The 57,671-nt window shown below is 35.9% G+C and carries 52 protein-coding genes, 1 tRNA gene and 1 pseudogene (1 of these 54 only partly in view); 23 read left to right on the forward strand and 31 right to left on the reverse strand.

The features are described 5' to 3' along the window. Positions 1-303 precede the first annotated feature (303 nt). From ACFSRZ_RS04935 to ACFSRZ_RS04975, 9 genes are all read right to left on the reverse strand, one after another. A complete protein-coding gene (locus ACFSRZ_RS04935; RefSeq protein WP_379665412.1) occupies positions 304-1,668 on the reverse strand; it encodes a nucleotide sugar dehydrogenase in 1,365 nt (454 codons plus the stop codon). 194 nt (positions 1,669-1,862) lie between these two features. Beyond that, positions 1,863-2,888, reverse strand: a complete 1,026-nt coding sequence (locus tag ACFSRZ_RS04940) for an HlyD family efflux transporter periplasmic adaptor subunit (protein WP_379665413.1) — start codon at positions 2,886-2,888, stop codon at positions 1,863-1,865. After that, positions 2,885-4,420: a hypothetical protein gene (locus ACFSRZ_RS04945; protein WP_379665414.1), complete on the reverse strand. Its 1,536-nt coding sequence runs from the start codon at positions 4,418-4,420 to the stop codon at positions 2,885-2,887. Before ACFSRZ_RS04945 ends, ACFSRZ_RS04940 begins: the two co-directional genes overlap by 4 nt. A 96-nt stretch (positions 4,421-4,516) precedes the next feature. Continuing rightward, positions 4,517-5,221 (reverse strand): LytR/AlgR family response regulator transcription factor, encoded by a 705-nt coding sequence (locus ACFSRZ_RS04950; RefSeq protein WP_379665415.1) that lies wholly within the window; start codon positions 5,219-5,221, stop codon positions 4,517-4,519. 26 nt (positions 5,222-5,247) lie between these two features. Further along, positions 5,248-5,577, reverse strand: a complete 330-nt coding sequence (locus tag ACFSRZ_RS04955) for an Hpt domain-containing protein (RefSeq protein WP_379665416.1) — start codon at positions 5,575-5,577, stop codon at positions 5,248-5,250. Next, complete coding sequence (locus ACFSRZ_RS04960; RefSeq protein WP_379665417.1) at positions 5,577-7,679, reverse strand: PAS domain-containing sensor histidine kinase; 2,103 nt, start codon at positions 7,677-7,679, stop codon at positions 5,577-5,579. Before ACFSRZ_RS04960 ends, ACFSRZ_RS04955 begins: the two co-directional genes overlap by 1 nt. Next, the gene (locus ACFSRZ_RS04965) at positions 7,672-8,214 is read right to left on the reverse strand and encodes a heme NO-binding domain-containing protein (protein WP_379665418.1); all 543 of its coding nucleotides are present in this window, start codon (positions 8,212-8,214) and stop codon (positions 7,672-7,674) included. The genes ACFSRZ_RS04960 and ACFSRZ_RS04965 overlap by 8 nt, the downstream gene beginning before the upstream one ends. 3 nt (positions 8,215-8,217) lie before the next feature. Then, on the reverse strand, positions 8,218-8,619 hold the full coding sequence (locus ACFSRZ_RS04970; protein ID WP_379665419.1) for a response regulator: 402 nt from the start codon (positions 8,617-8,619) through the stop codon (positions 8,218-8,220). Positions 8,620-8,860: 241 nt separating this feature from the next. Further along, positions 8,861-9,211: a DUF983 domain-containing protein gene (locus ACFSRZ_RS04975; RefSeq protein ID WP_379665420.1), complete on the reverse strand. Its 351-nt coding sequence runs from the start codon at positions 9,209-9,211 to the stop codon at positions 8,861-8,863. An 89-nt stretch (positions 9,212-9,300) separates the two neighbouring features. On the opposite strand from ACFSRZ_RS04975, the pseudogene ACFSRZ_RS04980 reads away from it, so the two are divergent. Together ACFSRZ_RS04980 and ACFSRZ_RS04985 are read left to right on the forward strand one after the other, a co-directional pair. Continuing rightward, positions 9,301-9,531, forward strand: a pseudogene (locus tag ACFSRZ_RS04980) (AraC family ligand binding domain-containing protein); the annotation flags it as partial. A gap of 78 nt (positions 9,532-9,609) precedes the next feature. Beyond that, the gene (locus ACFSRZ_RS04985; protein ID WP_379665503.1) at positions 9,610-10,164 is read left to right on the forward strand and encodes a helix-turn-helix domain-containing protein; all 555 of its coding nucleotides are present in this window, start codon (positions 9,610-9,612) and stop codon (positions 10,162-10,164) included. A 71-nt stretch (positions 10,165-10,235) separates the two neighbouring features. Here the strand turns inward: ACFSRZ_RS04985 and ACFSRZ_RS04990 are convergent. The 3 genes from ACFSRZ_RS04990 to ACFSRZ_RS05000 form a co-directional block, all read right to left on the reverse strand. Then, positions 10,236-10,306, reverse strand: a tRNA-Cys gene (locus tag ACFSRZ_RS04990). A 54-nt stretch (positions 10,307-10,360) separates the two neighbouring features. After that, positions 10,361-10,717, reverse strand: a complete 357-nt coding sequence (gene folB, locus ACFSRZ_RS04995) for a dihydroneopterin aldolase (protein WP_379665421.1) — start codon at positions 10,715-10,717, stop codon at positions 10,361-10,363. A 2-nt stretch (positions 10,718-10,719) separates the two neighbouring features. After that, positions 10,720-11,115 carry a DUF2452 domain-containing protein gene (locus ACFSRZ_RS05000; protein ID WP_379665422.1) on the reverse strand — a complete coding sequence of 132 codons (396 nt, stop codon included), beginning with the start codon at positions 11,113-11,115 and terminating at the stop codon, positions 10,720-10,722. Positions 11,116-11,170: 55 nt separating this feature from the next. Here ACFSRZ_RS05000 and ACFSRZ_RS05005 point away from each other — a divergent pair, with 55 nt between their 5' ends. The 4 genes from ACFSRZ_RS05005 (at position 11,171) to ACFSRZ_RS05020 (ending at position 17,499) form a co-directional block, all read left to right on the forward strand. Next, positions 11,171-12,217, forward strand: a complete 1,047-nt coding sequence (locus tag ACFSRZ_RS05005) for a helix-turn-helix domain-containing protein (RefSeq protein ID WP_379665423.1) — start codon at positions 11,171-11,173, stop codon at positions 12,215-12,217. 96 nt (positions 12,218-12,313) lie between these two features. Further along, the gene (locus ACFSRZ_RS05010) at positions 12,314-13,189 is read left to right on the forward strand and encodes a hypothetical protein (protein WP_379665424.1); all 876 of its coding nucleotides are present in this window, start codon (positions 12,314-12,316) and stop codon (positions 13,187-13,189) included. Positions 13,190-13,312: 123 nt separating this feature from the next. Continuing rightward, positions 13,313-15,004 carry a glutamine--tRNA ligase/YqeY domain fusion protein gene (locus tag ACFSRZ_RS05015; protein ID WP_379665425.1) on the forward strand — a complete coding sequence of 564 codons (1,692 nt, stop codon included), beginning with the start codon at positions 13,313-13,315 and terminating at the stop codon, positions 15,002-15,004. Positions 15,005-15,135: 131 nt separating this feature from the next. Further along, entirely contained in the window at positions 15,136-17,499 is a 2,364-nt protein-coding gene (locus ACFSRZ_RS05020) for a hypothetical protein (RefSeq protein WP_379665426.1), read from the forward strand. An 85-nt stretch (positions 17,500-17,584) separates the two neighbouring features. Here ACFSRZ_RS05020 and ACFSRZ_RS05025 read toward each other — a convergent pair whose 3' ends face one another. From ACFSRZ_RS05025 to ACFSRZ_RS05050, 6 genes are all read right to left on the reverse strand, one after another. Continuing rightward, positions 17,585-18,472 (reverse strand): PorP/SprF family type IX secretion system membrane protein, encoded by an 888-nt coding sequence (locus ACFSRZ_RS05025; RefSeq protein WP_379665427.1) that lies wholly within the window; start codon positions 18,470-18,472, stop codon positions 17,585-17,587. 39 nt (positions 18,473-18,511) lie between these two features. After that, complete coding sequence (locus tag ACFSRZ_RS05030) at positions 18,512-25,711, reverse strand: lamin tail domain-containing protein (RefSeq protein WP_379665428.1); 7,200 nt, start codon at positions 25,709-25,711, stop codon at positions 18,512-18,514. Positions 25,712-25,970: 259 nt separating this feature from the next. Continuing rightward, the gene (locus ACFSRZ_RS05035; RefSeq protein ID WP_379665429.1) at positions 25,971-26,636 is read right to left on the reverse strand and encodes a LytR/AlgR family response regulator transcription factor; all 666 of its coding nucleotides are present in this window, start codon (positions 26,634-26,636) and stop codon (positions 25,971-25,973) included. Positions 26,637-26,743: 107 nt separating this feature from the next. After that, complete coding sequence (locus tag ACFSRZ_RS05040; RefSeq protein ID WP_379665430.1) at positions 26,744-29,773, reverse strand: histidine kinase dimerization/phosphoacceptor domain -containing protein; 3,030 nt, start codon at positions 29,771-29,773, stop codon at positions 26,744-26,746. Positions 29,774-29,968: 195 nt separating this feature from the next. Beyond that, complete coding sequence (locus ACFSRZ_RS05045; RefSeq protein WP_379665431.1) at positions 29,969-31,009, reverse strand: aldo/keto reductase; 1,041 nt, start codon at positions 31,007-31,009, stop codon at positions 29,969-29,971. Between the two features lie 86 nt (positions 31,010-31,095). Continuing rightward, positions 31,096-32,283: a phosphoglycerate kinase gene (locus tag ACFSRZ_RS05050; RefSeq protein WP_379665432.1), complete on the reverse strand. Its 1,188-nt coding sequence runs from the start codon at positions 32,281-32,283 to the stop codon at positions 31,096-31,098. Positions 32,284-32,555: 272 nt separating this feature from the next. Between ACFSRZ_RS05050 and ACFSRZ_RS05055 the strand changes: the two genes are divergently transcribed. Then, the gene (locus ACFSRZ_RS05055) at positions 32,556-33,701 is read left to right on the forward strand and encodes a DNA polymerase III subunit (RefSeq protein ID WP_379665433.1); all 1,146 of its coding nucleotides are present in this window, start codon (positions 32,556-32,558) and stop codon (positions 33,699-33,701) included. Positions 33,702-33,738: 37 nt separating this feature from the next. Here the strand turns inward: ACFSRZ_RS05055 and ACFSRZ_RS05060 are convergent, their stop codons facing one another. From ACFSRZ_RS05060 to ACFSRZ_RS05085, 6 genes are all read right to left on the reverse strand, one after another. Continuing rightward, positions 33,739-34,680: a hypothetical protein gene (locus ACFSRZ_RS05060; protein ID WP_379665434.1), complete on the reverse strand. Its 942-nt coding sequence runs from the start codon at positions 34,678-34,680 to the stop codon at positions 33,739-33,741. A gap of 66 nt (positions 34,681-34,746) precedes the next feature. Beyond that, on the reverse strand, positions 34,747-35,133 hold the full coding sequence (locus ACFSRZ_RS05065; protein ID WP_379665435.1) for a hypothetical protein: 387 nt from the start codon (positions 35,131-35,133) through the stop codon (positions 34,747-34,749). A gap of 13 nt (positions 35,134-35,146) precedes the next feature. Beyond that, a complete protein-coding gene (locus ACFSRZ_RS05070; RefSeq protein ID WP_379665436.1) occupies positions 35,147-35,830 on the reverse strand; it encodes a hypothetical protein in 684 nt (227 codons plus the stop codon). Positions 35,831-35,847: 17 nt separating this feature from the next. Next, positions 35,848-36,546, reverse strand: a complete 699-nt coding sequence (locus ACFSRZ_RS05075; RefSeq protein ID WP_379665437.1) for a hypothetical protein — start codon at positions 36,544-36,546, stop codon at positions 35,848-35,850. 152 nt (positions 36,547-36,698) lie between these two features. Then, positions 36,699-37,661 (reverse strand): HaeIII family restriction endonuclease, encoded by a 963-nt coding sequence (locus ACFSRZ_RS05080; protein WP_379665438.1) that lies wholly within the window; start codon positions 37,659-37,661, stop codon positions 36,699-36,701. A gap of 3 nt (positions 37,662-37,664) precedes the next feature. After that, a complete protein-coding gene (locus ACFSRZ_RS05085) occupies positions 37,665-38,708 on the reverse strand; it encodes a DNA cytosine methyltransferase (RefSeq protein ID WP_379665439.1) in 1,044 nt (347 codons plus the stop codon). Between the two features lie 232 nt (positions 38,709-38,940). Here ACFSRZ_RS05085 and ACFSRZ_RS05090 point away from each other — a divergent pair, with 232 nt between their 5' ends. The 6 genes from ACFSRZ_RS05090 to ACFSRZ_RS05115 all read left to right on the forward strand — a co-directional run bounded on the left by ACFSRZ_RS05090 (position 38,941) and on the right by ACFSRZ_RS05115 (position 44,385). Continuing rightward, the gene (locus ACFSRZ_RS05090; RefSeq protein ID WP_379665440.1) at positions 38,941-39,474 is read left to right on the forward strand and encodes an RNA polymerase sigma factor; all 534 of its coding nucleotides are present in this window, start codon (positions 38,941-38,943) and stop codon (positions 39,472-39,474) included. A 57-nt stretch (positions 39,475-39,531) separates the two neighbouring features. Then, a complete protein-coding gene (locus tag ACFSRZ_RS05095) occupies positions 39,532-40,290 on the forward strand; it encodes a HEAT repeat domain-containing protein (RefSeq protein WP_379665441.1) in 759 nt (252 codons plus the stop codon). Between the two features lie 21 nt (positions 40,291-40,311). Further along, positions 40,312-41,118 carry a DUF4097 family beta strand repeat-containing protein gene (locus tag ACFSRZ_RS05100; protein WP_379665442.1) on the forward strand — a complete coding sequence of 269 codons (807 nt, stop codon included), beginning with the start codon at positions 40,312-40,314 and terminating at the stop codon, positions 41,116-41,118. A gap of 107 nt (positions 41,119-41,225) precedes the next feature. Then, complete coding sequence (locus ACFSRZ_RS05105; RefSeq protein WP_379665443.1) at positions 41,226-41,948, forward strand: DUF4097 family beta strand repeat-containing protein; 723 nt, start codon at positions 41,226-41,228, stop codon at positions 41,946-41,948. A 20-nt stretch (positions 41,949-41,968) separates the two neighbouring features. Next, positions 41,969-43,177, forward strand: coding sequence for a redoxin domain-containing protein (locus tag ACFSRZ_RS05110; protein WP_379665444.1), 1,209 nt, complete (start codon positions 41,969-41,971; stop codon positions 43,175-43,177). Between the two features lie 80 nt (positions 43,178-43,257). Next, a complete protein-coding gene (locus ACFSRZ_RS05115; RefSeq protein ID WP_379665445.1) occupies positions 43,258-44,385 on the forward strand; it encodes a transglutaminase domain-containing protein in 1,128 nt (375 codons plus the stop codon). Positions 44,386-44,860: 475 nt separating this feature from the next. On the opposite strand, the gene ACFSRZ_RS05120 is transcribed toward ACFSRZ_RS05115, so the two are convergent. The 6 genes from ACFSRZ_RS05120 to ACFSRZ_RS05145 form a co-directional block, all read right to left on the reverse strand. Further along, positions 44,861-45,406, reverse strand: a complete 546-nt coding sequence (locus ACFSRZ_RS05120) for an MOSC domain-containing protein (protein ID WP_379665446.1) — start codon at positions 45,404-45,406, stop codon at positions 44,861-44,863. 133 nt (positions 45,407-45,539) lie between these two features. Beyond that, positions 45,540-47,036 carry a GH3 auxin-responsive promoter family protein gene (locus ACFSRZ_RS05125; RefSeq protein ID WP_379665447.1) on the reverse strand — a complete coding sequence of 499 codons (1,497 nt, stop codon included), beginning with the start codon at positions 47,034-47,036 and terminating at the stop codon, positions 45,540-45,542. Next, complete coding sequence (locus tag ACFSRZ_RS05130; protein ID WP_379665448.1) at positions 47,037-47,906, reverse strand: M23 family metallopeptidase; 870 nt, start codon at positions 47,904-47,906, stop codon at positions 47,037-47,039. It lies immediately after the preceding gene. Between the two features lie 96 nt (positions 47,907-48,002). Continuing rightward, on the reverse strand, positions 48,003-48,584 hold the full coding sequence (gene nadD / locus ACFSRZ_RS05135; protein ID WP_379665449.1) for a nicotinate (nicotinamide) nucleotide adenylyltransferase: 582 nt from the start codon (positions 48,582-48,584) through the stop codon (positions 48,003-48,005). Between the two features lie 2 nt (positions 48,585-48,586). Continuing rightward, positions 48,587-49,165 carry a guanylate kinase gene (gene gmk, locus ACFSRZ_RS05140; RefSeq protein ID WP_379665450.1) on the reverse strand — a complete coding sequence of 193 codons (579 nt, stop codon included), beginning with the start codon at positions 49,163-49,165 and terminating at the stop codon, positions 48,587-48,589. Continuing rightward, positions 49,166-50,032 (reverse strand): YicC/YloC family endoribonuclease, encoded by an 867-nt coding sequence (locus tag ACFSRZ_RS05145; protein ID WP_379665451.1) that lies wholly within the window; start codon positions 50,030-50,032, stop codon positions 49,166-49,168. It lies immediately after the preceding gene. A gap of 119 nt (positions 50,033-50,151) precedes the next feature. Between ACFSRZ_RS05145 and ACFSRZ_RS05150 the strand changes: the two genes are divergently transcribed. Continuing rightward, the gene (locus tag ACFSRZ_RS05150; RefSeq protein ID WP_379665452.1) at positions 50,152-51,186 is read left to right on the forward strand and encodes a glycosyltransferase family 9 protein; all 1,035 of its coding nucleotides are present in this window, start codon (positions 50,152-50,154) and stop codon (positions 51,184-51,186) included. A gap of 162 nt (positions 51,187-51,348) precedes the next feature. Next, complete coding sequence (upp, locus tag ACFSRZ_RS05155) at positions 51,349-52,002, forward strand: uracil phosphoribosyltransferase (RefSeq protein WP_379665453.1); 654 nt, start codon at positions 51,349-51,351, stop codon at positions 52,000-52,002. Here the strand turns inward: upp and ACFSRZ_RS05160 are convergent. After that, positions 51,992-52,906: a DUF6427 family protein gene (locus tag ACFSRZ_RS05160; RefSeq protein ID WP_379665454.1), complete on the reverse strand. Its 915-nt coding sequence runs from the start codon at positions 52,904-52,906 to the stop codon at positions 51,992-51,994. The two genes, upp and ACFSRZ_RS05160, sit on opposite strands and share 11 nt — an antisense overlap. A gap of 42 nt (positions 52,907-52,948) precedes the next feature. Here ACFSRZ_RS05160 and ACFSRZ_RS05165 point away from each other — a divergent pair, with 42 nt between their 5' ends. The 8 genes from ACFSRZ_RS05165 to ACFSRZ_RS05200 all read left to right on the forward strand — a co-directional run. Continuing rightward, on the forward strand, positions 52,949-53,164 hold the full coding sequence (locus tag ACFSRZ_RS05165; RefSeq protein WP_379665455.1) for a DUF6341 family protein: 216 nt from the start codon (positions 52,949-52,951) through the stop codon (positions 53,162-53,164). 14 nt (positions 53,165-53,178) lie between these two features. Further along, positions 53,179-53,850, forward strand: a complete 672-nt coding sequence (gene trmB / locus ACFSRZ_RS05170; protein ID WP_379665456.1) for a tRNA (guanosine(46)-N7)-methyltransferase TrmB — start codon at positions 53,179-53,181, stop codon at positions 53,848-53,850. A gap of 84 nt (positions 53,851-53,934) precedes the next feature. After that, positions 53,935-54,264 (forward strand): MGMT family protein, encoded by a 330-nt coding sequence (locus ACFSRZ_RS05175; protein WP_379665457.1) that lies wholly within the window; start codon positions 53,935-53,937, stop codon positions 54,262-54,264. 103 nt (positions 54,265-54,367) lie between these two features. Continuing rightward, positions 54,368-55,507, forward strand: coding sequence for an Mrp/NBP35 family ATP-binding protein (locus ACFSRZ_RS05180; protein ID WP_379665458.1), 1,140 nt, complete (start codon positions 54,368-54,370; stop codon positions 55,505-55,507). Positions 55,508-55,511: 4 nt separating this feature from the next. Beyond that, positions 55,512-55,748, forward strand: a complete 237-nt coding sequence (locus tag ACFSRZ_RS05185) for a NifU family protein (RefSeq protein WP_379665459.1) — start codon at positions 55,512-55,514, stop codon at positions 55,746-55,748. A 63-nt stretch (positions 55,749-55,811) separates the two neighbouring features. Next, complete coding sequence (locus tag ACFSRZ_RS05190; protein ID WP_379665460.1) at positions 55,812-56,867, forward strand: NAD(P)/FAD-dependent oxidoreductase; 1,056 nt, start codon at positions 55,812-55,814, stop codon at positions 56,865-56,867. Positions 56,868-57,085: 218 nt separating this feature from the next. Next, positions 57,086-57,415 carry a ferredoxin gene (locus ACFSRZ_RS05195; RefSeq protein WP_379665504.1) on the forward strand — a complete coding sequence of 110 codons (330 nt, stop codon included), beginning with the start codon at positions 57,086-57,088 and terminating at the stop codon, positions 57,413-57,415. A gap of 206 nt (positions 57,416-57,621) precedes the next feature. Beyond that, positions 57,622-57,671: the start of a homogentisate 1,2-dioxygenase gene (locus ACFSRZ_RS05200; RefSeq protein ID WP_379665461.1), read on the forward strand. The gene runs 1,108 nt beyond the window's last position; 50 of the gene's 1,158 nt are visible here — the first part of the coding sequence; its start codon is at positions 57,622-57,624; the stop codon falls past the right edge of the window.

Here is a 57,671-nt window from a genome sequence, read left to right on the forward strand (position 1 = left end):
CAAAGTATAGATAAACGGTTTTTTTACCCGTAAAATAGATCTTTATAAAACAGCGTATTTATACCCCTTTTTCCCTTATCATTATTACGATAATTCTTAAAACTCACGATCCTTTATCTCCATTCTCTATTTATTGTGTGTATTTTGCTCAAGCTCTTTGAGGACTTTCTTCTAGATATAACCTACAAAATCACCCAAAGCCACAATCTTTTTTCTATTGATTAAAGATTACAAGCTTTAAGTGATTCTTATGAAATTGACAGTATATATCTATCTTAAATTTATTCTTATACTTCCTCTTTATTATAAAGACATATATATTCTTTTTGGAAACTTATCTTTTTTGTTTCCTTTTACATCAAAAATTACAGTTTCTTGATTTCCATTTTTTAGATGATCATAATAAGATAAATGTTTATAGTCTTCATGATCTACAGCTAACACAATGGCATCAAACTCTCCTTCAGGGGTATTGTTCACTTCAAATCCATAATGTCTTTTCACTTCTTTGGCATCTACCATATAATCTTGTACTACAACAGAAAATCCTTTATTGATCAATTTTTCACACAATTCAGCTGTTTTTGAATTTCTGATATCGTTTACATTTTCTTTAAATGCAATTCCTTTTACCAGAATTCGCACATCATTCTTTCTGAATCTTTTTGCATACAATCTTCTTTCTAACCGCAAGACTATATGTTGCACCATACTTTCATTGACTTCTCTTACCTGCTCTAACAACTTAGGCTCGTACTTCATCTCCTTAGCTTTGCTTATCAAGTAGTATGGGTCTACTCCTATACAATGCCCTCCAACCAATCCAGGAAAATAATTATGGAAATTCCATTTGGTTCCGGCCGCTTTCAAAACTTCTTCTGTATTTATATCTAATACACTAAAGACTTGCGACAACTCGTTCATCAATCCAATGTTTACATCTCTTTGAATGTTTTCTACTACTTTGGCTGCTTCAGCAACTTTTAAAGAAGGTGCTTTGTGAACTCCAGCAGTAACCACTGTACTGTACACATCTGCAATCAATTCTAATGCTTCTACTGTACTCCCGGAAACAATCTTAGTGATCTTAGTGAATGTATGTTCTTTGTCACCCGGATTGATTCTCTCCGGAGAATACCCAACAGTAAAATCCTTATTGAATTTTAATCTTGATATTCTCTCTAAAATTGGCACACATACTTCTTCTGTACATCCCGGGAATACTGTAGATTCAAATACAACGCAATCTCCTTTTTTTAGGTATTTTGCGATGGTTGCAGTTGCTGATTTAATCGGACCCAAGTTTGGTTTCTTCAGGTCATCAATAGGTGTTGGGACGGCAACAATATAAAATTTTGCTTCTTTTAAAATTTCCTCATTAGAAGTGAAGCTGATATCTTTTCCTTTAAACTCTCTTGCCGGTAACTCTTCGCATGGGTCTTTGTGCTGAATCAGTTGCATTACCTTTCCTTCATTTACATCAAATCCCATTACTTTAAATTTAGCTGCCATGTGAACAGCTAAGGGCAATCCTACATATCCTAATCCAACTACTGCAATACTCTCTTTTTTATCCAGTAATTGTTTGAATAGTTTTTCCTTCTTGTATGCCAACTTTGGGAAGCTGGTTCTTTTGTTATTTTCTGGTTTTAGTTGTGCTAAGCTCATGCTGTTTTATTTAAAGGATTAAACTTTGTTTCTTATTGATACCTCTAAATTATGAGCTATTACTACTACTGTTCCTTTTATTAGCTTATTGCTTAGCTTTTATGGATAAAGCGTGGTGAAGTTTAGACGAATGGTTTTTGAGAAATCATTGAACGAAAAAAATCCTCAAGTAATAAACTTGAGGATTTCGTGGCTTAGAGCTTTCCTACTTTAACCTTGAGGTTTAATTTGTAGAACTTCCCCCATTCTGGAATTTGCTCTTTCTCTATCGGGACGATCTCAGCTAAGATATTTCTTTCGGTAGGTTCATACTTCTTTTGAAATTCTGAGGGCGCTTTATAAGTAGAGATGTAAAGTTTATTTATAATTCCTTTGGAGACCGTTTTATCGGGAAACTCAATATAAACGATTCCTCCTTTTTTTATTTTCCCTAGGTCTTTTAAGTCAAAATATGCCTTTACAAATACCTTTTCTATATTATGTATAGTCATTACATTCTCTGTTTTGTAGCAGGCTTCTTCACTATTTTTTAAGATCTGTCCTATAACTCCTTTGATTGGCGATGTGTAGGTGTTTCCATAATTTCCTCCGCCTCCTAAGATGTCATAAGCTCCATTGTTGTCTTTCAGTCCTGCTTTTTGTCTAGACAGAAAGTACAACTCACTTCTTAAAAGGTCTATTTGATTTTTTACCAGTAGTTTTTGTGCAACTAAATCTTCCAATTTGCTTTTTGTATACACATCCAATAAGATTAGTCTGGTAATTTTCTCTTCTTGATCCAGCAAAAACTGATACCGTTTTTTTAGATTGTTTAACTGTATTCTTTTCTTCAGAATTTCTTTCAACAAGTCTTGAAGCGAATTGTTCAATCGTTCTTTTCTATCAAGACCTTTTATAACTATAGAAGCATTACTATCGAAATCGTCTTGAAAATAATTGAACAGATTCTTACCAACAGTTACCGTATCTCCTTCATTGATAAAGATTTCTTTGACACGAATATCATTTGTAAAATTCACATCTACCTTTTCCATTAATACTTGCCCGTTTCCTTCTACCCAGACAGTTTTCTTATACACAAAACTGACTAGCCAGAATAGTAAAGCAATGATGATTAGGAAGTACAAAACTCTATCTAGGTTCCATCTCTTCTTTTTCACTTTAGGCTCTTTCAGCGTTCTAATAATTGCTGTGTTCTTTTTATAAGTAAACTTTCTCATGGCTCTATATGAATTTGGTTTAACTCTTTTTGTATGGCTTTTTCTACACTTACGCTACTCAATTCTTTTACTAACTCAAAATTGATATTGGCTTTATTGAGTGCTTCTTGTGTTTTCAGGTCTTGCTCGTGCACTTCTATTTTTACCGATCCTTTTGCTTTTAAAAACTGGATCTGAAAGTCTAAGCTATAGATTAGACTTTTGCTTATTGAATATTTGTTTTGCTCTGTTTTCTCAGTAAGATCTACCGGAGTTACAATGGCTTCAATATTGCTAGCTCTGGTAAGTTCGTATACGTGAGATAGTGTTGTGTACAGCTGCCTTTTTAGCTGCAGCATATTTTCCAGCACTTTAAATTCTTCTTCTAACAATTCTAAGAGGAGTACTCCGGTTTCTTGATTGTCTAATTCAGATTTTAAAACTGTAAGAATTCGAATTCGTTCCTCCAACACTTTCCACCCTTTGTATTGGTTTCTAACATCTTTCAATTTCTCATTGTATCCTCCTACCCAAGTGATGATCTGATTGTATTCTCCTACAGATTTATCGATATGCTGCGCTGCGAGAATCTTTAACTTCGCATCAATAACTTTCTTTCGATGGTTGAATCTGATAGGAGCTCTGAATCTGACTCCCACAGCCGGAAAGAAACGATGCCCGACTCTTGAATAGTTAAAATTTTCCTGAACATAGAATGAAAAGTTCAAATCATTAATTGCTTTGTGTTGCAGATATACATTTTCCTTCTGCAGTTCTAAGTTTGCTGTTTGAGAAGCATAGGACAACGAATCTAGCCTTAGCTTTAAGAAAGGAAGACTCTTTCTATTTTGATACGGAAGAGAAACACTATCCTTTAATAATAGGTTTGTCTTCTTTAGAGTTTCCAATTGATTTTTAAGCACATGTATTTGTTGGCTCACTTCAATCAATCTTTCTCTTTTGATGTACTTCTTGAAATACAGCTTATTCAGAAAATCGAAATATTCATTCTCAAATCTTAAGAACTTCGTAAGGTGATCTATTTTTTCTGAATTGATAACATAGGTATAGTCAATTCTAAATTGTCTCCTCATTAAAATTCTTTCTGCTTCTACTTGCTCTTCTTGGAGCATATACATTTCATTCTCTAACCGCTTCGATAAGGTTCTGTTATGTGTATACCCAGACCTAAGAATATTCCACTCCAACTCTGCTCTTACTCTTCCTATGTTGAAATTGTTTGTCTCTTCGTCAAAACTGTTTCTAAAATTATATTGGGCATTGGCCTTAAACACCAGTCCTATATCTTTTTTGAACTGTTGAGATTGGATCTTCTTGAGCTCCGACTCTAAAAAGTTTACATTTTTAGTAGTATCTATTTCTGAATAAAAATCGAATTTCGGGTCGAACTTTGTACTTTTTGGAAAAACCAACAAAGGGCGCGTTTTCTGAAAAAGAGATTCGCTTTCTTTTATCAGATCGCCCAAATTTTGTGCGCTAAGGTTAAGAGCCATCAAGAAGATGCTCCCTAGCAAAAGTGTGTTGGTTTTCATTGATGTAAAAGTATTTACAAAAAAACCACAAACGATTTTTTAACGTTAAGCGGGGACGAAATGTAAGGTAAAGAGACTTTTTCTTTAGATGAACGGCTATAATAGGTTTAGCCTTTTCATCAATTCACTTCTATTAGATCTACTAACCGGGATAATGTCTTGTTTTATTAACACACTATTATCCTCTATATCAATGATTTTAGATAAGTTTATAATGTATGATCGGTGTACTTTTAAGAAAACCTCATTCGGCAATTTGTCTTCGATCTTCTTTAATGTAGAATGTACAATATGACTCTTGTCGTTTGTTTTTATTCGGATATAATCTCCTTTTGCTTCTATGACGTTAATCTCAGAAAAGTTGATTTTTACCAGTCTTCTATCTACATTAACATACAGTTCTTTTGTTCCATCAGATGTTTCTACTGATGGTTTTTCTTCTTTCTTCACAGAGAAGGTAGAGAGTTTGTTTACTGCTTTTTGAAAACGGGGTAGCTCTATAGGTTTAACCAAATAGTCTACTACACTAGGATATTCAAAAGCTTCCAGTGCAAAATTCCTGTCTGAAGTTGTTAGAATGATTTTTGGTGGGTTCTTTAATGTTTGCATAAAGTCGAACCCGGAGAAAGTAGGCATGTGAATATCTAGAAAGATCACATCTACTTCGTTGTTGTTTAAAAATTTAATAGCCTCGATAGCATTAGAAAACTCTTCTAATACATGAAGTTTAGGTACCTTCTTGCACAGCTTAGACACGATTAATCTAGCCGCAGAATCATCATCTATGATTATACAATTCATAGTTTCTCGTTTAGGGGGTGATACAATTACTCTTCTTTTAGGAGACTAAGGAAATCTGACATGGATTTCACTATTTGTACAAAAGAGTTATGGCGCCTTATCTCTTGCTGATCTCTAAGATCATTTTCGTATAGTGCAGCTTCTTCATAACCTTTTGTGAGTCCTAATATACTAATTTTATGTTTTAGTTTATGGACATTTTCCGCAGTTTTTACAAAGTTTTTTTTCTGGAAATTATTTAAGTATTCTTCAAGCTCCTCCGGTAACTCTTTTTTTAAAACTGCAATTAGCTTAGCTTCGAAGGCCTTATCTCCATCTGCTAACCCTTTAATATAATTCAAGTTTGGTGTTTCCATTATTTCTTAGGTAATGTAAAATAAAAGGTGGTTCCTTTACCCTCTTCAGAGGTTAACCAGATCTCTCCATTGTAGAAATCTACGATCTTCTTTACGATAGACAATCCCACTCCTGTAGAGTCTTCCGCCTCTTCTAAGACTTGAAATACCTGAAATACTTTTTCATGATATTTCTTAGGAATTCCAATTCCATTATCAGCGATACTAAATTCCCAAAACTTGCCTTTTGACTTGCAATCTATCTCAACTTTCCCTTCCTCTTTATCGGTATACTTGATTGCATTTCCAATCAAGTTTTGAAAAAGCTGAATCAATTTATAAGAATCTCCTTTAACGATTGGAAGTTTGTTTTTTACTGTGATTGAAAAATGATCCGGAATATGAATTGTGTCTAAAATATCTTCCACAATCACCTTCAAATTAGTGTCTTTATCAACTTTTTCGATCTTATCAATACTCGCATAATTCAAAATTCCGTTGATCAGAAGGTCCATTCTGTCAATTCTTTTCAGCAATAACTCAAAGTTTTCATTGATCTCTTCACTCGCAAACTCTTCACTATCTTCTTTCAGCCAATTTACCAAAGTATTCATACTTCGCAATGGCGATTTTAAATCGTGAGATACCACATGAGCAAAGTCATTTAACTCTTTATTACTCTTCTTGAGATCTTTTAACACCAGCTCTTTTTCTTTTTCTGCTTTCTCTCTCAAACGCAAACTCAATGCATTCTTCAACTGTGTTGCTGCTAAACTTGCAATGGTTTGCAATGTTTTTAAATGATCATAGGTAAAGAAGTCCTTGCTGCTATGTTCTGAGTCTATCACTCCAATGATCTCGTCTTCTGCAATAATGGGAACGGTAATCTCAGAAAAACGCGTTTTATCATCTACAATATATCTCTTATCCTTACTCGTATCGGCTATGATTTCCGGAACTCCTGTTTCTGCAACTGTTCCTACAATTCCTTCTCCCAATGGAATAGCAATCTGGTTTACGATCTCATTATCTGAAGAAACTTTTTCTCCATAGGCAGCGATTTGATTTAACTCTTTCTTTTCCTGATCTAATAAATAAATCACACAATCTTCAAATCCTAATAAGCCAATGGTATTCTTTGTAATTTCCCAAGCAATCTCATAGATATTGGTTTTTCCAAGGATAGATGCCATCAAATTGTTTAAGGCTTCTAGCAATGCTCCTTGCTTTAATTCTTCGGTGATGTCTTCTACCAAAGCAACTCTATATAGCATAGATCCATCTGGGTTTCTTACTGCTGCAACACTGGTTTTTGCCCAAATAACACGTCCGCTCTTGGATTTATATCTTTTATTCATAGAGAAATGGTCTAATTCTCCACTATCCATTCTATCCAAATGCTCTCTGGTAATTTTTGCATCATCTTTCAAGGACACATCTTTTACTGACAATTCCTGCATCTCTTCTTTTGTGTATTCCAACAAATTTTCAAGAGCTGTGTTGGTCATGATAAATCTATCATCACTTCCACTTAAGGCAATTCCTAATGAAGAATTCTCTACAATAGCATCTAATTGTTTTTTTTGTGTTTCGAAAGCTTCTTGTTGTGCTTTGGCTTCGGTAATATCTCTTACAATTCCGTGTGCAAATCGAGGTTCTGTTTCACCATCATGTATAATCCTCGAATTGATCTGTATCCATTTAATCTCACCTGACTTGGTATAGATGCGTGCTTGATAATTCTCAAAGTATCCAACTTCGATCAATTGATAGAAAGAGGCATATGCATATTCGTGATCTTCTTCATAGATGATCTCAGTTACGTTGAACTTTTCTTTTTTGATATCGTATCCAAAAAAATCTATGGCAGGATCGTTCATTTTCAACACGTTTCCATGCAAATCCATCAATATATAAGAGTCTCGTATGCTGTCAAAGATCCCATTAAACTCTATTGTTTGCTCATCAATTACTTTAGATAGGTTATCATTGATAGAGGCCAACTCTTGTGTTTTTTCGTAGAGTTCCAATGATTTCTGTTCAAGAATCTTTTCAGCTTGTTTGCGGGCAAGCTTTTCTCTTTCTAGTGCTTTTTGGAGTATATGGATTTTCTCATTACTCATTCCTCAAAATTACAAACTTTACTTCAGAACCATCATCTTTTAACGTGGTATAAGTTATTGAAGGTGAAGCTCCGTAGTAATCAAAAGTTTTTTCCATCAGTCCATGAGCAAAAGCATACATAGATCTGGAAGAGTAATAAATAAGTGTAAGAGAATTCTCTGTTTTGTCTGCTATTTCAAATCGTGGCAATTCGGCATCCGGGTAAATCTTTCTTACTTCTACATGAATATGACTCTCTACAGAGGAAAGTAATTCCATAGGATCATTGTAAGATTTTAGAATAGCAGGATAGTCTCGTTCGATTACACTAAAAAAGTGTAAACCATATGCATGTAGTAAATCGTTTACAGATATTTTTGTCTTTTCACTCAAATTAGTGATCAAAGACAGCATTTCAGAAAAGGCATAGGTTCCAATGGAAGTATATGCTCCTTGGGAAGGAAGATCAGATTTTTCAATGATCTCATCAACAGTTTCTAATCCAAATTTGGATTCTACCAGCTCTAAAAATTCTGTAAAAACAATTCCTTTCATAGTTTACAATATTAATTCGTTGTCTACCCAGTATTCGATCAATCCTTGTATTTTCTTTTTATAGTCTTCGTAATGCAAAGGTTTGATCATGTAGCCTGATGCTCCTATTTCATAGCACCTTTTTATATCGTTATGATTGTTTGAGGTAGACATTACTACGATAGGAATATACTGTAAATTTTCGTTAGTTTTTAAAATCTTTAAAAATTCAACGCCATTTACCTTAGGCATATTTAAATCTAGGACAATTAAATTAGGTAAGTCTATTCGTTCCAAAACTTCCAAAGCTTTCTCTCCATTCTCTGCTTCTACAATTGTGTGATTGCCTAATTTTGATGCCACTTTTGCAAACTTCATGCGTTCAATTTCATCATCTTCAATCAAAAGTATCTTTAGCTTGTTCATTTTATGTGATTGGTTTCGAATGCAAAAATTACCAAAAAAGAATGAATTTAGGCTAGCTTTAGTTTAATGGGTAGTAAACATCGACGAATGGTAGATTTTCTTCGTTAAACGAAAAAAAAGTATCAATAAATCAATATTTAAAGCAAAAATCATTGCTGAAGACGCAAGTAGTTTCTATGGTCTTTTCATTTTTAACCCTTTTAAAACATTGTAGAATTCAATCTACCACATGAACCTCAACTTATTTTTTAGACGAGAACATATATAACCAGATCATTCGAGATAATTTAAAATTCACTCCAAACAATACTACTAACATCAATGCTGTTAAGCCTAGACTTGAGAACCAATCTAGGTTTACTATAAATCTTGAAACGATAAATACGATTACACTTTCTGCCACATTTAAAGCATAACTAACATACATTGCTCCAAAAAAGAAACCCGGTTCTTTTTCGTAGGTGAGATTGCAATGAGAGCAATTATCCTTCATTTTTCCTATTTTAAATAAATTAAAAATAGAATTTTCAAAAACCTTTCCTTTATTACATCTAGGGCATTTATTTGAAAGCAAAGCGACAAGTGGTTTCATGTAAAAATATTTTTGCAAAATTACTCCTCTTGAACTCGAAAACTATTATCTATAAGTTGCTTAAATTTGTATAATTAAGACATTTCTATATGATTCCTATTTTAAATATTGAAAATTTCAACCCTCCGATAGAAATTGAAAATTACTTTTACAGCAATCATTTAGACATTCACCTTAAAAAGAATGAACAACATTTTAATCAGCCTCACAGACACAGTTTTTATTTATGCGTATTAATTATTGAAGGTGAAGGCAGGCACGAAATAGATTTTACCTCTTATGATGTAAAACCCGGGCGAGTATTTTTTTTAAAACCCGGACAATCTCATTTTTGGGATTTTACTTCTTCTGTAAAAGGGTATATTTTTTTTCATACTCTCGAGTTTTTCAGACTTAGCATGAATGAATTAAATTTAAACGAGTTTCCTTTCTACACGTTAAATGAACCTTTTTTAGATCTACCTAAGGGTAAAATTCAATTCTTTACGCAGTCTTTTGAAAACATTAATAATGAGTATAATAACGATCAAGTATTTAAAAGAGCTTATTTATTAAGTTTGGTTAATGTTATTTATATCGATTTTCTAAGGCTCTTTGATCAAAAGAGTAAACCACTACCAAAGCAGTCTATAAATAACTTAATTCTTGTGCATAAATTAGAAAGTTTAATTACCTCACATTTTAAACAAAACAAAAAAGCGGCTTTTTATGCTGAGCAGCTTCATGTATCTGTAAGACATTTAAATAGAATCTCTAAAGAAGTTTTGAATAAGACACTCACAGAAATTTTACATGACAAAATCATTTTAGAAGCAAAAAGACTTTTAGTTCATACAAAACAACGATTGACTACTATAGCAATTGAGTTGGGTTTTGAAGATTATTCTCATTTTTCTAAATTCTTTAAGCTTAAAACCGGTGAAAGTCCCAGTTCGTTTAGGAAACGTTACTAATATGCACGTTCTAAAAAAGCTTTTCCAGAAATAAAAAAACCTTGATTTTACGTAAAATCAAGGTTTTTTTGAGGTGCCGAGCGGATTCGAACCGCTGTAGATGGTGTTGCAGACCACTGCCTAGCCACTCGGCCACGGCACCATTAAGGAGTGCAAATTTACATTTTTTTTGTTTCTGGCACTACTTTTTTTTCTTTTACCTGCTTTGTTCTAAAATAATGACCACTTCTTCTACATTTCCTCCGATGGGCGGATTAACCTTCGCCACCTTTACTGTGGCTTTTTCAATCATGGAAATTTCTTTGAAAAAACGATCTAAAATACGCTGCGCTACTTCTTCTAAGAGCTTAGAACGTATGGCCATTTCTTGTTTTACAATATGATTTAAATGTACATAATCTACCGTGTCTGACAATTCATCGGTTTGCGATGATTTGGTTAGATCTGCATCTACCTCAACGTCTACACGATACCAAGATCCTATTTTTGCTTCTTCTTCTAAACATCCGTGATTGGAATACAGTCGGATGTTATTAACTTGAATTTTACCCATGCTTATATTTTCTCCCACATTTTTTGTGAATTCAAACGAAATGATCCTAAATGATCAAATCGACATTGATCAGGAGCGATCAATGATAGAAAAGGTTCTTTGTTTTTATTGTTATACAAGTGATAGATCTCACCTATAACAGGTTCAAAATTAAACTTGGCATTGTACACCAGGTCGTTGTATTCGAATTGTGTCATCAATTCTTCATACGCTTTTTTGATCTCGTCAAATTTGCTCTTCAGTTGCTTGTTTACCCTGTCTACACCATCATTTCTCCAAGTTGCTGTATCGGTGGGTTTGATCGCAGGAGCACTGGCATTGGTTCCATAGGGTTTTAAAGAAGCATCGTACTTCTCTGTTTCCTCATTATAGACTACTAAATCCGGTTTCTTTGCCATTTTTAAATAAAAAGCAAAATTACAAATAAATCATGTTGTATTTTTATTCCTACATATGGAAATAGTATTTGATTTTTCTTTTTCAAGTGTTCTAGACATTCTCTCTATTTCAACGGCTTTTGTGTTGGGTTTGCTCTTTACCTCATCAAAAACCAAAAATAGAAGGGCTAATATCTTTTTGGGAGTATTCTTGTGGTCTTTGTCACTTGAAGTATTGGGATCTTTTCTAGAATCTGTTCAAGGAATTTCCTTTACAGTTCCGAATACGACTCTCTTTACTATTCCTTTTCTGTTGTTGTATGTAAGAAAGAGTTTGAACTTATCTATAAACTTCTATTATCTCTTACTTTTCATTCCGGGAATGATTATTAATTTTTATCCTATCGGTCATTTTATAGAATATCTTTTTAATATCCCTATCCTAGTATATGTTCTGATGATGCTAAAAACGCACAGATCTCTGCTAGGTGATTATTTTTCTGCTCTTGAAAATAAAACATTGGAATGGATCAAAACCATCATCTTTATCTTCTTGTTCTTTCACCTTTTATGGATCGTAGAAGATATTGTAGGCTTTCAAAATGAGAACATCGGAGGGTATTTTGCCATCACATCAACCATTCTCACCTTTTTTATGATCTATTGGATTGGTTACAATGGATTCTCTCAACCTGAGATCTTTTCGTCTTTGCAATTTCAAATGACAGCTCCTGAGGAAACGGCATTGACAATTGAGGAGTATCAAGAAGACAATCAACGATTTTCTGAAATGTCTGCAACCATTGTTGAAAGAGAACTTTTTAAAGATCCTAATTTAGATCTTAGATCCTTATCGGATCAGTTGGGAATGAAAGAAAAAGAGGTTTCTCGTCTTATCAAATCGAATACACAAAAGAACTTTTATCATTATATCAATCAATTTAGGATAGAAGATTTCAAAAAACTACTTGCTTCTCCTAAAGCTTCACAATTATCACTTCTCGGACTTGCCATGGAAGCCGGATTTTCCTCAAAATCAACCTTCTACTCTGTTTTTAAAAACACTGAGGGCATTACTCCAAAACAGTATCAAAATCAGCTAAAAAGTCCGAATAACGGTTAGTCGGACTCATCTTCGGACACATCGTATAGGATAAAGCGTCACATAGATGTTATGAATAACAAATAACATCATACGTAACCTTAAAATATTGAAATTATGCTGAAAAAAATGTTTGTTGCAGGAGTGCTATTAACTAGTATTATTGCCATGAGTTGTGCTTCCTGCACCTCAAATAACGATACCGATCTTACAGTTACCGGAACTATTGATCCGGGAAACGACCCTAACTTTACCATCGTTGCTCATTCCGATCCCGGGTTTTCTTCTTTTAATAGAAAAGTGGTTGTCTTTGGAATTGATATTTATGCGGTAGCCGGTGTTGATGATGTAAAATTGTTACATGCTGCCAACATTATGGCGCAGTACTTAGACAATGATGAAGATGGTACTGTAGATGACCAAGCAGTATTGGATCAAATGATTGCAGGGAAAGCTTTTTTAGTCATGTGGGCTAATGAAAACGACTTGAACATCAATCCTCCTTCAGGAAGGATTGGGCAAGATTTAGGAAATGATGAAACCAATCCTAATTATGTTTCAAGTGGTTTTACGGGTCGATTTGACGCTGCTTTAGAAGAAGTTTTACACATCATTAACAACGCAGGACATTCTAGAGCTTATCCTAGCGCATTTGGGCAAGCACAGGGTTCTGATTTGGCTAATGCTATGGATATTGCCAGAGGCGGTCAGTTCTTAACTATTCCAAATTCTTATCCTGCTGGAGCTTGGTATACTTATAACGATACTACTTGCGATTATGCTTCGTGTCAAACGATTGAATACTTGTACTGGGCACTGACTTCTATTTTAGGAGCTCAGGCATCTGATGTTCGTTTGAACGAAATTAACAATGAGTGGAAACTAAACACTAGAGAGAAAGTGCAACAAACGGATGTAGCTATTTACAATTTGCTTACAGATCCACAGTATAAAATGCCAACGGTATTGCCTGACGGTACCTACCGAAGGTAAGCTTTCCTAAACTCCTTCGTTCTTTGTCTCGGAGGAGTTTTTCTTATTTCAGAAACAACAGGGAAAGTAGTTTTAATCCGCTTATTTTCTTTAATTTTGCGCTTTCAAATTAGTGGATTAAACATGTCTGAAGAAAAGAAGTCGCTTAATTTTATTGAGCAAATCATTGAAGAGGATTTGGCAAACGGAATGCCAAAAGAAAACTTGCGTTTTCGCTTTCCACCTGAGCCTAATGGGTATTTACACATTGGTCATACCAAAGCCATAGGAATTAGTTTTGGTTTGGGTGAAAAATACAACGCGCATGTAAATTTACGTTTCGACGATACCAACCCTGCTAAAGAGGAGCAAGAGTATGTAGATGCCATCAAGAATGATGTGGCATGGTTAGGGTATAAATGGGAGAACGAATTGTATTCTTCAGATTATTTCCAGCAATTATACGACTGGGCAATAGCACTGATCAAAGAAGGGAAAGCTTATGTAGATAGTCAAACTTCAGAAGAAATTGCAACTCAAAAAGGAACTCCTACGCAAGTAGGAACCAACAGTCCTTACAGAGATCGTTCTGTAGAAGAGAACTTGGAGTTATTTGAAAAAATGAAAAATGGCGATTTCGAAGAAGGAGCGCATGTATTGCGTGCCAAGATCGATATGAGCAGCCCGAATATGTTGATGCGTGACCCAATCATGTACAGAATCTTGTTCAAACATCACCACAGAACCGGAGATGATTGGTGTATCTACCCAATGTACGATTGGACGCATGGTGAAAGTGACTATATCGAGCAAATATCTCATTCACTTTGTTCTTTGGAGTTTAAGCCTCACCGTGAATTGTACAACTGGTTCCGCGACAACGTGTATGAATACAGCAAAACTGCTTATCCACATATTCCTAAGCAACGTGAGTTCTCTCGTTTGAACTTGAGCTACACGATTATGAGTAAACGTAAATTAATGCGTTTGGTAGAAGAAGGTGTTGTTTCTGGTTGGGATGATCCAAGAATGCCTACAATTTCAGGATTACGCAGACGTGGATATACTCCGGCTTCTATTAGAAATTTCATTGAAACGGTTGGAGTTTCTAAACGTGAGAATGTAATAGATGTAGCATTGTTAGAGTTTAAGATTCGTGAAGACTTGAATAAAACTGCCAATCGTGTGATGGGAGTATTGAACCCTGTTAAATTGGTGATCACAAACTATCCTCCGGGAGAAGAAGAAATCTTGATTGCAGAGAACAATCCTGAAGATGAAAATGCAGGAAGCAGAGAGGTTCCTTTCTCAAGAGAATTGTACATCGAAAAGGAAGATTTTAAAGAGGAAGCGAACAGAAAGTTCTTTAGATTAACTCTTGGAAAAGAGGTGCGTTTAAAGAATGCTTATATCATCAAAGGAGAAAGCGTTGTAAAAGATGCCGACGGAAATATTACTGAAATTCACTGTACTTATGACCCGTTAAGTAAATCGGGAAGCGGAACAGAAGAAAGCAAGCGTAAAGTAAAAGGAACTTTGCACTGGGTGTCTATTAAACATGCTGTAAAAGCAGAAGTTCGTGCTTATGATCGTTTGTTCTCTGACGAAGCTCCGGATAGTCATAAAGACAAAGATTTTATGGAGTTTTTAAATCCTAATTCTTTGGAGGTAATTGAGGCTCATGTGGAGCCTAGCTTACAAACAACCAAAGTAGGTGATCAATTCCAGTTTCAACGTCTAGGATATTTTGCCACTGACAAGGATTCTACTTCTGAAAAATTAATCTTCAACAAAACGGTTGGATTAAGAGATAACTGGGCTAAAAAGAATAAATAAGTCACGATAGTTTTGACTCAAGATAAAATCCGCTCCTCGAAGTTTCGAGGAGCGGATTTTTTTTAACACTCTAAAGAACATTTTTATTAAAATACATTTATATTAGTAGAGCTAATTAAAATTGACTCTCTATGAAACTGAAATTCTTCGCCCTAACCTTCTTTTTGGGTTTTGCCTTATGCTATGCTAAAAACACGACTATATCTACCAGTAATGACAAGGAGATCATTTATCTAAAAACGGATAGAGATGTTTATGAAGTTGGAGAACGTGTTTGGTTTAGTACTATTCACTTAGGATCTAAAACCTTGGCTCCAAAATACAACAGCAGTATATTGTATTTCTTATTGTTAGACAAAGAAAAAAAGGTAATAGATCGTAAGAAATTCCGGATCAGAAAAGGAACAACCAACGGTTCTTACCTGATTCCTAATCACCTTGATGAAGGTGTATATTATATTCTTACCTATACTCAAAATTCTTTAGATAATCTTCTTTTTCTGGAGTCTACCAAACCTATCATGGTGCACAAGATCCTTCCTAAGAAAATGTATATCGAATACGATAGTAATCTTGGGGAAGAGGATCATCTGAATTTACACTTAAGGTTTTATAAAAAGAACAAAGTCCCCGTTACTAAAGCTCGAGTAAAGCTGATCTATTGGGATAAAGATGAAAAAGAAAAGAGCCTCAGTTATAGATTAAAAAATACCGACTCTTTACATGCTGTTATCAAAAAGCCCAAAAGGCAAAACCTGAATTATATCAAAGTAGAATACAAAGACAGTCATTATAAGGAAACTTTTTTTGTACATCTTCCTAATATTGAAGAAGATCAAATACTGTTTTATCCCGAAGGTGGATTCTTACAACATGAGCAAGAGCAATTTATTGGGTTTAAGGTCAAAAGTATTTACAAAAAATTAGAGTATTTGTATGTTTATGAAAATGGGCAATTCTTAAAAAAAGTTCCTGTTACTGAAAATGGAATTGGCAAATTCTCTCTCCGTTTTCAAAAAGGAAATCAGTACCACGTAAAAACTCAAATGGATGGTAAAAAGATCTTTCCTATACTATTGAACAGTAAAGAAGATGGAATACGTATCTCGTTAGCGGAAGGCAAAGAAAACTATAAAAGGTTGCTCAAGATTGTTCCCGGTTCTCATCATCAAAAAGAACAAATAACTTTAAAAGTCTTTTCAAAGGGTACAGAAGTACACGCTAAAAATGTATGGGTAGAGGGTAGTGAGGTTTCAGAAACTTTGCATACAGGAAAAATTTATCCGGGTGTTTTTCTTGTAGCTGCATACAATACAAAAGGTGATCTGCTTTCTTATCGATTCGGTTTTCATAAAAAACCTTCTACAATCAATATTTCAGCTCTACAAACACCTAAATTGGAATATAGAATTGGAGAAAAAATCAATCTGTCTGTTAGTCCGAAGTTGAATACAGAACCTATCAAGGTTCGATATGCCACCTCTGTTTACAAGAAAACATTGGACAATTCTTCTTTTAATAAGAACTTATTTATGCATTATTTATTGGATTCAGAATTTATCTCCTCAATACAAAGCACAACCTTAAATAACGCAACACTAACATCTGATATTGATAATCTATTGCTTACTATGTCTATAGATGATTACAGATGGAATCCTAAAAACACATTTCCCAAAATACGTCTCTCTGAAAAAGTTCAGGTAAAGGCTATGAAAAAAGCTTATAAGCAAGACATTGCTCCTGCAGCGAATATGCATTTTTTGGTTCGATGTGATAATGGTATTTACAACTATATCTCTGACAAAGACGGGCTTTTTCAGGTAGATAGAGCTGTACTTTCAAGTAAAAAATGTTATCTGCTTCCTCCTTATTCAAGCTTTGATCTTTCTATACTTTTGGAAGTTAAAGATTTGGTCAAAAGTCTAGATCCAATCATTCCTAAATTAGAAATGTTCAAACCTTCAGAGCACATTACTTTTTCTACCACAAGTAAAGCTTTTATAGACGAAGTAGGATTCTCTTTTTCAAGCACCAACTTACTTGAAGATATTGATTTTGACAGAAAACACGATCCTAGTCAAGAGGAATATGAAATCAACCCAAACGATTATGTTTGTTTCAGTAATATTTTAAACTGTAAGAACCATCGTGAGCATCCTCAAAATACGAAGCCTATTGTTGGAAAAATCTACCGTTATAGGGTTAGCGGAGAATATATGGTAGACGTTTCTTACAAAGCTCCTAAAAAGCAATATCCACCACAAATTTTCACCTTTGAAAGACCGGAATCTTTTCAAGAAATAGCCAGTACAAATTTTGACATTCATCACAAAACCAGCTTGTGGTCACCTTTTAAAACTAGCAAAGTGGCGGGAAAGATCAACTTACAATTGGTTGCTCCGGATACTCAAGGGACTTATGTAATGATGGTAGATGCATACGATCACAGAGGAAATTTAGGTACGTATCAAGTAGAGTTTGTTGTAAAATAAAGTTTCTCTTTTAAAAATAAGAAGTCGCTTTTCTGAAATTTCAGAGAAGCGACTCTTCTTCAAATGACAGTGTCCCATTTAGTCATTAGAATTGATATTTTAATATAAGTTCCAGTGAACCATTGTCGTTAATATCGCTTGCATCCATTGTAGTTACATCATAGGCTGCTCCTAGTTTTAGTCTGTCTAATACTTGGAACAATCCATATGCTGATACTGTTTCATCTACTCTGTAGTTCACCCCTGCAATAAACTTCTTGTTGATCTCTAAAGATGATCCTAGATCGTAACTCGTTGGTGCTCCTTCTACCGTTCTCATCATTACTCTTGGTGTTAAGATCAAACTACTGTTTAAGGTAATGTTGTATCCTCCTCCTAAGTAGAAGTGTGCTTGGTCTACTGCCGCACTTGGTCGGTTTCCTTGCTTCTCATATCTATCTCCCTTTAAGAAGTTTGGTGTAGAGATACTAATGTAGAACTTCTCGTTCTGAATATTGATCCCTGCTCCGATATGTGGATTGAAGAAACTTTGGTTTTGTGTAAACAATGGGTCATTTCCAGGATTGCTTGCTTTGGTTAGATCGATGTTTACAAATCCTCCTCCGGCTTTTAGTCCAAAGTATAGGTTTGTTTCTTCATCTATCTGTAGTTTATAAGATACATCTACTGCAATGTCGGTTTCTGTTAGTACAAAAACTCTATCATTAATAGCCGAGATTCCTATTCCCAGATTCTTCCCCAATGCTTTTGAGTAGGCCATAGAGATGGTTCTTGGGGAATCGTCGATTCCCAAGAACTGATTTCTATACACCAAGTTCAACTCAGGTGTTTCCTTGATCCCTGCAAAAGCCGGGTTAATGATGTTCATATTAAAGTTATACAAGGTAAAGTTTGGGTCTTGTTGTGCTTCTGCCTTGGTTCCTATTAACAAAGCAAAAGTGATCGTGATGAGTGTTATGATTGTTTTTTTCATGATTGTTCTCTTTGGGTGTTTGTGAATCATTTTGCTTTATTAATAATTAATGTATAACCATCCGCGTACGGGTTTGCTTCCATCTCCTAGATCTATTACGTAGATATAGGGTCCTACCGGCAACTTACTGTTGTTTCCACTACTGTTGGTTTGGTTTGAAATTCCTGTCCAATCATTTCGGTATCCTTTCTTCTTAAACACAAGCTTACCCGATCTACTGAATACACTTACTGTATTATTTGGGAAGGCTGTGATGTTCTCAATGGTCCATCCATCGTTTACTCCGTCTCCGTTTGGAGAGAATCCATAACTTCTGGTTTGTAGAATTCCTGAGGTACATGCGCTGTTATCAGTATCTTGACTATCTATGATTCCATCTCCGTCACAATCTTCATCTACATCATCTACTCCGTTTCCATCATCATCATCGTCACAGAAATCTGCAATACCATCGCTATCTGAATCTACTGTGTTGATGGTAATGGTGAACGCTGCTGAGATATCTCCGGTGTTTCCTGCAATATCTGTAGCTCTGGCTGTGATGTTATAGGTACCGTCTGCCAAAGTAGTTCCTGAATGATCGAAGGTAAAGAAACCATTGTCATCTGTTATAGTAGTTCCTACTGAGATGGATTCGATAAATACCTCTACTGTTGACTCTCTTTCTGCGGTTCCAGATATCTTCAAAGTATTGTCGCTAGTCATGGTTACATTACCAGCACAAGTGTATTCTGAGATGTGCGTGATCGTTGGTGGTGTCGGTGGTATGTTGTCGTATTCGATTGTAAAACTTGCTGCATTGTTCCCATTGGTTGCCAAATCTTCTGTTACTCCTGCTGGAATATCTACAACTACATCGCCTGCTCCGGTTGGAGTGATCAATACTGAGTACATCGTTGCATTTGCTGCTGCAAAGTCACTTGGTGTTCCATTCGTGATATTCAAGTCAGCCATCTCAAATCCGAATACATCTTCATCAAATGTAATGTCTATTGTAAATGGTGTATTTACAGGATTCGGTGCAGTTGTTGTTAGCGTAGCTGTTGGATTGGTTGCATCGTACAATACAGAATATTGTACTGCTGCATCGTTTCCATTGGTTGCAGCATCTTCGGCTACGTTGGCCGCTACGTCTACAGTTACTGCTCCGTCTGCTGTTGGTGTAATGGTTGCTGTGTACACGGTTGCGCTCATGGCGTTAAAATCATTTGCAGTTCCGTTTCCTACTGTAATGTCTCCTACCTCAAATCCTGTTACATCTTCAGAGAAGGTAAAGGTGGCTGTGTAAGCAACATTGGTAGGATCTGCCGCATCTGTAGTAATGGTAACCGTAGGTCTAATTCCATCTACATTGATGTTTCCTGTAGCTCCTACACTATTTAAGGTTAAGACCGCATCAATAGTACTGCTTGTTCCTACAATGCTTCCTCCATTCAAGTCAATCGTTGTTCCTACTACAATTCCGTCTGTATCTAACTCTCCTTCTGTAATTGTATATCTAAAGCTTGCTGTTGATGAGTTTGTTACAGTTCCGTTTAACTCTGCATTTACTGTTGTTGATCCAATGGTCATTGGAATTCTTGGAGTTCCTGTGATTGTCACTGCATCTGTAAAACTTACTGTAAAATCTAAGTCGCTTCCGATTCCATAGAGTCCGTCTGCTGGAACTGATACACTTGATACTACCGGAGCATCATTATCTACAATAGTTACCGTAGCTGAATCTGTGGTTGTGATACTACTTCCTAAAGTCGTTCCACTCACTGAGCTTAAGGTTACTGTAAAAGTTTCATTAGCTTCTCCTTCTGAATCATCAATAATTGGAATGAATAATTGCTGTGTCTCTCCTGCATTTCCTGAAAAGTCCGTATTCGCTTCATCATTAGAAGCGGTAAAATCTCCAGGCGCCACGGCTGTTCCGTTAGAGGTTGTTACATGAATAAAGAATCCTCCTTGTACCGGATTGCTTAGCATAGCAGTTAGAATCGCATTGCCTGCATCTTCATCTACCTGAACATCTCCTACAATGGTTACTTCTGTTGTATCATTATTGTCAATAGTATAGGTGTATACTGCATTGGTTCCTAATGTTGCATTTGTAGGATTTGATAAGGTTATAATTACGGTTTCATTGGTTTCTACAATAGCATCGTCTACAATATTTGCAATGGTAAGGTTGTCACCCGTACTTAATGGGTTAAAGGTTAACGTTCCATCTGCTAAGGTATAATCTGAACCTCCTGTTGCGGTTCCTGTTACTGTATAATCAACTGTGATGGTTACATTAGAAGTTGTTGATAACTCTACAGGAATGTTTACTGAGCTCACACTCTCTGAGCCGCTACTATTGGAATTGGTAAATGATATTTCAACGGGTGGAATTAAGGTAATAATAGGTCCTACCGCAACAAATCCATTGGCATCTGTTACTGAAACTAAATTATATTGTGCGGGGGCTAAATTATTAATTGTTTGAGTCGTTTGACCGTTGCTCCATACATAGGTATATGGAGGTACACCCCCTGTTGCGTTTGCAGCGATGCTTCCATCAGTTGCTGTAGCAGAAGAAGGGTGATTTACTGTAAAAGTTACTTCCAAATTAGGCACTGTCATAAAGTTCAAAGTAGTATTGTCTGCAATTCCTGCAAAACTATTTCCTGCTATATCTCTAATGGCTGTGTTATCTATTTGTATGGCATAATTAGAATTTCTGTCTAACAAATTACTTGGATTGATTGTTAGCACATCATCAAAAACAGATGCTTGTGAACCCGGAGAAGTCACATCAATGGTAAAGGAGTTTGAACCATCCGTTACATCAATCACTTGTATATTTCCTGTACCAAAAGCAATATTTTCATTAAAGCTGATCGTTATATTTTGTGCATCATTTACTGATACTGCATCATCTAAAGGATTGGTAGTGCTGATTGTTGGTGGAGTAACATCACAAACTGCTGCTGTACCTGGAGTTCCTTTTACTTCAAATCCATTTATCATAACACCTATTGATTCTGTAGATGCTGACCAATTAGAGCCTAAATTATTGTCTGCAGTTGGATCACATAATCGTATGGAAGGTCCATCACCATCTGCTTCTGTTGGCCAAGGGGCATTGTCGTCATAATCAACAATATCTATTTGTGTCCCTCCATTATCTATTAATATGATATCTTCACCACTATTAGACAAACCTCCTGAAGTCCATTGTGCATCGGCTGTCCCTGCACCATATCTATTGTCTAATTCTGTCATATTAACAGTAATCACAAAGTATGCTCCCGGAGCTATAGAACCACTAGTAAATGTATGAATAATCCCTTCAGAAAAAGAATACCCTGTCAAATCCACTGTAGAACTTCCTGCATTGTATAGTTCGATATATTCTGTTATATCAGCACCCGGTTCTGCTGCATTGTACATAATTTCCGTAATCACAATGTTTGCAGGATCATTTGTTGTCACATCTACTTTAGATATACTACTAAAACTTCCTAAAGCATCTTCTGCTACTACATAGATATCATAAGAGGTACTTGCACTTAAACCTGTTACATTAAAATTGTGTGTAAAATCTCCTGAGTTTACTGTTTGACCTCCTGAAGCAATTTCTCCTGTTCCTCCACTACCTGTACCTGCTTTTATTTCTGCTTCTGTGGGTTGCGTTGCGTTATCTGCAACTACCACATAGTAAATGGTTCCTGCTCTATCAACATCTGTTTCTAAGGTAAAGCCTCCAGTAGTAATATTTGAGGAAGAAGGAGTGTTGTTTTGAAACATTAGCGGTGTTGCTCTATTCGGTGTTGGACTTATCGCAGTAAAAGCAGTTGATAGGTTTTCTGAAGTTTCATCATGACCTAGGTCACCATTTCCTCCTGTTTTGGTTTCTCTACTCTCTGTTAAATCGATTCTTTGCCAAGAAGTATCTGAACTATGAGAGCCTGATGAAACAGCAATTTGACTAGCAATCGGCGTATCGTTCTGATAAGAAGAAGTGCTTGTACCTCCATCAGGGCCATCAATAGAAATTCCTGTTTTATCTACCCCTTCTACTTTATCACCCCAAACAAAATAATCTAAATCTTTTACCAAATCAGAACTACCGTCCCAAGTATATAAGACAACAAATTCACCGCTATTTGTTAGTCCTCCTTGACCATTAATTGAACCAGCAACTGCTTCTAACATATCAGGAATGGCATCTGAAGCTCCACCATCTTCATATAGTTCATAGGTTGGATTTACTCCATAGGTAGAGAAAAATTCATCAGAACCTGATATCGAAATGGTTTGATATTCTCCAGCTGCAATGGTAGCTCCATTAGGGAAGCGAGCATGGAAATCACCAAAACCACCACCACCATAATTAGCACCTGTTACAATATTGTAATAGTAAATACCCCCAGAAGCAAATGTAGCATCTGTGATATAAACATTGGTCAAATCTATTGTAGAACTTGTTGGATTATAAATCTCTACAAACTCTCCTGCAGTTGGAGTGATCGCCACCTCGGTGATGAGTAAATCAATTGGTTGTGTTTCAAATACTACTGCTGCCGGACTTCCATTGGCAATGGCATTTCCTGCGATGGTTCCTGTGACATTTACTGATTCTGCTATTGTATTGTCAATGGTTGCTGTAAAAACACCACTAGCGTTGGTCGTTCCAGTTACTGTTTGATTAGAATTACTTAAAGTTAATCCTGATCCAGCATTGAATACGGCACTTCCTGAAACATTTAATGCAATGGCTATACCTGATTGAGAAATTGCATTTCCATTAACATCTCGTAATTGTACAGTGATGGTTTCTGTATCGGTTCCGTTGGCTATTGCAGTTCCATCAGCACTACTAATCTGTGTACCATTGGCTCCGTTGGATACAGGTCCTGGGGTAAATACTACAGTAGCTGGACTTCCATTTGTAATATCATTTCCTGCTACAGTTCCTGTGACATTTACGGATTCTGCAGTTGTATTGTTAATGGTTACTGTCAAAACTCCATTTGCATCTGTAGTTCCAGTTACTATCTGACTAGAGAGTAAGTTTAACCCTGGTCCTGAATTAAAAACCGCATTGCCCGTAAGAACTAATGCAATCCCTATATTTGATTGACTCACATTATTACCATTTACATCTTTTAATTGTACTGTAACAGTTTCTGTATCAGTCCCGTTTGCTATTGCAGTTCCATCAGCACTACTAATCTGTGTACCATTGGCTCCAGTGGAATAGGGCCCTGTCGTGGCATTACTTGCACTCAATCCAGTGGCCTCAAAGGTATTGGTTCCGCTACAATCATTGTAGGCATACACCTGAAAGTAATAGGTTGTACTTTCACTTAATCCAGTTACTGTTATGTTAGGTGACGCAGAAGTTCCCGCGTATACTACTTGTTCTCCACTTCCGCTATAGGCTAAATTTGCTGAGGGCAATGCACCGTCTGTTGGCGCTGTAAAACTATTGGTGGTATTCATTTTTATCACATAGCCATCTGCTCCTCCTGCTGGAGCAGTAAAGCTAGCTAGGCTTAATGTGCTACTTGATTTTGAGCCAAAAACTGCAGTTGTTGCGGCAGCTGAGGGGGTAACACAAGTATACTCAATTACGACATCATCACTTGATATTGGACATACACCATTGCTACTTGTCCAGTGGAGAGTATAACTTCCTGAAAGACTGGCTGTAGCTGTAGAAGTAGGACTATTAACATCTCCAAAGGTAATAACGCCAGGACCAGCTATCTGTGTCCATATTCCTGTTTCATTAAATCCTGAAATGGTATTTCCAGCAAGGGTAGCTGTACCATGGATATTGTTTTGATCAGGACCCGCTGCTGCTGCTGTAGGGTTATCAAAAAAAGTAATTACCACATCATCGGTACTTTCTGAAACGCCTCCATTACCAATAGTCCAACGTAAGGTATAAGCCGTATTTATTGTACCTGAAAAACTTGATGTTGGGCTATTCATCGCTCCAAATGATCCTCCAGCTCCGCTAATGATACTCCAAGTACCACTTTCACCTCCATTAGGTGAATTTCCTCCTAAGAAGGTAGCACCACCACATACATTTTGATCAGATCCTGCTGATGCAGTTGTAATTTCATTATCAAAGTTGGTTACTGAAACGGTCTGGTTTGCAGCCCCATCAAAAGCATCATCTGTTAGTGCTGCATCGATTGACAAGGTAACATTATAGCTTGGTGAACCATCAGTAATTACATCATCTAACCCGGTTACTGTTACTGTTTGTGCTATATTCCAGTTGGCGTTCGTAAAGGTTAATGTAGACTTATCTATTGTACCTTCGGTTACATCTCCGCTACTTAGATTAATAACTACATTACTATTAGGTTGCGAGTTTAGTGTTACTGTAAAAGTATCGGTTGTACCATTCTCATTTGTTGATGTAGAACCTCCGCTCTCTACTACTATAAAATCACCACTCAGAGTAGTTACATCTACTTTTATTGGTGTAGCCTGTATATTTGGCGTGTCACTGTCATCTTGTGCAACTACATATACATCATAGGCTGTATTTGATGTTAATCCTGTAACGCTAAATGCATTGGTAAAGCCTCCTGAAGTTACTGCTGCATTTCCACTGGTTACTGCAGAACCTCCACCTGAGGCTGTCCCTGCTTTTACTTCTGCTGTAGTTGGCGCTGTTGCTCCATCGGCTAGGACTACATAATAAATAGTTCCTGCTTCATGAATATCTGTATTTAAGGTAAAACCTGTTGTAGTAATACTTGCTGATGATGGTGTACTATTCTCAAATACTGGTGGGGTTGTGTCTAGTGTTGTTACTTTCATCCATAGATCTCCGGGAAAAGAGAGTGTTACGGTCCAAGCGCTTCCGCCTCCGTAGGTTGCAAAGGGATAATACGCACAGGTTACGTCAGTGACAGCAGTATACTGCTGTCCTTGCACAATATCAATAGGAGTGGTTAGCACAATTTCTTGTTGGCCTGCAGCCACATTAAAAGGTTGTGTATGTATAGGTGTACCCGTAGCCACGTGTCCTGCATAAATGTTTAATGTACCCGTGAATGCTTCACTAAACTCAAAACTTAAAGCAGTCCATTTGGTTGTTTTAGTAGCTGTAAAAGATTGCCCAGAATTCGTTAAGGTCCCTTTAAATGTATTATGGTCTATTAATATATCTCCATCCTGAAATGAAAATGCAACGGAAGGGATTGCTAGCAAAAAGCTTAAAAGTAAAATTTTCTTCATGGTATATATAGTTAGTGTAAGCATCTGTACAGATGCATGTTGTTGATTAGCATTAGATCATTCGGTAAGTTTGGGGACTTACACATGTTGTTGGTTTGTGTTCTATTTGTTGGCAAGTGGGGACTTACACAGTATTGTTCTGCGATAAAAGTAGTTCGCAAGAGAAGAGAGCGGAAAAAAATGTCATGAGTTCACGTGTTTTTGTCGTGAATCAATTTCATTTTATCGCGAAGTTGGATGTTTTTGTCGTGAATTGATTTTAAAGAAGCGTTGCTTTTACTTCTTTGAGGTATGAAAGAGAAATAGGAATCTCGGTATCGCGAATCTTCACCACTTTGTTGGAAAATCCTGACACAAAATTTTTGTTGATGATATAAGAACGATGCACTTGAAGAAAGTCATCGGTTACATTGTCTAAAAATTCCTGTACGGTAGAACGGATCATTTTTTTCTCGCTGCCTAAGTGCAACACCAAATAATGATCTTCTTTTTTGGCGTATAAAATATTGTTCACTTTTACTTTTACTGTTAAGCTTTTATCACGCACCAACAGTTCTTTGTTTCCGTTTAATTTGCTCTTAGCCAATTCTAGAGCGATCATCAGATCTTTTTCTTGAAATGGTTTTTGCAGATAACTTATAGGATCTGTTTGTACAGCCTCTTTAATATTTTTTTGATCGGAAAAAGCAGTCAAATAAATAATAGGAATGTCTAACTGATTGCCTAACCAAATTCCTGTCTTGTCTCCATCAACACGTATGTCTAAAAATACAAGGTCCGGAGCCAATAGGTTGATCTCTTCCAAAGCTTTTTCTGCATTGGCCTGCATTCCACATACATTACAATTCAATGATTCTAATGTTTGCTTTAGCACTTCTTGTGTGATGATCTCATCCTCCAAAATATAAACTCGCAAAGATCTCATAAGGTTAGCCGGAAATAAATAAGCGTAAAAATTACCATTTTTTTCTTCTTTTGCATCAATTTGTCGTCAATTCCTACATTTTTGTCGTTAAATGAGTTTTTCTTTGATTAAACTTTTGGAAATACCAATTCCATTTGAAAACTTCCTTCTTCTTGTATGCTGTCTTTTCCTTTTAGCTGAGAAATCATCATCGAGATAATTTTCATTCCCATAGAAATACGCTCTCCAACTTTTTCCTTAAAGGTTCCGCTATCGACATATAAAAAGGTATAACTTGTTTTGTCTTCCTTGAACTGGACATGAATACTCGGGTTTTCTGTATTGTCAAAAGCGTGTTTGTGAGAATTGTTAATCAGTTCATTTAAGATCAATGCTAACGGAATGGCTTTGTCCATAGACAATTCAACATGAGCTATGCTCAAGTTGTAAGCAACCTCTTGTGTAAACAAGGTTTTGTTATAGGAAATGATATCGTTAAAATATTCTTCTACCACTACAGCTTCCTGACTGTCTCCTTTGTATAAGATGTTATGAATTCCGGCAATAGATTCTATTCTTCCTTGACTGTCTTGCAGTTTTGCTTTTAGCTCTTTGTCTTTACTATCAAATGCCTGTAAGCTTAACAGCCCAGAGACTACTTGCAAATTGTTTTTGATTCTATGGTGAATCTCCAACATCATGGCTTCTTTGATCTTTGCTTCATTCATAGCAATCTCATTGGCAGCATACAATTTTTGTTTGGATTTGAACTGGTAAAAGAGGTAACTAAAAACTCCAATGATGAGCAAGAGAATAATCAGGAAAAACCACCAGGTTTTGTAGAAAATTTGCTGAGAAACGATCTGTAGTTCCAAGGTCTTTCCAATTCTTTTATTGATGGAACTCAATACTTCTACTTGTAAGGTATAGGTGCCGGCCGACAGGTTAGAAAATACGATCTCATTTTCGAGATACAACTTATTCCATGCTGTTTCTTTTTCTGATTCTTTTACCAATCTGTATCGGTAGTTATAATTCTTTGCGTCTACTGCATCTAAAAACGAAACTCTGGCACTGAACCTTTGATTGTAAGAAGGCAAGGATATTTCATCAACTGAGTTTAAAAACCCGGGTTTGTTATGCGCCTTCCATAGTGATTCTTCAGTATCAAAAAAAGACAACTCTGTAAACTTCAATTTCAATTCTTTTTCTTCGTTCTCTAATTCTTTTGGATCGAAAAAACTTAGTCCTTTAAAGCTTCCCATAAAGATGTTTCCTTTGGAATCTTTATACGTACTGTATCGGTTTCCTTCCAATTCATATACTCCATCTTTTTTGGTGTATCTCTTTTCTTCTTGAGTTGAAGGATCGTAGGAAGTAATTCCTGCATAGGTATTCATCCATAGAATTCCCGAGTCATCAGTAATCATTCCTACAACAGAGGCTTTTATTGTATCTTGATAAAAAAGTGTAAATGTTTTGGTCTGAGGATCGAAAGAATAGATTTTCCCCTGTTTGGTAGACAGTAACAACCCTAATTTTTTGTCGTAGAAGATGGATAGAAAATTATTGGATGCTTCTTCTTCCGGGACGTAAAAAGTAATTTTTCCATTTTTATATTCAAAAGGCCCCTCATTCACAGAAATTCCAAACAAAGATTTTCCATTTGTAGCAAACTCTCTGACTTGGGTACCTATCCCCAAAAAATGATAGCTCTTATCTTGTAAACTAAATCTTTGAATTCCTAAATGGTGCACGCCTCCTTTAAAAATGGTATCTCCAAATTGAAATGTTACCTCTAGCCACAATGGATGCGTATATTTCTCATGAATTTCATAACTGCGATCTACCTCATACAAATTGGTTTTATCATTAAAAATATATCCTTGTTTGGTATTGATGATCTCTCTGGGTTCTGTAATAAAAACTTCTTCTCCTTGATAGGTAAAACGAATTTTCTCTGCTTCTCCTGTGGTGGTATTTAGTTCATACAAGCCTTTATTATCTGTAGCTACGATATATTTATCTATTGAGATTTCTTTGACTGTTCGAATGCTTTCTCCTTTTAAATAGGTTTTGATTTTATTTTGATTGAAAACAATACGATCAATGGTATTTCCATAAAGTATTAACAGCTCTTTATTCATGTCTTTGAAGGCATGGATATGGTAATCATCCATTTCCAGTGTTTCTAGCAATTCAAAATTGTTATTGAGATCAAACATTTGAAGTTGAGAAACTTCTTCTTTCTTCTCAAAAGTCATGTAATAATGATTGTTAGACGCATTAAAATGAAGGTGCTTCTTCCGTATAAAAGACAAAGGAGGGTACTCTTTAACAGTCAAATTCTCCTCATCTAATTTGAAAAAAACCGGATCTCCATATACAGTATAAAAGACGGGTTGATTGTCATCTGTTAGTATGTAAGAAATAAAATCTAATTTGATTTCTTCCGGATTCTTTACAAAAGGAAGGTCTTTTGGAATTAATTCTTTTACAAACTTTCCTTTATCATTTACAATGTAGTTGACTCCTTTCATGATCGTTAAGATCGTGTGAGTACCTTCATGTGATAAAGCTCGTGCAGGGTTAAACCCTTGATTGAAGGTAAAACTTACACGGTCTGTAACTTTTGCTTCTTTATCATCTATTTGAATCAGCGCAACTTCATCTTTACCAAGATGTACAAGAGTTAGTTGATTGTTTAAGATAAAACTGGTATGATAACCGTACTTACTCTCAAGGTTTTGGTAGTTTTCAATTTTAGAAAATTGAAGTGTTTTGGGGTCTATATGAAAGATCTCTGAAGGAGCGTTCTTGTAATCAGCTCGAAAAAGCAGCCCATGAATTCCATTGTTGAATAAAAAAGCGGTGACTATTTCTTTTCCTGAATTTGGAAGGGCAATATCATAGAAACTCACTCCATCAAAGCGCTGAATGATAATTTCTTTTTTCTCAAATAAATACTCGCTTTGTTCTGCTTTATTTCCGACAATCCACAACCAACCCAATTCATCATATACAGCTGCTGTAGGTTCTGTAATATTGTAACCCTCACTAGATGTATAGATAATTCTATGGTCAATAAAAGCATTACTCTTCTGACTCCAACTACCTAGACTAGTAAGTATAAAAAATAAGAGGACAATTCTTTTCAATACTTGCTGTTGATTGACTGTAAATATAATTTATTTTCTCAGCTTTGAGGTTGTAAATATATTTACGCTTTGAAAATATATTTACTAAAAAAACCGTTCGGTTATGAACGGTTTTTTGATATATGGTATTGAATACGGCTTTTCTAACTATAGCTTATAATTAAAAACAGATGTCTACCAGACCTTTATTTTTAATTAAGGTGCAGGATTAGGTATTAATTGATGTACTTCTTCTATCTCGCGTAAGATCTGATCTGACAATTCTATATTGATGCTCCCTATGTTCTCTTTTAATTGATCCATTTTGGTGGCTCCAATAATGTTACTGGTTACAAATGGCAATTGGTTGATAAAGGCTAAGGATAGTTCTGTTAAGCTCATTCCGTGTCTTTGTGCTATCTCTAAGTATTTTTGTACAGCTTGTTCTGATCCGGGATTTTTATATCTGGCAATAAAGTTTGGAAACAGGGTTCCTCTTGCTCCTTCCGGAGTTTTTCCGTGCATGTATTTTCCAGATAAGACTCCTTGTGCTAATGGCGAATAGGCTAATAAACCGATATTCTCACGCATAGATACTTCAGACATTCCTACTTCGTATCCTCTGTGAATTAATGAGTAGGAGTTTTGAATGGTTACCATTCTTGGTAGGTTATGTTCTTTGGCTGTTTGCAAATATTGTAGGGTTCCCCAAGGTGTTTCGTTAGATAATCCTACGTGTTTGATCTTTCCTTGTTTTACCAATTCTCCTAAGGTTTCTAGAATCTCTAAATGGTTTTCTGCTTCTTTTCTGGATGTTGCGTACGGATAATCGCGCACTCCAAAACAGTTTACTCCACGTTCCGGCCAGTGCAATTGGTATAGATCTATATAGTCTGTTTGTAAGCGTCTTAAACTTCCTTCTACAGCTTCTATAATGGCTGCTTTGGCAAATCCGTTTTCACGAATGTGTGCTGTATAAGGTCCGGCTCCGGCAATCTTACTTGCCAACACTACTTTGTCTCTGTTTCCGGTCTTTTTAAACCAGGTTCCAATGATCTCTTCTGTCTTTCCGTAGGTTTCAGCAGAAGCAGGTACTGCATACAATTCGGCAGTATCAAAAAAGTTGACTCCTTGCTCTAAAGCATAGTCCATTTGCTCATGCCCATCAGCTTCATTGTTCTGTTTTCCCCAGGTCATGGTTCCTAAACAGATCTTACTAACCTTGATATCGGTATTGGGTAGTGTTGTGTATTTCATCTTCTTGCTTGTTTATACGTTTATGAGTTTTTTATTGGTTGTTTATAAGTTTAAATACCTCAACTTATAAACCCTGAAAAACTCATCTAATTAAGTATCGCATTGATTCCCGGAAGTGTTTTTCCTTCCAGTGTTTCTAACATGGCTCCTCCTCCGGTAGAAACATAGCTTACTTTATTGGCAAATCCGAATTGCTTTACAGCAGCTACAGAATCACCTCCACCTACTAAAGAAAAGGCTCCGTTTTGAGTAGCTTTGTCGATAGAGTTTCCTAAAGCTATCGTTCCTTTGGCAAAATTTTCCATCTCAAATACGCCCAAAGGCCCGTTCCATAGGATGGTTTTACATTGGTTGACTACTTTATCGAAAATCTCTGCCGATTTCTCTCCTGAGTCTAATCCCATCCATCCGTTCGGAATCTCATTTACAGGAACTGTTTGTGTATTGGCATCATTGCTAAATGCATCGGCAGCAATAGCATCTACCGGCAAGTGCACTTCTACATTGTGTGCTTTTGCTTTTTCTAAGATCTCTAAGGCCAATTCTAGCTTATCGTCTTCTACCAACGAATTTCCTATCTGTCCTCCTTGTGCTTTAATGAAGGTAAATGTCATTCCTCCTCCTACGATCAAATGATCTACTTTGTCTAAAATATTTTCGATTACCGTGATCTTAGAGGATACTTTTGCTCCTCCTAAAACAGCCAATACAGGTTTTTCACTATTGTTTAATACCTTATCTATACTCTCGATCTCTGTGGCTAATAAATTTCCAAAGCATTTGTGTTCTGGAAAGAATTGTGCTACGATTGTTGTTGAAGCGTGTGCTCTGTGAGCAGTTCCAAAAGCATCGTTTACATACACATCTCCCCATTGTGCTAATTGCTTGGCAAAGTCTTCGTCTCCTGCTTTTTCTTCGCCATAAAAACGAAGGTTTTCTAACAACAAGATCTCTCCGTTTTCTAAATTGGCAACAGCTTCGGCTACTTTGTCTCCTATACAATCATTCACAAATTTTACTTGTACTCCGATTACCTCAGACACTTTCTCTACAATATGCGACAATGAATACTTGTCTTCTACTCCTTTTGGGCGACCTAAGTGCGACATTAATACAGCTGACCCACCGTCTTCCAAAATTTTGATAATGGTAGATTTTGCAGCTTCAATACGCGTGGTATCTGTTACTTCAAATGCATCATTTAAAGGCACATTAAAATCGACACGGATCAGTGCTTTTTTATTTTCGAAATTAAAATCGTGAATGGTTTTCATGTAAGGTTATTTTGAGCAAAAATAACTATTTAGCAACGCTTTAAGAAGTGAAAAACGAGAAAAAAATTGAGGGAACGTTTTCGTGAAAAATGAGTGAGAATCTTCCTTCTAGTCATTACGAACTGAACGAAGTGAGGTGACGCAATCTTTCTTTACTATTAGTTCTCATTTTATGAGATCGCTTCTCACGCCAAGGCGTGATCGCGATGACAGGTGCCAAAATTTATCATTCATAATTCGCAATTCTAAATTCTTAATTCTACTTTTGTTGCATGAGTTTCGACAAGGTTATTGGGCAAGAACACATCAAAACGCATTTGCAAACTTCTGCAGAAAATGGGCGCATTCCGCATGCCCAGTTGTTTGTGGGTAAAGAAGGAAGCGGAACGCTTCCGATGGCCATTGCCTATGCTCAATTGTTATTGACTCAATCGTCTAGCAATCCGGAAGCAGCTCGCTTAAAAGCGGAAAAACTACAGCATCCTGATTTGCATTTTGCGTTTCCTGTAACTACCAATGATTCGGTAAAAAAACATCCTGTAAGTGATCTATTTTTAGAGGATTGGCGTGAGTTTACAAGTACGCAACCTTATGGAAGCTTATTTAACTGGTTGCAGTTTATTGGCGTAGAAAACAAACAGGGATTGATTGGGGTTGATGAAGCTCAAGATATTGTAAAGAAGCTTCAATTAAAATCTTTTGAAGGAGGTTTTAAAGTAATGATCATTTGGATGGCGGAAAAGATGAATATTGCTGCGGCTAACAAGCTACTGAAATTGATTGAAGAGCCTCCGGCAAAGACTATCTTTTTATTGATCACCGAAAACGAAGATCAGATCATCAACACCATTAAATCGCGTTGTCAGGCGCTACATTTCCAAGGGTTGAGCGAGCAAGATATTGCTGCAGCTTTGGTAGCGAGAGAAAATACATCTGAAAACGAAGCGGCTAAAATTGCTCATCAGGCAGAAGGAAATTACAACAAGGCGGTTCATTTGCTACACCAAGACTCTAGCGACCTACAATTTGAGCAGTGGTTTATTAATTGGATACGCGCAGCGTTCAAAGCGAAAGGAAATGCAGCTGTGATTCAGGATCTGGTAGCGTGGAGTGATGAGATCGCCAAATCGGGACGTGAAACTCAAAAACGATTTTTAGCTTATTGTTTGCAGTTCTTCAGACAGGCTTTGTTACTGAATTACCAGTCACCTAATCTGGTGTTCTTAGAAACTCAAACTCCTAAGTTCGACCTTAAGAACTTTGCTCCGTATGTACATAGTGGAAACATTCAGGATATCAATAAGGAACTGAATGATGCTTTGTATCATATAGAACGTAACGGAAATGCGAAGATCATTTTATTGGATCTTTCGATGAAACTAACACGTTTCTTGCATAAAAAGGAGGAGACGGTTTAACGCCTCTTTAAAATCCTGTAAGGAAATTGGATAGTACTTATCTATTCTCTTCGTTTATATTTCCGAAAAAGGATTTCGGATTGAACCAGCTATACAACTGTCTGACCTTTAATTTCCAATCATTTTTGTACAGGTCTTTCCAATAATGCTTTTGAGGGTAAATGATCTTATCACATTTTCCATAATGATCTTCATACTCAAACTTCTCCCACTCACCGCCAATTGGTTTTAACTGAAAGTAGTTTTCAAGATCACGAAATCCTTGTATATTCAAAACACTATATGGAATTGGAAAAACTGCTCCTGTTTTATCTACAATTAGGATAAACAGAGATTCATCATCTAAGACCAACCTAGGGCTTATTGCAATCAATTGCACATCGCTCAATTTGACTTTAAAAGATTTACACCACAAAGCGATACCTAGCTGCTTCTTAGGAAATGCTATAAACTCTAATTCTTCGTTATGTATGTGAATTCCGGATTTATTGAAGCTTAAAACTTCTTTGGCATGATATGCCACTAAAAAATCCTTGTGATTGGTATAAGTCTCTATCAACTCATCAATTCTTGGGCTATTGAACTTGATCAGATTATAAAATACATCTCCATGAACTTCATAAATGAACTCTAATTTTTCAAAGGCTTCGAAAGCGACTTTTTCCATTTCATCATCGCCATTTTTTATCTCATTGATAAAAGTAGCCCATTGTATTCTTTCGAAAGAATCACTCTTTGATGCCAATTTTTTCAACATTGCAGGAACGGCATTCAACGATTTCATCTTGACAAGTGTTTCAGGAATCAGAGAGTCATCATCACTCCCCAACATCTCAATAAGTTTCTCTTCAACTGCTCTTCGTTCTTCTTCATTCAGTTTGGTAAGAATTTCATCATTGCTAAACCACTCACGATCTTTTAGGTCTGATCTTTTGGGCTCAGGAATAATTTGTTTGATGAGTTGTTCTGTATTGAGCATAGCACGTTTTCTACTAAAGTATTAAAATTTGCTGAACTGAACGGATGGCAAGTCAGTGCGAGGGAGTTACTCAAACTCATATGATTTTGCTACTACCTCTAAAGTAGTATCATGAAAAGGAAATACAAAATGTCGATATCCATCAAAATATGTGTCCTTGTGGTATGGGTGAACTTTATTTGAGTTTATAATATTTTCTATAACCTCTGAATTCTCTACTTCTACAAAGTCAAATGGCATTAAACCTAACTTTGCATATCGATGTCCGGAAATAGCTTCTTCGTTCGGATATCCAAAAGTAAATTGCAATACTGAACTAAAGTTCAACACGCCTCTTTTATTCGAGTACAAAAGATAGAAAGTTACTTTAAGATTGTGTTCATCTGCAAAGATTTCCGGCATAGTAGCTCCAGGGTCTATAGGAACTGGTACTTCTAATTCAATTAGTTTCATTTTATCTTTGTTTTTATCTAGACATCTCTTTACGTGTTTTTCTACATTGCTCACAATACAAAACATCAATGTCTTCAGGATACTCAAACATTTCTAAATTTCTAGGTGCATCTACATTGGCCAATGGGAAAAACTCTTCTTGTAATGAATAAGGTATACGATGTGAAGCTTTACTTCCATCAACAATAGCTACAGTGTCACTCTTCAATTGAACTTTATGAACCGGGCAGTGATTGAATATCTTATGCACTTCACTATGCTGAATCACATGCCTTTTAAAATGTGTTGAAAATTCTTCGAGTAGTTCTTCCTGCCAAAAAAACAATTGATCTCTAAGCGGAAATGCTTCATACAGAGTCAATACAAAATGTCTATACTTTTCTGTACCCACAAATTCTTCAAACTCTGTTCTTATTTCTTTATGAGTTACCTCTCCATATTTGAGTTTTTCTATGTCAAAGGCTTCTACAGAATATGCCGTCTCACCAATTTCTGAGAGTGCATCACCCAACAACTCCTTTAACCAAATCAGATCCTTCTCTTTATACGGATCGATATTGACATCCAGTAACATAACCAAGTTTCCATAATAGATTTGAGCCGGATACATAATATTATAAAACTCATCACCCAGCCTTTTGAATACCTCTAAAGGGTTGGATAGGTTTCTAATAACGATGTGTTTGTCTGGGAACATTTTTCTGAATTTGCTCTCTACTTTATTGTCAACCAAAAATTATTTCCCCAATGACATGAACTAAAGTTTACATAATACTTTCCTATATCTGATCTGGAAAATGTGAAGTAATTCTTCTCTTCTTCTTTTTCATAATTCTCTCTAAATCCAATCATATAAGAAATAGTTCTTAATGGAGGTTTGATTGATGTTGAATCTTTATCTTTTTTCAATGATACAGAAGAAACGGTTCCTCCGTACGGGAAGTACACTCGTATGCTATCATTACAACTTTGAGAAAAATTCACAATGACCTCTCTTCCCTCTTTAATAGGCTCATGAGTTATAGAATACATTCCATAGTTGATCTTGATCTTATTTTTCAAGAACTCTTTATGACGGGTTTGAAAAGTAAATTCACTTTGATTCTTATCAAGGTTTCGTTTAAATGTTAGTTTACATTGTAATGGTTTTCTCTTATTCAAATAAAGAGGCCTTGTAGGATCTAGTTTTTTTCCGTTTACTGTGAACACAAAATCACTATCTCCAAAATTGAAAGAATGAACTTCTATCTTTTTTCTAGAGTCTGTCTCTATAGTAAATTCAACAGTTGTATTGTTTTGATCACAATTTTTTAGAACCCTAATTTCTCTGGGAAACCATATATAGGTATCTTTTTTTTCCACAAAGGAACTAAGAAGTACAACTAGTATTAGTAGAGAAGTTAGCTTTTTCATCAACTTTATATGCATTTTTTATTTGAGTCAATATGTTCTTTGACCTGACTAAAAATACGAATTTATTTGGTTTTCTGGAGAAGGGGTATAAACCTTCCTTAAGGACAGGTTGGTCTGTGCGAGTGGAGTTTAACCTTAAATTTTTTTTAGTATTATCTACTTATAAAAATATGATTTGCAAATAAGGTATGTGGTGCACTAACTAGGTTGATATCAAATTTCAAAGATGGCTCTACTCTAGAACTGGCATTATGAATTCTAAAAGAAATTTGCCAACCTTCATTTAAAGACACTAACAATGTCGTTTTAGAGTTTTCTTGATAAACAACCTCAATTAATCTAGTTGGTAATTTTAATTTTGAAATTTTAGCTTTTGGTTTAATCCCTTTAAAAGGTAAATTAAGAGTTCCATGAATATTATAAGCTTGGATTTCAACTTTATTATCTCCTTTAATAACTTTATAGAAGTCTTTATTTCCTATCAAATACTGCACTAGATTCCTTGCCACGATACTAGGGTTTTCTTTATCTAAACGAAGAAGTTCTTTTCTAAAAGCATTTAATATTGGCACATAAACTACTTCATGCATATTATCAATAGAAGTCCATTTAGTCAATCTATCTTTTGCTTTTAAAGTCGAAAGCATATCAAATACAGGCGTCACATCATCAAAATAAGCCTTCGAACATGTAATACCTAACCATTTTTCTCCAAAATTTATTTTATGAGATAGTCTTGAGTGTTTAACTGCTCTGTGATTATTTTTTGCTGAAATTCCAATTTCCCATTTTTGTTTTGAACGAATCATTAAAACATCTCTTACATCTCCTGTTTGTCCTATTTGATCATTCACTATTTCTAAAACTAAGATATCTTCATTATCAAGATTTTTTGAAAGCCTTGGTTCAACATCTAATAAAAAATTAATTGAAGTACTAGCTGCCATTCTAAAAGAGTCTTGTTGTTCTTCATTAAAATTATAGAAAAACCCTTTTGCTGTTTTATATGATTCACTTTGTTTAATCGAAACTTTAGTTAATACTTTTAAGCGTTCAAAAAGCTCGAAAATTAAAGCATACTCAAATGCTTTTCCATTTTTTACTTGACTCGCCATAAATTATGAAGCTGTATTTTCTAATTCCAATCTTTTTATAGTAGGTTTATTTAATCTTTTTTCAGCATTCTCAACTTGGGCCTTAATACTTATAGCTATATGCTTAGCAAGATTAACAGGAACAGCATTTCCAATCATTTTGTATCCAGCTGAAACGTTATTGTAATAAAAAATGAAGTCGTTAGGGAAAGTTTGAATTCTTGCACATTCTCTAACACTCAATCTACGATATAAATTTTCTTTACCAGGAACAAACACACGTACATTTTGTTCAACGAACTTCATTTTTGGCGCTTGGGGATGGAGAGGGGCATGCCTCCCTCCTGCTTGAATAGTAAAAGATTGCTCATCCCAGCTACGTACTCTATTTCTAGACATAAACATTGATGAAAAACCACCAATCATATATTCATGATTTGGAATCTTACAATTTTTCTCATTTGTCTTATTTCCCTCATTAGCAGGAACTGCTAAATCTTTTAAGTCTCCTATTGCTTGCTTTAAAGTTATTTTATCTTTTAAAGGTTGAGGAAATTGGAATTCAAAATTAAGATCTTCTCGAATTCCAACAAAAAAAACTCTCTTTCTATCTTGAGGAACACCAAAATATGATGCATTTAATAGTTTAAAAGATAATTTATATCCAGCTTCCTTAAACATCTCTTTAATATTTTGCAAAGCTCTACTATGTCTAGATGCAAGCATACCACTAACATTTTCTGCTAAAAAGAATTTAGGTTGTTTCGCTTGTAAAATCCTTATAAAATCAAAAAAAAGCTGCCCTCTTTTATCATTAATACCTCTCAACGCTCCAGCTTCACTCCAACTTTGACAAGGAGGTCCTCCAATTATTCCATCACATTGAGGGACTTCTTCTTCTTTAATATCAATAATACTTCTCTTATCTAAAATCGTATCATTATGATTTCTTTCATATGTCTCCCAAATTTCTTTATCATACTCATTCGCCCAAATGATATTAAATCCTGCCTGTTCAAACCCAAGATCAAGTCCTCCTGCTCCCGCAAAAAATGATACTACATTCATACTGCTTTACTTTTAAGGTTCTTATATAATCTGCTTTCTAATTTGCAGCTTTAAAAAATTGTCTATAACAATTTGCTTTACGCAAGATAGTAAGTCTTTCTATATTTTATCTCTAACAATCTTAAAATTGTCCACCTATTTTTAAACATTTTTTGAATTATTTTCTACCTTACTGTAACCTTTTCAAAAATCATAGGTTTACAAGATAGAAACCAACCAAAAACAAACACCGTTGAGTTCATTAACAGACGAACAAATTATGTTAGAAGTATCTAGAGGAGATCTAGATCAGTTAAGGCATCTGTTTGACCGATACCATGTAAGAATTTATAATTTCTTTCAAAAAATGGTACGCAACCAAGCCGTTAGTGAAGACCTCACACAAGATGTGTTTGCCAAGGTAATCAGATACAGAAGTTCTTACAAACAAGGGAATTTTGCTTCCTGGATCTTTACCATAGCTCGAAATATATTTTCGACCTATTACCAGAAGCAGAAAAAAGAAAGAAGTCATCTCATTAACGATGACCTTGTAGATTCAGGAGAAGTGCATGCTTCGGATAGCAATGAAGAGGAGCTGAGTCATTTGCAACGAGCTTTGCTCAAGCTAAACCCTAGCGACAGAGAATTAATTGTAATGCATAGGTTTCAGGAGATCAAATACGAACAGATCGCCGAGATCGTAGGAAGCTCTGAAGGAGCCGTAAAAGTAAAAGTGCACAGAGCACTCAAAAAATTAAAAGACGTTTATTTTCAAACGATATAAGAAGTAAGTAGAAAGAAGCAAAGAGAATAAACACTCAAAATTAAAAATTCAACACTCATGAAGCAGTGCGAAAACATACAAGACCAAATGGCAGATTTTTTAGATGAAGCCTTAAATGAACAAGAAATGAAACAGATTCAAGAACATATAGATGGTTGCCAAGATTGCAATCAGGAGATGGAAGAGATGAAAGCTTTGTTCTTTGGTCTATCTGAAGATGAATTAGAACAACCAAGTGCCTCACTTCGCATGAATTTCGAGCAGATGTTGGAAGAAGAAAAGGCAAAACAAGAAACCAAAGTGATCTCTTTACAGGAAAGAACTTCTTGGAAATCTTATATCCGAGTGGCTGCCAGTATCCTAATTGTTGTGAGTGCCTTTTTAATTGGAAAATATTCTGATGGAGAAACAAAACCAAGCATCAATCCGGAAGTGGCTAGCATCTTAGCAAAGATGGAAGACGATAGTGCAAGTCAGCGTATCGCAGCCATGAACCGCTTTGAAGAGATCAACACCACAGACTCAAAAATCATACAAGCCTTGATTGACCGTTTGTTATACGATGAAAAAGCAAGTGTGCGACTAGCTGCAGTAGAAGCCCTGGCCAAATTCTCATCCTTAGAAATGGTAAAACAAGCTATGATAAAATCGTTGGAATCCGATCAGGACCCGGCGATCCAAATAGAACTCATTCAAACCTTAGCAAAAATTCAGGAGAAACGAGCGCTCCCTCCAATGAAGCGTTTGCTAGAAAACGAAGACGTTCCCGAATACGTAAAAAAAGAAATACAAATTAATATGGCTAGTGTATCCTAGCACTCAAAACTTATAACAATCATGAAAAAGCTTATTTTATTCTTATTCTTATGCTCTAGTGTAGCATTTGCACAAAAGAGCTACAAAAAATCCCTACAGGGAGTTAAAAAAGTACGAATTGAAAGTGGTGCCGACATCACTGTGGTAGCAGGAACTACCAATCAATTGATCATAGAAGAAATACACGAAGATAGTGGGGATCGTCATAGAGATCGTTTTCCTCTCCGTAATGAAGACAGTAAAAAGAAGAAAAGTCGTAAAGACGGATTGCGCGCCATCTATCCGGGAGGTGAAGATAATACTGACGGATTTGGATTCTCAATAACAACAGAAAACGGTGTATTGGTTGTAAAAGATCTAAAATCGCACTTTCAAAGAGAAGACATCAAAGTTACCTTGCCTAAAACCATGAACATTGATGTTGATAGTGGAAACTTAGGTGGAATTGTAGTTGACGGATTTTCTTCTGAAGTAGAAGCCGATGCCAACGTAGGTGAAATTACTTTGAAAAATGTAACGGGTCCTATTACAGCACATACAAGCACAGGAACTATTAGTGTAGTATTTACCAAAGTAAATCAATCTGCTCCAATTACAATCTCAAGTTCTGTAGGTGAAATTGATGTAGCATTACCAGCTAGTACAAAAGCAAACTTAAACATCAGAACCAACGGTACTGTATATACAAACTTCGACTTTAAAGCTCCTCCTAAGAAAGGATTACCAAACAGAAGTGGATTGAAGAACATTGAAAAGGCGTTAAACGGTGGTGGTGTTAAGATCAAGCTGAAGTCTTCAATGGGAAATATCTACCTACGAAAAAATTAATCGATCACGATGTAGAGGTTGAACTATAAAAGTACGCCGTTCCTAAGAACGGTGGCTTTTCAACCCAACATTACACAAGTAAAATCCGAATTTTAAATCCTATCATAATGAAAAGAATTGTCTTCTTCATAGGACTGCTATTGACTATTAGCAACCTATCTGCACAAAAAAAAGTAACTGCCAACGAGCGCAGTTCAGGAATTGACGATGTCTTTGTTCATGTAAAATTTGCCGATGATATTCAAATCAAGCAATGGAACAAAAATGAAATCTCTGTAGAAGCTACTGTAAATATCAATAATAACGAACACAACGATTATTTCAGCCTAGAAACTGATAAAGTAGGGTCTACATTAACCGTAAAATCTGATTACGGCGACTTCTTTAAAAAGTATGGAAACAACTTCTATTACAACAGTCGTAACGATGATGATAAACCTTGTCGTTGCAACAATGAATTAGATATCAAATACGTGATCTATGTACCAAAGAGTATGAGCCTGAAGGTGAAAAGTATTTCAGGAAGTGTAGAAGCTGATGCTTATGCCGGATACTTAGAACTGGACTTGATCAGCGGAGATATTGATATCAAGAAACATTCAAAAGAAATGTATTTAAAAACCATTAGCGGCGATATCGATATTTATGTTTCCGATGCTACGTTTGAAGCAAAAACTTTATCAGGAGGAATCTATTCTGATCTAGATATAGACTTTAGCAAGAACAGAAAAAACAATTACAGTCAACGCATCAAAGCAACCATCAACAAAGGAACAGCTTCATTAAAGTTAAGCACCATTAGCGGTGACATCTTTTTAAGAAAAAGCTAAGAATTATTACAACCAAACTCGTGAAAAAGATTTTAATCCTACTAAGCTTTGCAACTGTGATACTAGCTTGCCAAAAAGAAAGCATTGCAGTTGTAGAACTGGGAAAACCAGTTCCAAATTATACATTTAATAACATTTTAAACAGTGAGAGTGATCAAATTTCCCTCAAAAATCTAAAGGGAAAAGCTGTTGTCTTGGAGTTTTGGGCTACTTGGTGTGGCCCATGCATTCCAGCCATGAAAAAGCTGAACAAATTACAACAGAAGTTTGGAGATGACCTCGAAGTTATTACAATCTCTCAAGAAGACAATAAGCGTTTAGAACGATTTATTAAAACCACTCAAACTTCTTTAATGGTGGTTTCTGATACCGGACATGCGAAGATATTTCCTTATAAAACAATTCCTCATTCGGTCTTGATCGACAAAAACGGAGTAGTCAGAGCCATTACTAGCCCTGAAAATATTACAGAAGAAGTAATTAGCGATCTGCTTGCTGATAAAGAGATTGCTTTGGAAGTGAAAGATGATTTTTATGTAGATCCAACCTTGAAAGTAGAAACTTTGAAAACTGTTAATCACTCAGATTACCGAATTGTTTTGAAAAACTACAATCAAGAAAACAGAGGAGGAAGCAAGCGATTACAAGACGATGAAGGAAATCAAAAGGGGATTGAAATGTACAACACCAACATTCCCGGAATGTTTATGAACTTGCTAGATGTAAGTAGCCCTAGCAGAGTTGTATATCGCGATAGTCTTAGTAAAGACGACTTCCCTTATGAAAAAGAACATATGTACAATATGACAGTGGAAACTTCTGAAAACTACAGAGATCAATGGGGAAAAATTGGTGCTGATTTTCTGAATGATTACCTAGACATTAATGCGAGAATGAGCACGGAGGATATGGACTGTTATATCTTGAAAAAAACAGAGAACATTATTGAAGAGTCTACCTCTGAAACTTCTGAGTTTTCCTTTATGGGTCCCATCTTTAAGGCCAAGAAGATTAAGATTCGTCGACTGGTGGAGTATATAGAAAACTTTACCGCAATTCCCGTAACTGATCAAACAGGACTGGAAGGACTGTATGATATTGAATTGAATTGGCAAGCGGAAGATCCTAAAACAATTCATAGAGAATTGGCCAAATACGGATTGAAACTAAAAAAATCAAGTAGAAAGCTTCCAATTAAAGTGATGGAAATTTATAAGAAGAAAGTGTAATATTGCAAAAAATCCCACTACAGGAAGAAACCTTCTTTTTCTTCCTGTAGTCTATGTACATAGAACTAAAAAAACTTTTTATGAAATCAATTTCTCACTTTTTTCTTTTTTGCTTATCAATAATGCTATTGGCAAGCTGTACAAAGTCAAACACTCATAACGGTCATCCTGTAATACAAGCTTCTTCTGTACAAACAGAATACAAGATAGACACACAATGGCATGTAGGTTGGTGGTCTATTGCTCCGCAAGTAGCTCACGATACTTTAAAAATTCAATGCATCAACAATCCTGAAAAATTTGTTTTCAAAACCGATAAAGACAGCATTGCTTTTGATGTAGAAGAAGGAAAGTCTTATGACTTCTATGTACACTTAAAAGATTCTGTATATGCACATACGATCATTACAGGAATTCCAATGGCTAAAGAAACAATTAGCCATGCCAAAGACACAAAGAACGAGTCAGTTCACATTCAATATGACAAGGATAGAAACGCTCCTTTTTTAAAAGAGTTAGATCAAAAATATCCTATTACTTCTTATGTGAGCGGGTATAACACAGATCTTGAAAAAATATTAAGTATCCTTAATTGGACAAGAAGTCAGTGGGAACATGACGGAAATCAATCGCCTAGCAAATCTGATGCGATCACTATTTTGGATGAAGTAAAAGCCGGAAGTCGTTTTCCATGTTTTGCGTATGCTATTGTTTTAAAATCTCAATTGGAAAATGCCGGATTTAAATCACGTACCGTATATCTAAAAACCAAAGATGTAGAAACTCGTAGATCTTCTCCAGGGCATGTGGCTACAGAAGTATATTCTGAACAATATCAAAAATGGATCTTTATTGATGGGCAATTCAATGTAATGCCTGTTTTAAATAGTGTTCCTTTAAACGCTGTTGAGTTTCAACAAGCCTTAACTTCTGAGTACGACAAGGTAGAGTTGCATAGCAAAGGAAAGGCTGTTCCTAAAAGAGAATACGTAAGTTTTGTTTATGATTACTTGTATTATTTTGACACAAGTTTAGATCACAGAAACAGAATTGGAACAAAGACCAAAAGACATTATATAGACGGAAAAGGAAGTTTGATGTTGGTTCCTATGGGAGCTAACAACCCAACAAAAATTGATTTCTGGAATAGTACAATAGACTATTGTATTTATACCAACTCTCTAGCAGACTTCTACGCAAAGCCTTAATGTATTTCTAAAACTTTTTTGCGCCTCGACAACTTCTTTTCATTTGGGTTATCGGGGCGTTTTTTTATACTCTTTAATTTGATCTAGTAATAAAAAAACGAAACTGGCAATCCAGACAAGAAGTCCTGGCCCAATGTATATTGATTCAGAATTCCCTCCTAAATCTGTAGGTAACTTCAAATAACCAAATGAAAACAAACTCATGAGTAACATTAACACAGATAAATTAAGTCTTAATACTAGAACCTTCTTTCTAAGTAAAATGTTAATTATATAGATAATATTCGCCAACCAAGGAACTCCAATAAATAACTCGAATTCTGAAAACACAAATATGTTTCCTAGCATTAATGCATGAAAACCTAAAAACGCGAAATCAAAGCCAAAAACAGGTAGAAGCATAGAAATTCCATATAAAAATATGGAATACATAAAGTATTTTGATGTTTTCATAATTCATAGCAAAACTAGACTCTTATTGTGTCTTCTCTTTGTACACCTCTGCAATTGTAGGGTTATCTGGGCAAGATTTGATCTGTTCAAACTCGTCTCCGGCTTGTACATGTCCGGTTTGTAGTACTTTAAAATAGATTCCGCTCATGGTAGATCGCGTAAATTGTTGAACGATCTTACGGGTATCAAACTTCATCGCCAATTTTTCACAAGGCTGCCTCGGTTTGGTTACCTCAATGATTACCTCTCCTACCTTGTATGTATCTCCCACATGAATCTCCGTTTCTTCCAGATCATCAATGGTTAGGTTTTCTCCAAACATTCCGTATTCCCACTCTTGATCCGGGTGCAATCCTTTCCAGTAATCATAATGTTTCAATGAATATCCATAAACTGCCTGATCTATCCCTCCATGATATTCACGATTGCAAATAGCATCTCCTTTTACAGTTTCTACATCCAAAAAGATCGGTTGATTTACCTCTTTTTTAAAAATTCCGGTAGTAATGGTTTTTCCTTTCCATTCTACTTCTCTGCGTTCGCCAATATTGGTAGAGATGATTTTCATATGTTTTTCTTTTGATGTCACTGCGATAATGCCTTAGTGTCAGAAGCAGTCTCACTTAATTTAGCAGATTACTTCGTCGTCCCGAAACTTCGAAATTAAGACCTCTCGACTGCGCTCGAGGTGACATTATTAATTATTCTTTTAAAAAGTTTTGTAATACGTCGGCGATCTTACGATTGTCTGACAATTGTGGGATCTTATTTTGTCCACCAAACTTTCCGATGGACTTCATATACTCGTGAAAACCTCCTTTTTTTACCTTTCTGATGACAAGTGGACGTAGCACTTTTCCTTCAATCAGGTCAAAATAGTAAATGTTCTGTTCTTGCATCGAAGCATCAATCTTTGCTGCCAATGCATCTATATCTTCCGGTTCATTTTCAAACTCGATAAACCACTCGTGATATGGCAATCCTTCTTCCGGATTTACTTGCGGTGCTACAGTAAACTCACTCACGTTTGTTTCTGTTCCTTTGATGGAATCGTTCAATGCTTTTTCTACCTCTTTTCCAATTACATGCTCTCCAAATGCCGAGATAAAATGCTTGATACGTCCGGTAACTTTGATTCGGTAAGGAAGCAATGAGGTAAACTCTACTGTATCTCCAATATTATAGCCCCACAATCCGGCGTTTGTATTTAAAATGATCACGTAATTAACTCCCAACTGAACATCTTCTAACGAAATACGAGTAGGATGCTCGTTAAAGAAATCTTCCGCAGGAATAAACTCGTAAAAAATTCCACTATTCAACTGCAACAGCATTCCCTTTTCTTTCTGTGAATCTTGATAGGCAATAAATCCTTCGGAAGCCGGGTATAATTCTATATAATCTACCTTCTTCCCAATTAATGCTTCAAACTTGTTTTTATAAGGCTCAAAATTCACTCCTCCGTAAATAAAGAAGTTGAAGTTTGGGAACAATTCTGTGATGGTCTTTCCGGTTTTTTCAATCAGTTTTTCAAAATACATCTGTACCCAAGATGGTATTCCGCTAATTACCGTCATATCTTTATCTATCGTTTCCTCAACAATGGCATTTACCTTGGTGTCCCAGTCTTCAATACAATTGGTTTCCCAACTTGGCAGCCTGTTTTTCTGTAAATAACCAGGCACATAATGAGCTACAATTCCGCTCAATCGTCCTAACTTTACTCCATTCTTATCTTCCAACACTGGGCTTCCTTGTAAAAAGATCATCTTTCCATCTACAAAACTGGCATCATTGGTTTCTGCAATGTAAAACAACAAGGCATTTCTAGCCGCTTTGATGTGTGTAGGCATAGAATCTTTGGTGATGGGAATGTATTTTGCTCCGGAAGTAGTTCCGGAAGTCTTGGCAAAATAGATCGGCTTTCCTTTCCACAAAACGTTTTCCTCGCCGGCCACAATTCTATCAACGTAGGGACGAAGTCCCTCGTAATCGTGAACGGGAACGTTCTTTTTAAAATCTGAATAGCTTTGAATCGTATCAAAATTGTGATCTTTCCCAAAAGCCGTTTTCTTCGCTTTTGAAATCAGTTTTTTAAATACTTTCTCTTGGGTTTTATGTGGCTGATAAGCCCACTTATAAACTCGCTTTCTTACTTGTTTCGCAAAGGGAATGGCAAATACCGTTTTTACGCTCATCTACTCGAAGTCTATATATTTTGTTGGATTCACAGCATACCCGTCACTCCACAACTCAAAATGCAAATGAGGTCCGGTAGTTAATTCTCCTGTAGAACCCACACTAGCAATGGCTTCTCCAGATTTTACCAAATCTCCTTGTTGTTTGAGCAATGCTCCGTTGTGCTTGTATACTGAAATAAAATTGTTTGCATGTTTTAGAATGATCACATAACCAGTTTCTGCTGTCCATTCTGCAAAAATCACTGTACCATCGGCTACCGCTTTTACCGGTGTTCCGGTTTTCGCTACAATGTCTAAGGCGAAGTGTTTATTCTCCGCGTTAAAATCCTGAGTAATGCTTCCTGTAATAGGTGCAAAAAACACTACTTTGGCCTTGTTTTGCAGTTCGTCTGACAGAGGGAAACGGTCTCTACTATCGATCTTCTCTCTAAATAAAGAATCTTGTCGTGTAGCATCTAATTTACGCTCATCAATCTCTGTTCTTCTCGCCAAATCTTGAATGGAGTCGATTGGATCATCACCCGTAATCTCACCTGTTAATACAGGTCGGATTGCATTCGTATAATTCTCCAATATTGCCAATCGGTTCTTTAAAGAATCTGATTCAAAGGTGAGCTTTGCAGCATCTCTTTTTAATTGAGTTGATGAATAACCGGGAATGTATTCTTTGATCGGAGTAAAAGCAATCAGTAAAATAGTTCCTGTAATTAAAAGAATGGAAAAAATGCCACCCAATACAAACACATTCATTCGAGATAGCTTAAACGCAAATCGTTCTTCAAACGTGTTTTCGTTTAAAACTACCAATCTGTACTTGTCGGTGAGCTTTCGTTTTAATTTTCCTTTTTTCTTTTTGTTTTCTGCCACAGGTTGATTCTATGAATACAAATATACAACGAAACCCTTATTGAGGAATTTTGTTTGGTCTGTTAAATTTATCTAACAAAAATGAAATGAGGAAGTTTATTTTCTGTAGAAGTTCATTTCATCCATATACTTCCATACTTTTTCGGGCAACATAGGAGCTACATTCTTATTTTCCTTGATCCCGTCACGAATCAATGTTGCGGAAATCTGAATGATTGGCGCATCAACTCTATGAATCTTTGGATGATCTCTAAACTGATTCTTTACCTTTCCTCCTACAATTCTTGGGTATACATAAATATCGTGATGTTCTAAGATTGTCTCATAGTTCTTCCACTTGTGGAAACTTTTTAGATTGTCTTCACCCATAATCAAACAAAACTCCTTGTTGGGATGTTTTTCTGATATATGTGCCAAAGTATGTACCGTATAATTGGGTTGTGGAAGCTTAAACTCGATGTCTGAAGGACGCAGTTTAGAATAATCATCAACGGCAATATATACAAGCTCGTATCTGTGATGATCGTCTAAAAGAGAACCCTTTTTTTTATGTGGATTTTGAGGCGTTACTACAAACCACACCTCATCTAAATCTGAATATTCTGCCATGTGATTGGCAATGATGAGATGTCCAACGTGAATTGGATTGAAGGACCCAAAATACAATCCGACTTTCATCTTTATTCTGTTATAAATTCTTCAACAAGGTCTTCTGCTTCTTTCAAAGCTTTTTGTAAATCATCATTTAAGATGATGGTATCAAATTGAGGTGCAGTTGCCATTTCTACATATGCTTTTGCTACTCTCATTTTTATTTTGTCTTCGCTTTCTGTTGCTCTCTTCTTTAATCTTCTAAGCAGTTCATTGATGTCTGGCGGCTTTATAAACACAGCCAAAGTTTCTTCTGGAAATTTTTTCTTTATTCTCAGCCCTCCAACTACATCAATATCAAAAATTACATGTTTTCCTGAAGCCCAAATTCGTTCTACTTCGGTTTTTAGTGTTCCGTAGAAATTATCTGGATATACTTCTTCCCATTCAACAAACTCTTCTCTTTTTACTTTCTGAATGAACTCTTCTTTTGATATATAATAATAGTCTACACCTTCTTTTTCTATTCCTCTAGGCGCTCTAGATGTTACAGAAATAGAGAACTCTAAATTTAACCTTTCTTGACTTAATAAGTGACGAACTATGGTAGTTTTCCCTGATCCTGACGGTGCCGAAAACACAAACAACTTTCCTTTGAAGTCTGACATCTATAATACGTTTAGTATTTGTTCTTTTATTTTTTCTAACTCGTTTTTCATTTGGATCACCGCCTTTTGCATTGGTGCAAAATTGGCTTTAGATCCGATGGTGTTGATCTCTCTTCCTAATTCTTGTACAATAAATCCTAATTTCTTTCCATTAGAATCCGGCGTATCTAATTGCTTTAAAAAATAGCTCAAATGATTTTCCAATCTCACCTTCTCTTCATTAATATCTAACTTTTCTAAATAATAGATCAACTCTTGCTCAAATCTATTGGCATCTACTTCAACAGAGAGATCAGAGATTGCTTTTTGTAAACGTTGCTTTACTTGCTCGATTCTATCATCATCCAGAGATCTTACCTCTTCCAAATAACTTTGAATGTTCTGAATTCTCAGTTTAAAATCTTCCTCAAGAGATGCAGCTTCATCAACTCTATATTGAATGATCTCTTTTAACGCAATTTGGATATGCTTGTTGATCTCACTCCACTCATCTTCATCCAATTCTTCTCTTTCCGTTTTTAAAGCATCCGGCATTCGAACAGCCATCTTTAACAACTCTAAATCATCAGAAGATCCTGTTTGTACTACATTTCTTAATTGCTGAATGTACTCGCTTACCACACCTTTATTTACTGTGGTAGACGTTTCATCTGCAGTCATTTCAACATAGATAGAGAAATCTACTTTCCCTCGTACCAAATGAGAAGCGAGGTCTTTACGTACTGATAATTCTTTCTCTCTATAGTAAGAAGGAACACGAACATTTAAATCTAAATTCTTACTGTTTAAAGACTTGATCTCGATCGTAACCTTTTTGCTAGGTAATTGCAATACGGATTTACCGTATCCTGTCATGGATTGAATCATGAATCGTTTTTTAATAAGCCACAAAGATACATTTTTATTTAGGTGTAGCTTAGCATCCTTTCAAACAACCTTTTCTGCTTTTCTTAGAAAAGAGTACTTTTACCACAAAGCTATTTTTTGTGCAAAAACCAAATCATATTTTAATCATTCGACTTTCTGCCATGGGAGATGTTGCCATGACTGTTCCTGTGATTAGAGCTTTGGTAGACCAGTATCCGGATTGTAAGATCACTGTACTCTCCAAACCTTTCCTTAAACCCTTGTTTGATGAGATTTCTAATGTCTCTTTTTATGCTGCTGATGTAAAAGGGAAACATAAAGGAGCTGCCGGTTTGTACAAACTGTTTAAAGAACTGCAAAAATTAGACATCACGCATGTGGCGGATTTTCATAATGTATTACGATCGAAGATCGTTCGTTTTTTCTTTTCACGAACTCAAGTTCCTATTGCCATTATAGACAAAGGAAGAGCAGAAAAGAGAGCACTTACGAGAGAAACCAATAAGATTTTTAAACAACTGAAGACCTCACATCAACGATATGCAGATGTATTGAAAGGTTTAGGTTTTAATGTTGATATTTCTATTCCTAAACCCATCGCGAAACCTGAACTTTCAGAGAAGATCACTAATCTTACCGGTAATAAGAAGGATTCTTGGATTGGAATTGCTCCTTTTGCTGCCTTTGACGGAAAAATGTATCCTTTGCATTTAATGAAAGAGGTTATTGCCAACTTGTCTGAACAGTATCAGGTTTTTCTTTTTGGAGGTGGAAAAAAAGAAATTGCTCTTCTTAATGAGATTGAAACATCCAACAACAATGTTTTAAATATTGCCGGAAAACTTTCATTTCAAGAAGAACTTGCTTTGATCACTCATTTAGATCTTATGATCTCTATGGATTCCGGAAATGCACATTTGGCAGCAATGCAGCAGGTAAAAACCATAACCGTTTGGGGAGTAACACACCCGTATGCAGGGTTTACCCCATACAATCAACCTTTTGATCATTGCTTGCTTCCTGATCTTGAAAAGTATCCGAAAATTCCTTGTTCTGTATATGGAAATAAGGTGTTTGAAGGTTATGAATCTGTAATGGAAACCATCTCTCCTCAAAGCATTGTAAAAAAAGCGATTACTGTTTTAACTACATAAAAAAAAGAGCCCATTCGAGACTCTTTCTAGGTTTTGGTTGTATAACTTTTGGTTGTTTATAAGAAGATGATCAATGTGTAAATTGATGAAATAGTTTACTTTTGGATAGTCGAAAGATACAAATTTTATTCAAATTAATCATAACGCCTAGAGTTTCAGCACATGACCATTCACCACCTAGCCAAACATAATTCAGTACTTAACACATTCCTACAAGAAATCAGAGATCATAAAATTCAACAAGACTCGATGCGTTTTCGTCGAAACATAGAAAGAATCGGAGAAATTCTTTCTTACGAAATGAGCAAAGAATTGTCTTATGCATCTAAAGAGATCACAACAGTTTTAGGTACGAAGCAAGCTGACTTGATTGATGATTCTTTGGTTATCTGTTCCATCTTAAGAGCCGGATTGCCTTTGCACAGAGGAATTCTGAATTATTTTGACGCTGCTGAAAATGCTTTTATCTCTGCGTATAGATATCATCCAAACAATGATGATGAGTTTGAGATCAAGGTAGAATATTTTGCTTCTCCTTCTATTGATGGGAAAACACTCATTCTTGCCGATCCAATGTTGGCTACCGGACAGTCTTTGGTAAGTGTATATGAAGCTATTCAAAAGTTTGGAACTCCTAAAAAGATAGTATTGGTTTCTGTAATTGGTGCTCAGGAAGGAATTGATTATATCCAAAACCATTTCCCTGAGAACACAGATCTATGGATTGCTGATGTTGACGATACTTTAAATGAAAAGGGATACATCGTTCCCGGATTGGGAGATGCGGGTGATTTGTCTTTTGGTTCTAAATTATAAGCACTAAGATCGGAATTAGAACAAATAGAATCAGGATTAAATTCTGAAATATCTTTTTAGAAACTCCTTCTATTCCATTGGCCAAAATAACAGCCGTAGGGAAAAATGCATAGATCAACTCGTTTCCGGTTCTGTTATTTGTTATAATAATCAATCCCACAGCTACCAATAAATTGATGATGGTTAAGGTCCAAAACTTCCTGTAGTTTCCGCTTACCATAAATACCTTGGGGGTTTTGAACAGTATCGAAATTACTGTCATACTTCCTATAAATATCAACGGAATTAATACGTGGTTTGATTGGTAAAATCCAAAGTTGTAATCTGTATACCAAGAAAACAGATTCAAGAATTTATCGGTATCATCATACCAAAAACAGTAAGCAAAATAGATCAACAGGGGCGCTAAGAATCCTACAATAGGGATGAGAAAAGTTCTAAAATTCAGCTTTTGAAACAACAAAATAGAAGCAAACAATAAGACTCCGTATACCATTGTAAAAGGTTCTAGCACAAATAAGATAGACAACCAAAATCCGCTATCAAACATTTTTTTGATGGTTGCTTTAGGTGTTCTTAAGCTATAAATCCTTCTAAGCAGAATAAGCAATACAATATTGAGGATCAATGCTTCTCTATCAAACTGAGTGAAAGGAAAAGTACTGAACAACAACACAAAAAATAAAAATCCGTATGAATTATAAAGTGTTAGTTTGTTCTTTGCCAATATGAAGTTGAAGAAGAAAAACAACAACAGAAATAATCCGATAACCGACGCTATCCATTGTGGACTTTTTGTTTCTAAATGATCTATAAAAAAGGAGGCAAAAAAGAAGCCGAGAAAAAGGACAAGAATGATTATAAAATTTGCCGGATTAGATTTCCCAAAAAAATTGGCTAGCATACTTTGTTTTTATATTTTTGCAGTCGTAAAGATACTCAAGATATGATAGCATTCAATATTTTCAAATGGATCGGAGATTTATTCACCAATATATTATTCTTGCCTTTTAACTATTTAAGAACAGATCTAGCTGTTCAAAGTGGTGGATGGTGGACTTCTAATATTGTAAACTGGATCTTTTTAGTAGTATTATTAGTTTTACTATGGTACTGGATGAAAGAATCTCGTAAGTTCCTTAAAGAGGGTACTGAAGATTAATTTAATTTTTCGCTTTGGGTAGCAAAAACAAACTCAAACGTTTTAAAGAGAACGAAACGTTTGCCAATGTCATTCAGCCAACTAGAGAGGAAGTTCTTGGTAATTTCCCTCACAAAGGCAAGTGGCATTCTTTTTTTAAAAACGATCGCCCGATCGTTTTAGAGTTGGGATGTGGTAAAGGTGAATATACCATTGCATTGGCTCAAAAAAATCCTGATAAGAACTTTATTGGTATCGACATTAAAGGTGCTCGATTTTGGCGTGGTGCTAAAACAGCTATAGAAGAAGAGCTAAACAATGTGGCTTTTATTAGGACTCAGATCGAATTAATCGACAATATTTTTGCTGAAAACGAAGTAGATGAGATCTGGATTACATTCCCGGATCCACAGATCAAATACAAAAGAACCAAACATCGTTTAACCAATCACGATTTCTTAAAGAGGTATCATCACATCTTAAAAGAAGACGGAATCATGAACTTAAAAACCGACAGCGAGTTCATGCATGGTTATACTTTAGGATTACTTCACGGTGAAGGGCATGAGGTTTTGCATGCCAGTCATGATGTGTACAAATTAAAATCATCTCCGGAAGAAGTTACCGAAACTCAAACTTTTTACGAGAAGCAATACCTTGAAAAAGGGAAACCTATTACCTACATTAAGTTCAAACTGAACTATTAATCCAAAACTTTAACAGGTTTTTCTTTTTTGTTGAATGAGCTAACGACACTTTGTTCATCTCTTCAGGTTTTATATCTTCACTTTATGAAAGAAGACAACTTTTTTGAAAGAGTATACGAGGTTGCTCGTTTGATCCCTTATGGTCGTGTAACCAGTTATGGTGCCATTGCCAAATATTTAGGTGCTGCACGTTCTGCCCGTATGGTGGGTTGGGCTATGAATGGTTCTGGGAAGTACGAAGATGTTCCTGCACACCGGGTGGTAAATCGTAAAGGGTTGTTGACCGGAAAGCATCATTTTCAAGGAACCAACTTAATGCAGCAACTATTGGAAAGTGAAGGAATTGTTGTCAAAGAAAATCAAATTCAGGATCTGGAAAAGATCTTTTGGGACCCTATGAAAGAGCTTTCATAAATTTCCATTATCTGCCCATCAATATTCAAGATTTACTTCCTTTATTTTCTGAGTTCTAAGCCGTATCTTTGCAGTCAATTTAGAATGAATTTAAAGAAGTAGAATGTCCTTTAAGAAGCAAGATATATTCAAAGCTTTAGAAACCATCACCGCTCCCGGTGAAGGAAAAAGCATGGTTGAAAACAACAATGTAACCAATGTGGTTGTATTTGGAGATGAAGTAATTGTTGATGTAACTATTAGCAATCCAACTTTACAAGCCAAAAAGAAAGTAGAGGTAGAAGTGATGAAAGCTATTCACCAACACGTAGATCAAAAGATCGATGTGAAAGTGAATGTAAAGTCAGTTCCTAAGCCAAAACAAGAAGACCCGAACTTGATTCGCGGGAAAGAAATTCCAAATATTCAGAATATTATCGCTATTGCTTCTGGAAAAGGGGGGGTGGGAAAATCTACAATTACTGCCAATACAGCCATCACTTTGGCCAAAATGGGATTCAAAGTTGGAGTATTGGATGCTGATGTATATGGGCCTTCTATGCATTTGATGTTTGATGTAGAAACAGAAAGACCGCTATCTGTAAATGTAGATGGAAGATCTAAAATGAAGCCTATAGAAAACTATGGGGTAAAATTGTTATCTCTAGGATTCTTTACCAATCCAAATCAAGCAGTTATTTGGCGTGGACCTATGGCCTCAAAAGCGCTAAATCAATTGATCTTTGATGCTGATTGGGGTGAATTGGATTTCTTATTAATCGACTTGCCTCCAGGAACAGGAGATGTACACTTGTCTATAGTACAAGCCGTTCCTATTAACGGAGCTGTTGTGGTAAGTACTCCTCAAAACATCGCTTTGGCTGATGCCAAAAAAGGTGTAGCTATGTTCCAACAGGACAGTATCAAAGTTCCTGTGTTGGGAATCATAGAAAATATGGCTTATTTCACTCCGGAAGAACTTCCGGACAATAAATATTATATCTTTGGAAAAGATGGTGCAAAACATTTAGCAGAAGATATCGACACAAAATTCTTAGGAGAAGTTCCTTTGGTACAAAGTATTCGTGAAGCAGGAGATGTAGGACATCCCGTAGCTTTACAGGAAAACACTCCTTTAGAAGAAGCCTTTTCAGACATTACCAAAGAAATGGTTTCTGAATTGTTAAAAAGAAATGCTAATTTACCACCTACAGAGGTTGTACGAATTACAACCATGAGTGGTTGTAGCCCAGTTAAAAAGTAAAGATATGACAGCAGAAGAGACATTAGAAAATGTAGAAAAAGCATTGAGCGAAATTCGCCCTTTCTTAGAAAGCGACGGAGGAAACATCAAGCTATTGTCTATTGAAGATACTATCGTAAAAGTTCAGTTACAAGGAGCTTGTATTGGTTGTTCTGTAAACCAAATGACACTTAAGAACGGTGTTGAAGCTACCATTAAAAAGTATGCTCCAAATATCGAAGAAGTCATCAATGTAGAATAACTGATAAAAGTCAGTTTTTAAAAAACACCTAACCTTTACTTTTACCACGATTTACAGAAGATAATGATCAAAACAGATATACTCATTATTGGCGCAGGGCCAACAGGATTGTTTACAGTTTTTGAAGCAGGATTATTAAAATTAAAGTGTCATTTGATTGACGCCTTACCTCAACCGGGAGGACAGTGTTCCGAGATCTACCCTAAAAAACCTATATACGATATTCCGGCATATCCGGAAATTTTAGCCGGTGATCTAACCGATAAATTACTAGAACAGATCAAGCCGTTTGAGCCTGGATTTACCCTAGGAGAGCGTGCCGATACCATAGAAAAGTTAGAAGACGATACATTTATCGTTACCACCAATAGAGGAACAAAACACCACGCACCTGTAGTTGCTATTGCAGGAGGTTTAGGAAGTTTTGAGCCTCGCAAGCCACCTATTTCCAACATTGCAGATTACGAAGACAAAGGTGTAGAATACATCATTCGTGATCCGGAGATCTATCGCGATAAAAAAGTAGTGATTGCCGGTGGTGGAGATTCTGCTTTAGACTGGTCTATCTTCTTAACAGACGTTGCATCGGAAGTAACTTTAGTACACAGAAGAAACGAATTCCGTGGAGCTTTAGATTCTGTAGACAAAGTACAAGAACTAAAAGATGCCGGAAAGATCAACTTGATTACTCCTGCAGAAGTAAAAGAGATTCATGGTGAAGATCATGTTACCGGAGTAACGATCATCAAAAACAAGGATGAAAAATTCACCTTGGACACAGATCATTTTATTCCTCTATTTGGATTGTCTCCAAAACTAGGACCTATTGCTAATTGGGGCTTAGAGATAGAAAAGAATGCGATCAAAGTTAACAATGCGTTGGATTACCAAACTAATATTCCGGGAATCTATGCCATTGGGGATGTAAATACGTATCCGGGAAAATTAAAGCTGATTTTATGTGGTTTCCACGAAGCAACTTTAATGTGTCAGAGTGCTTACCAACGTATTTTTCCTGACAAGAAATATGTGATGAAATATACAACTGTAGGTGGTGTAGAAGGTTTTGACGGAACCAAAAAAGAAGCGCCAAAAGCAGTTGTGAAAAAAATTGAATAAAACTAAATGTATAGAAAGCTAAGAAAATTATCTCTTCAAGCACGAATACTCTGTATAGGAGTAGCTTTCTTCATTTGGATTAAATTAGGTTCTTTTATAAATGTAAAAGGTGAATTAGCACTAGTACTCTCCACCATTGTATTAGCAATAATAACATTTGTTTTTTTGATTTTAATTCCGGAAAACTTAGAAAAACCTAACAACAAAAAATAAGATTTATAGTGGATATTACCATTAAAATAACTGACAGAGACGGCGTTACTCACGAAGTATTAGCTCCTACAGACATGGCAATGAACTTGATGGAAGTAGTTCGTTCTTACGAACTTGCTCCTGAAGGAACTATTGGTGTTTGTGGCGGAATGGCCATGTGTGCCTCTTGTCAGTGTTATGTAAAATCCGACCACGAATTACCTGAAATGTCGGACGATGAAGACTTGATGTTGGCAGAAGCTTTTTATGTAGAAGACAACAGTCGTTTGGGATGTCAAATCCAAATGAATCCTGAATTAGATGGCTTAGAAGTAGAATTAGCTCCTGAGAGTTAAATTCATTCACACTTTTAATTATATTTGTATAGCGTTATCTTTAAAGCGCTTAGCCATGTATAAGGAGTTATTGATTCACTTAAAATTTCTTATCAAGAGAAACCCCGAGTAAAGTTGTTCAATGAAACAATTGATTAGTTCATGGATGTACCAATGAGCCTTGGTCATTGCTGCATTTTCTTATTAACTTATTAAATCATTGAAAAATGCCTTTTTATCATAAACTCGGGAAAATACCTCCCAAAAGACATATACA

This window comes from Pseudotenacibaculum haliotis, from assembly GCF_042684245.1.
Classification (GTDB): Bacteria; Bacteroidota; Bacteroidia; order Flavobacteriales; family Flavobacteriaceae; genus Polaribacter; species Polaribacter haliotis_A.

Coding starts and splice junctions, on each gene's coding strand:
- ACFSRZ_RS05020 (WP_379665426.1), top strand. CDS start 15,136: ATGAAACTGAAATTCTTCGCCCTAACCTTCTTTTTGGGTTTTGCCTTA.
- ACFSRZ_RS05050 (WP_379665432.1), bottom strand. CDS start 32,283: ATGAAAACCATTCACGATTTTAATTTCGAAAATAAAAAAGCACTGATC.
- ACFSRZ_RS05120 (WP_379665446.1), bottom strand. CDS start 45,406: ATGAAAATCATCTCTACCAATATTGGCGAACGCAGAGAAGTAGAATGG.
- ACFSRZ_RS05045 (WP_379665431.1), bottom strand. CDS start 31,009: ATGAAATACACAACACTACCCAATACCGATATCAAGGTTAGTAAGATC.
- ACFSRZ_RS05105 (WP_379665443.1), top strand. CDS start 41,226: ATGAAAAGAATTGTCTTCTTCATAGGACTGCTATTGACTATTAGCAAC.
- ACFSRZ_RS05125 (WP_379665447.1), bottom strand. CDS start 47,036: ATGAGCGTAAAAACGGTATTTGCCATTCCCTTTGCGAAACAAGTAAGA.
- ACFSRZ_RS05095 (WP_379665441.1), top strand. CDS start 39,532: ATGAAGCAGTGCGAAAACATACAAGACCAAATGGCAGATTTTTTAGAT.
- ACFSRZ_RS05055 (WP_379665433.1), top strand. CDS start 32,556: ATGAGTTTCGACAAGGTTATTGGGCAAGAACACATCAAAACGCATTTG.
- ACFSRZ_RS05070 (WP_379665436.1), bottom strand. CDS start 35,830: ATGTTCCCAGACAAACACATCGTTATTAGAAACCTATCCAACCCTTTA.
- ACFSRZ_RS04955 (WP_379665416.1), bottom strand. CDS start 5,577: ATGGAAACACCAAACTTGAATTATATTAAAGGGTTAGCAGATGGAGAT.
- ACFSRZ_RS05175 (WP_379665457.1), top strand. CDS start 53,935: ATGAAAGAAGACAACTTTTTTGAAAGAGTATACGAGGTTGCTCGTTTG.
- ACFSRZ_RS04940 (WP_379665413.1), bottom strand. CDS start 2,888: ATGAGAAAGTTTACTTATAAAAAGAACACAGCAATTATTAGAACGCTG.
- ACFSRZ_RS05100 (WP_379665442.1), top strand. CDS start 40,312: ATGAAAAAGCTTATTTTATTCTTATTCTTATGCTCTAGTGTAGCATTT.
- ACFSRZ_RS05010 (WP_379665424.1), top strand. CDS start 12,314: ATGCTGAAAAAAATGTTTGTTGCAGGAGTGCTATTAACTAGTATTATT.
- upp (WP_379665453.1), top strand. CDS start 51,349: ATGACCATTCACCACCTAGCCAAACATAATTCAGTACTTAACACATTC.
- ACFSRZ_RS04975 (WP_379665420.1), bottom strand. CDS start 9,211: ATGAAACCACTTGTCGCTTTGCTTTCAAATAAATGCCCTAGATGTAAT.
- ACFSRZ_RS04965 (WP_379665418.1), bottom strand. CDS start 8,214: ATGAAAGGAATTGTTTTTACAGAATTTTTAGAGCTGGTAGAATCCAAA.
- ACFSRZ_RS04985 (WP_379665503.1), top strand. CDS start 9,610: ATGAATGAATTAAATTTAAACGAGTTTCCTTTCTACACGTTAAATGAA.
- ACFSRZ_RS05085 (WP_379665439.1), bottom strand. CDS start 38,708: ATGAATGTAGTATCATTTTTTGCGGGAGCAGGAGGACTTGATCTTGGG.
- ACFSRZ_RS05080 (WP_379665438.1), bottom strand. CDS start 37,661: ATGGCGAGTCAAGTAAAAAATGGAAAAGCATTTGAGTATGCTTTAATT.
- ACFSRZ_RS05030 (WP_379665428.1), bottom strand. CDS start 25,711: ATGAAGAAAATTTTACTTTTAAGCTTTTTGCTAGCAATCCCTTCCGTT.
- ACFSRZ_RS05185 (WP_379665459.1), top strand. CDS start 55,512: ATGACAGCAGAAGAGACATTAGAAAATGTAGAAAAAGCATTGAGCGAA.
- ACFSRZ_RS05145 (WP_379665451.1), bottom strand. CDS start 50,032: ATGATTCAATCCATGACAGGATACGGTAAATCCGTATTGCAATTACCT.
- nadD (WP_379665449.1), bottom strand. CDS start 48,584: ATGAAAGTCGGATTGTATTTTGGGTCCTTCAATCCAATTCACGTTGGA.
- ACFSRZ_RS05160 (WP_379665454.1), bottom strand. CDS start 52,906: ATGCTAGCCAATTTTTTTGGGAAATCTAATCCGGCAAATTTTATAATC.
- ACFSRZ_RS05025 (WP_379665427.1), bottom strand. CDS start 18,472: ATGAAAAAAACAATCATAACACTCATCACGATCACTTTTGCTTTGTTA.
- ACFSRZ_RS05000 (WP_379665422.1), bottom strand. CDS start 11,115: ATGGCAAAGAAACCGGATTTAGTAGTCTATAATGAGGAAACAGAGAAG.
- ACFSRZ_RS04960 (WP_379665417.1), bottom strand. CDS start 7,679: ATGAGTAATGAGAAAATCCATATACTCCAAAAAGCACTAGAAAGAGAA.
- gmk (WP_379665450.1), bottom strand. CDS start 49,165: ATGTCAGACTTCAAAGGAAAGTTGTTTGTGTTTTCGGCACCGTCAGGA.
- ACFSRZ_RS04970 (WP_379665419.1), bottom strand. CDS start 8,619: ATGAACAAGCTAAAGATACTTTTGATTGAAGATGATGAAATTGAACGC.
- ACFSRZ_RS05060 (WP_379665434.1), bottom strand. CDS start 34,680: ATGCTCAATACAGAACAACTCATCAAACAAATTATTCCTGAGCCCAAA.
- ACFSRZ_RS04935 (WP_379665412.1), bottom strand. CDS start 1,668: ATGAGCTTAGCACAACTAAAACCAGAAAATAACAAAAGAACCAGCTTC.
- ACFSRZ_RS05075 (WP_379665437.1), bottom strand. CDS start 36,546: ATGAAAAAGCTAACTTCTCTACTAATACTAGTTGTACTTCTTAGTTCC.
- folB (WP_379665421.1), bottom strand. CDS start 10,717: ATGGGTAAAATTCAAGTTAATAACATCCGACTGTATTCCAATCACGGA.
- ACFSRZ_RS05035 (WP_379665429.1), bottom strand. CDS start 26,636: ATGAGATCTTTGCGAGTTTATATTTTGGAGGATGAGATCATCACACAA.
- ACFSRZ_RS05065 (WP_379665435.1), bottom strand. CDS start 35,133: ATGAAACTAATTGAATTAGAAGTACCAGTTCCTATAGACCCTGGAGCT.
- ACFSRZ_RS05005 (WP_379665423.1), top strand. CDS start 11,171: ATGGAAATAGTATTTGATTTTTCTTTTTCAAGTGTTCTAGACATTCTC.
- ACFSRZ_RS05180 (WP_379665458.1), top strand. CDS start 54,368: ATGTCCTTTAAGAAGCAAGATATATTCAAAGCTTTAGAAACCATCACC.
- ACFSRZ_RS05115 (WP_379665445.1), top strand. CDS start 43,258: ATGAAATCAATTTCTCACTTTTTTCTTTTTTGCTTATCAATAATGCTA.
- ACFSRZ_RS04945 (WP_379665414.1), bottom strand. CDS start 4,420: ATGAAAACCAACACACTTTTGCTAGGGAGCATCTTCTTGATGGCTCTT.
- ACFSRZ_RS04950 (WP_379665415.1), bottom strand. CDS start 5,221: ATGAATTGTATAATCATAGATGATGATTCTGCGGCTAGATTAATCGTG.
- ACFSRZ_RS05190 (WP_379665460.1), top strand. CDS start 55,812: ATGATCAAAACAGATATACTCATTATTGGCGCAGGGCCAACAGGATTG.
- ACFSRZ_RS05015 (WP_379665425.1), top strand. CDS start 13,313: ATGTCTGAAGAAAAGAAGTCGCTTAATTTTATTGAGCAAATCATTGAA.
- ACFSRZ_RS05165 (WP_379665455.1), top strand. CDS start 52,949: ATGATAGCATTCAATATTTTCAAATGGATCGGAGATTTATTCACCAAT.